The 57,671-nt window shown below is 33.8% G+C and carries 59 protein-coding genes (1 of these 59 running past the window's edge); 29 read left to right on the forward strand and 30 right to left on the reverse strand.

Translation table 11 applies throughout. The annotated features are described in order from the left end of the window. A partial coding sequence (locus tag BM024_RS05650; protein ID WP_394333268.1) for a hypothetical protein occupies positions 1–266 on the reverse strand: 266 nt, incomplete at its 3' end. A gap of 283 nt (positions 267–549) precedes the next feature. Between BM024_RS05650 and BM024_RS05655 the strand changes: the two genes are divergently transcribed. Beyond that, the gene (locus BM024_RS05655; RefSeq protein WP_090678495.1) at positions 550–1,260 is read left to right on the forward strand and encodes a carboxypeptidase-like regulatory domain-containing protein; all 711 of its coding nucleotides are present in this window, start codon (positions 550–552) and stop codon (positions 1,258–1,260) included. 1 nt (position 1,261) lies between these two features. Here the strand turns inward: BM024_RS05655 and BM024_RS05660 are convergent, their stop codons facing one another. Both BM024_RS05660 and BM024_RS05665 read right to left on the reverse strand, forming a co-directional pair. Next, a complete protein-coding gene (locus BM024_RS05660) occupies positions 1,262–1,654 on the reverse strand; it encodes a hypothetical protein (protein WP_090678496.1) in 393 nt (130 codons plus the stop codon). Between the two features lie 3 nt (positions 1,655–1,657). Then, positions 1,658–2,203, reverse strand: a complete 546-nt coding sequence (locus tag BM024_RS05665; RefSeq protein WP_090678497.1) for a hypothetical protein — start codon at positions 2,201–2,203, stop codon at positions 1,658–1,660. Between the two features lie 125 nt (positions 2,204–2,328). On the opposite strand from BM024_RS05665, the gene BM024_RS05670 reads away from it, so the two are divergent. From BM024_RS05670 to BM024_RS05715, 10 genes are all read left to right on the forward strand, one after another. Beyond that, complete coding sequence (locus BM024_RS05670; protein WP_090678498.1) at positions 2,329–3,546, forward strand: BaiN/RdsA family NAD(P)/FAD-dependent oxidoreductase; 1,218 nt, start codon at positions 2,329–2,331, stop codon at positions 3,544–3,546. Continuing rightward, positions 3,539–4,030 carry a hypothetical protein gene (locus BM024_RS05675; protein ID WP_090678499.1) on the forward strand — a complete coding sequence of 164 codons (492 nt, stop codon included), beginning with the start codon at positions 3,539–3,541 and terminating at the stop codon, positions 4,028–4,030. The genes BM024_RS05670 and BM024_RS05675 overlap by 8 nt, the downstream gene beginning before the upstream one ends. A gap of 109 nt (positions 4,031–4,139) precedes the next feature. Then, positions 4,140–5,225, forward strand: coding sequence for a diphosphomevalonate decarboxylase (locus BM024_RS05680; protein ID WP_090678500.1), 1,086 nt, complete (start codon positions 4,140–4,142; stop codon positions 5,223–5,225). Between the two features lie 226 nt (positions 5,226–5,451). Then, the gene (locus BM024_RS05685) at positions 5,452–5,820 is read left to right on the forward strand and encodes a hypothetical protein (protein WP_090678501.1); all 369 of its coding nucleotides are present in this window, start codon (positions 5,452–5,454) and stop codon (positions 5,818–5,820) included. Positions 5,821–5,848: 28 nt separating this feature from the next. After that, positions 5,849–6,442 (forward strand): penicillin-binding protein activator LpoB, encoded by a 594-nt coding sequence (locus BM024_RS05690; RefSeq protein ID WP_090678502.1) that lies wholly within the window; start codon positions 5,849–5,851, stop codon positions 6,440–6,442. Between the two features lie 3 nt (positions 6,443–6,445). Continuing rightward, positions 6,446–7,876: a COG3014 family protein gene (locus BM024_RS05695; RefSeq protein WP_090678503.1), complete on the forward strand. Its 1,431-nt coding sequence runs from the start codon at positions 6,446–6,448 to the stop codon at positions 7,874–7,876. Between the two features lie 42 nt (positions 7,877–7,918). After that, positions 7,919–8,269: a cysteine-rich CWC family protein gene (locus tag BM024_RS05700; protein ID WP_090678504.1), complete on the forward strand. Its 351-nt coding sequence runs from the start codon at positions 7,919–7,921 to the stop codon at positions 8,267–8,269. Positions 8,270–8,406: 137 nt separating this feature from the next. Further along, positions 8,407–9,345 carry a mevalonate kinase family protein gene (locus tag BM024_RS05705; RefSeq protein WP_090678505.1) on the forward strand — a complete coding sequence of 313 codons (939 nt, stop codon included), beginning with the start codon at positions 8,407–8,409 and terminating at the stop codon, positions 9,343–9,345. A gap of 28 nt (positions 9,346–9,373) precedes the next feature. Next, the gene (locus tag BM024_RS05710) at positions 9,374–10,294 is read left to right on the forward strand and encodes a geranylgeranylglycerol-phosphate geranylgeranyltransferase (RefSeq protein ID WP_090678506.1); all 921 of its coding nucleotides are present in this window, start codon (positions 9,374–9,376) and stop codon (positions 10,292–10,294) included. A gap of 112 nt (positions 10,295–10,406) precedes the next feature. Next, positions 10,407–11,474: a pseudouridine synthase gene (locus BM024_RS05715; RefSeq protein ID WP_090678507.1), complete on the forward strand. Its 1,068-nt coding sequence runs from the start codon at positions 10,407–10,409 to the stop codon at positions 11,472–11,474. 198 nt (positions 11,475–11,672) lie between these two features. Here the strand turns inward: BM024_RS05715 and BM024_RS05720 are convergent, their stop codons facing one another. From BM024_RS05720 to BM024_RS05735, 4 genes are all read right to left on the reverse strand, one after another. Further along, a complete protein-coding gene (locus BM024_RS05720) occupies positions 11,673–12,443 on the reverse strand; it encodes an ABC transporter ATP-binding protein (protein WP_090678508.1) in 771 nt (256 codons plus the stop codon). After that, entirely contained in the window at positions 12,440–13,186 is a 747-nt protein-coding gene (locus BM024_RS05725) for an MlaE family ABC transporter permease (RefSeq protein ID WP_090678509.1), read from the reverse strand. The genes BM024_RS05720 and BM024_RS05725 overlap by 4 nt, the downstream gene beginning before the upstream one ends. 67 nt (positions 13,187–13,253) lie before the next feature. After that, a complete protein-coding gene (locus BM024_RS05730) occupies positions 13,254–14,102 on the reverse strand; it encodes a glycosyltransferase family 2 protein (RefSeq protein WP_090678646.1) in 849 nt (282 codons plus the stop codon). A gap of 1 nt (position 14,103) precedes the next feature. Beyond that, positions 14,104–14,625, reverse strand: coding sequence for a methyltransferase domain-containing protein (locus tag BM024_RS05735; protein WP_090678510.1), 522 nt, complete (start codon positions 14,623–14,625; stop codon positions 14,104–14,106). 96 nt (positions 14,626–14,721) lie between these two features. Between BM024_RS05735 and BM024_RS05740 the strand changes: the two genes are divergently transcribed. Next, positions 14,722–16,188: an MATE family efflux transporter gene (locus tag BM024_RS05740; RefSeq protein ID WP_090678511.1), complete on the forward strand. Its 1,467-nt coding sequence runs from the start codon at positions 14,722–14,724 to the stop codon at positions 16,186–16,188. Between the two features lie 20 nt (positions 16,189–16,208). Here the strand turns inward: BM024_RS05740 and BM024_RS05745 are convergent, their stop codons facing one another. Then, on the reverse strand, positions 16,209–17,267 hold the full coding sequence (locus BM024_RS05745) for a 3-oxoacyl-ACP synthase III family protein (protein ID WP_090678647.1): 1,059 nt from the start codon (positions 17,265–17,267) through the stop codon (positions 16,209–16,211). 304 nt (positions 17,268–17,571) lie between these two features. Here BM024_RS05745 and BM024_RS05750 point away from each other — a divergent pair, with 304 nt between their 5' ends. Next, entirely contained in the window at positions 17,572–17,865 is a 294-nt protein-coding gene (locus BM024_RS05750) for a GNAT family N-acetyltransferase (protein ID WP_090678512.1), read from the forward strand. Between the two features lie 49 nt (positions 17,866–17,914). Then, positions 17,915–18,460: a lipocalin family protein gene (locus BM024_RS05755; RefSeq protein WP_177190164.1), complete on the forward strand. Its 546-nt coding sequence runs from the start codon at positions 17,915–17,917 to the stop codon at positions 18,458–18,460. Positions 18,461–18,480: 20 nt separating this feature from the next. Here the strand turns inward: BM024_RS05755 and BM024_RS05760 are convergent, their stop codons facing one another. After that, positions 18,481–18,813: a DMT family transporter gene (locus tag BM024_RS05760; RefSeq protein WP_090678514.1), complete on the reverse strand. Its 333-nt coding sequence runs from the start codon at positions 18,811–18,813 to the stop codon at positions 18,481–18,483. Between the two features lie 62 nt (positions 18,814–18,875). After that, positions 18,876–19,436 (reverse strand): Crp/Fnr family transcriptional regulator, encoded by a 561-nt coding sequence (locus BM024_RS05765; RefSeq protein WP_090678515.1) that lies wholly within the window; start codon positions 19,434–19,436, stop codon positions 18,876–18,878. Between the two features lie 374 nt (positions 19,437–19,810). Here BM024_RS05765 and BM024_RS05770 point away from each other — a divergent pair, with 374 nt between their 5' ends. From BM024_RS05770 to BM024_RS05790, 5 genes are all read left to right on the forward strand, one after another. Beyond that, a complete protein-coding gene (locus tag BM024_RS05770) occupies positions 19,811–20,254 on the forward strand; it encodes an adenylyltransferase/cytidyltransferase family protein (protein ID WP_090678516.1) in 444 nt (147 codons plus the stop codon). A 53-nt stretch (positions 20,255–20,307) separates the two neighbouring features. Beyond that, positions 20,308–20,928 carry a hypothetical protein gene (locus tag BM024_RS05775; protein WP_090678517.1) on the forward strand — a complete coding sequence of 207 codons (621 nt, stop codon included), beginning with the start codon at positions 20,308–20,310 and terminating at the stop codon, positions 20,926–20,928. 189 nt (positions 20,929–21,117) lie between these two features. Beyond that, positions 21,118–21,447 carry a DUF6660 family protein gene (locus BM024_RS05780; protein WP_143077728.1) on the forward strand — a complete coding sequence of 110 codons (330 nt, stop codon included), beginning with the start codon at positions 21,118–21,120 and terminating at the stop codon, positions 21,445–21,447. Positions 21,448–21,523: 76 nt separating this feature from the next. Beyond that, positions 21,524–25,861, forward strand: a complete 4,338-nt coding sequence (locus BM024_RS05785; RefSeq protein WP_090678519.1) for a CusA/CzcA family heavy metal efflux RND transporter — start codon at positions 21,524–21,526, stop codon at positions 25,859–25,861. 9 nt (positions 25,862–25,870) lie between these two features. Next, entirely contained in the window at positions 25,871–27,043 is a 1,173-nt protein-coding gene (locus tag BM024_RS05790) for an efflux RND transporter periplasmic adaptor subunit (protein WP_090678520.1), read from the forward strand. 249 nt (positions 27,044–27,292) lie between these two features. On the opposite strand, the gene BM024_RS05795 is transcribed toward BM024_RS05790, so the two are convergent. The 5 genes from BM024_RS05795 to BM024_RS05815 form a co-directional block, all read right to left on the reverse strand. Beyond that, complete coding sequence (locus BM024_RS05795) at positions 27,293–28,678, reverse strand: hemolysin family protein (RefSeq protein WP_090678521.1); 1,386 nt, start codon at positions 28,676–28,678, stop codon at positions 27,293–27,295. Between the two features lie 271 nt (positions 28,679–28,949). Further along, positions 28,950–29,474 (reverse strand): YceI family protein, encoded by a 525-nt coding sequence (locus tag BM024_RS05800; RefSeq protein WP_090678522.1) that lies wholly within the window; start codon positions 29,472–29,474, stop codon positions 28,950–28,952. A 15-nt stretch (positions 29,475–29,489) separates the two neighbouring features. Beyond that, on the reverse strand, positions 29,490–30,224 hold the full coding sequence (locus BM024_RS05805) for a pirin family protein (RefSeq protein WP_090678523.1): 735 nt from the start codon (positions 30,222–30,224) through the stop codon (positions 29,490–29,492). Positions 30,225–30,343: 119 nt separating this feature from the next. Beyond that, positions 30,344–30,925, reverse strand: coding sequence for a Crp/Fnr family transcriptional regulator (locus BM024_RS05810; RefSeq protein WP_090678524.1), 582 nt, complete (start codon positions 30,923–30,925; stop codon positions 30,344–30,346). A 135-nt stretch (positions 30,926–31,060) separates the two neighbouring features. Next, positions 31,061–32,251, reverse strand: a complete 1,191-nt coding sequence (locus tag BM024_RS05815) for a pyridoxal phosphate-dependent aminotransferase (protein ID WP_090678525.1) — start codon at positions 32,249–32,251, stop codon at positions 31,061–31,063. 116 nt (positions 32,252–32,367) lie between these two features. On the opposite strand from BM024_RS05815, the gene rsmG reads away from it, so the two are divergent. Then, positions 32,368–32,997: a 16S rRNA (guanine(527)-N(7))-methyltransferase RsmG gene (rsmG, locus tag BM024_RS05820; RefSeq protein ID WP_090678526.1), complete on the forward strand. Its 630-nt coding sequence runs from the start codon at positions 32,368–32,370 to the stop codon at positions 32,995–32,997. 261 nt (positions 32,998–33,258) lie between these two features. On the opposite strand, the gene pruA is transcribed toward rsmG, so the two are convergent. The 6 genes from pruA to BM024_RS05850 form a co-directional block, all read right to left on the reverse strand. Then, positions 33,259–34,887, reverse strand: a complete 1,629-nt coding sequence (gene pruA / locus BM024_RS05825; RefSeq protein ID WP_090678527.1) for an L-glutamate gamma-semialdehyde dehydrogenase — start codon at positions 34,885–34,887, stop codon at positions 33,259–33,261. 102 nt (positions 34,888–34,989) lie between these two features. Further along, positions 34,990–35,376 (reverse strand): Co2+/Mg2+ efflux protein ApaG, encoded by a 387-nt coding sequence (apaG, locus tag BM024_RS05830; RefSeq protein WP_090678528.1) that lies wholly within the window; start codon positions 35,374–35,376, stop codon positions 34,990–34,992. Between the two features lie 71 nt (positions 35,377–35,447). Next, positions 35,448–36,704 (reverse strand): type IX secretion system plug protein, encoded by a 1,257-nt coding sequence (locus BM024_RS05835; RefSeq protein ID WP_090678529.1) that lies wholly within the window; start codon positions 36,702–36,704, stop codon positions 35,448–35,450. Positions 36,705–36,807: 103 nt separating this feature from the next. After that, complete coding sequence (locus tag BM024_RS05840) at positions 36,808–37,572, reverse strand: class I SAM-dependent methyltransferase (protein WP_090678648.1); 765 nt, start codon at positions 37,570–37,572, stop codon at positions 36,808–36,810. Between the two features lie 5 nt (positions 37,573–37,577). Then, entirely contained in the window at positions 37,578–38,396 is an 819-nt protein-coding gene (gene map / locus BM024_RS05845) for a type I methionyl aminopeptidase (protein ID WP_090678530.1), read from the reverse strand. A gap of 133 nt (positions 38,397–38,529) precedes the next feature. Continuing rightward, positions 38,530–39,216 carry a LuxR C-terminal-related transcriptional regulator gene (locus tag BM024_RS05850; protein WP_090678531.1) on the reverse strand — a complete coding sequence of 229 codons (687 nt, stop codon included), beginning with the start codon at positions 39,214–39,216 and terminating at the stop codon, positions 38,530–38,532. Between the two features lie 518 nt (positions 39,217–39,734). Between BM024_RS05850 and BM024_RS05855 the strand changes: the two genes are divergently transcribed. The 6 genes from BM024_RS05855 (at position 39,735) to BM024_RS05880 (ending at position 45,436) form a co-directional block, all read left to right on the forward strand. Beyond that, complete coding sequence (locus tag BM024_RS05855) at positions 39,735–40,829, forward strand: hypothetical protein (RefSeq protein ID WP_090678532.1); 1,095 nt, start codon at positions 39,735–39,737, stop codon at positions 40,827–40,829. Positions 40,830–40,919: 90 nt separating this feature from the next. Further along, positions 40,920–41,327, forward strand: coding sequence for a hypothetical protein (locus BM024_RS05860; RefSeq protein WP_090678533.1), 408 nt, complete (start codon positions 40,920–40,922; stop codon positions 41,325–41,327). A gap of 19 nt (positions 41,328–41,346) precedes the next feature. Next, entirely contained in the window at positions 41,347–42,129 is a 783-nt protein-coding gene (locus tag BM024_RS05865) for a CsgE family curli-type amyloid fiber assembly protein (protein WP_143077729.1), read from the forward strand. A gap of 12 nt (positions 42,130–42,141) precedes the next feature. Next, complete coding sequence (locus tag BM024_RS05870) at positions 42,142–42,540, forward strand: curli assembly protein CsgF (RefSeq protein ID WP_090678535.1); 399 nt, start codon at positions 42,142–42,144, stop codon at positions 42,538–42,540. A 5-nt stretch (positions 42,541–42,545) separates the two neighbouring features. Then, a complete protein-coding gene (locus tag BM024_RS05875; RefSeq protein WP_090678536.1) occupies positions 42,546–43,919 on the forward strand; it encodes a CsgG/HfaB family protein in 1,374 nt (457 codons plus the stop codon). Between the two features lie 11 nt (positions 43,920–43,930). After that, entirely contained in the window at positions 43,931–45,436 is a 1,506-nt protein-coding gene (locus BM024_RS05880; protein ID WP_177190165.1) for a carboxypeptidase regulatory-like domain-containing protein, read from the forward strand. Between the two features lie 71 nt (positions 45,437–45,507). Here the strand turns inward: BM024_RS05880 and gpmI are convergent, their stop codons facing one another. Next, entirely contained in the window at positions 45,508–47,025 is a 1,518-nt protein-coding gene (gene gpmI, locus BM024_RS05885) for a 2,3-bisphosphoglycerate-independent phosphoglycerate mutase (RefSeq protein ID WP_090678538.1), read from the reverse strand. Between the two features lie 167 nt (positions 47,026–47,192). On the opposite strand from gpmI, the gene BM024_RS05890 reads away from it, so the two are divergent. After that, positions 47,193–47,936, forward strand: a complete 744-nt coding sequence (locus tag BM024_RS05890) for a murein L,D-transpeptidase catalytic domain family protein (RefSeq protein WP_090678539.1) — start codon at positions 47,193–47,195, stop codon at positions 47,934–47,936. On the opposite strand, the gene BM024_RS05895 is transcribed toward BM024_RS05890, so the two are convergent. Further along, positions 47,933–49,522 (reverse strand): L,D-transpeptidase family protein, encoded by a 1,590-nt coding sequence (locus tag BM024_RS05895; RefSeq protein WP_090678540.1) that lies wholly within the window; start codon positions 49,520–49,522, stop codon positions 47,933–47,935. The genes BM024_RS05890 and BM024_RS05895 overlap by 4 nt on opposite strands. A 298-nt stretch (positions 49,523–49,820) precedes the next feature. On the opposite strand from BM024_RS05895, the gene BM024_RS05900 reads away from it, so the two are divergent. Then, entirely contained in the window at positions 49,821–51,695 is a 1,875-nt protein-coding gene (locus BM024_RS05900) for a TonB-dependent receptor plug domain-containing protein (protein ID WP_090678541.1), read from the forward strand. A 117-nt stretch (positions 51,696–51,812) separates the two neighbouring features. On the opposite strand, the gene BM024_RS05905 is transcribed toward BM024_RS05900, so the two are convergent. The 7 genes from BM024_RS05905 to BM024_RS05935 form a co-directional block, all read right to left on the reverse strand. After that, positions 51,813–52,451 carry a WG repeat-containing protein gene (locus tag BM024_RS05905; protein WP_090678542.1) on the reverse strand — a complete coding sequence of 213 codons (639 nt, stop codon included), beginning with the start codon at positions 52,449–52,451 and terminating at the stop codon, positions 51,813–51,815. A 9-nt stretch (positions 52,452–52,460) separates the two neighbouring features. Next, a complete protein-coding gene (locus tag BM024_RS05910) occupies positions 52,461–53,207 on the reverse strand; it encodes an SDR family NAD(P)-dependent oxidoreductase (RefSeq protein ID WP_090678543.1) in 747 nt (248 codons plus the stop codon). An 11-nt stretch (positions 53,208–53,218) separates the two neighbouring features. After that, a complete protein-coding gene (locus tag BM024_RS05915; protein WP_090678544.1) occupies positions 53,219–54,793 on the reverse strand; it encodes an AsmA family protein in 1,575 nt (524 codons plus the stop codon). Positions 54,794–54,832: 39 nt separating this feature from the next. Then, entirely contained in the window at positions 54,833–55,405 is a 573-nt protein-coding gene (locus BM024_RS05920) for a pentapeptide repeat-containing protein (protein ID WP_090678545.1), read from the reverse strand. Between the two features lie 179 nt (positions 55,406–55,584). Beyond that, positions 55,585–56,724 carry a glutathionylspermidine synthase family protein gene (locus tag BM024_RS05925; protein ID WP_090678546.1) on the reverse strand — a complete coding sequence of 380 codons (1,140 nt, stop codon included), beginning with the start codon at positions 56,722–56,724 and terminating at the stop codon, positions 55,585–55,587. A gap of 3 nt (positions 56,725–56,727) precedes the next feature. Next, complete coding sequence (locus BM024_RS05930) at positions 56,728–57,099, reverse strand: hypothetical protein (RefSeq protein WP_090678547.1); 372 nt, start codon at positions 57,097–57,099, stop codon at positions 56,728–56,730. 1 nt (position 57,100) lies between these two features. Continuing rightward, the gene (locus BM024_RS05935; RefSeq protein WP_177190166.1) at positions 57,101–57,394 is read right to left on the reverse strand and encodes a hypothetical protein; all 294 of its coding nucleotides are present in this window, start codon (positions 57,392–57,394) and stop codon (positions 57,101–57,103) included. A 174-nt stretch (positions 57,395–57,568) separates the two neighbouring features. Between BM024_RS05935 and BM024_RS05940 the strand changes: the two genes are divergently transcribed. Beyond that, positions 57,569–57,671, forward strand: partial view of a porin gene (locus tag BM024_RS05940; RefSeq protein ID WP_090678649.1) — the 5' end (the start) only. 1,073 nt of this gene lie beyond the right edge of the window; 103 of the gene's 1,176 nt are visible here — the first part of the coding sequence; the start codon lies at positions 57,569–57,571; the stop codon falls past the right edge of the window.

Genomic DNA, 57,671 nt, shown 5'->3' on the forward strand with positions numbered 1-57,671 from the left:
ACCTTAGCTTCCTGAATACTCATCTTTCCTTCTTTAATACTCAAAAGTACTTTCCGCTTTAGATTAGTTGAATATCTACGAGCTTGTCGAGTATTAAAAAACTCTTGACTACCGTATTTTTGCATCCAACCATTGACCGTGGTTTTATTTAAATTATATTTATTTATAACTGAAATTTGTGTAGCTCCAAACTCAACTTCCTGGACCACTTTTTCTATGAACTTTAGATGGTAACGTTGACTGGTTTTTTGTCCTGATTTTTCCATTTTTTCTTGTTTTGAACTGTACAGCTATTTCAGGACGGGTCACTTTGAATGGACCTTGAGTGGACTTTGAGTACTATTTCAATTGACTTCTAATAGAGAGTAGAAACTGTGTCTAAAAAGAGGATAATCATCATCTTTAGCATAGTGTTGGACTATTGAGGAGAATTATAGAGTTTATCAAGTCTATAAAAGACAAACAGAAGTGCAGTATTTGAAGTTTTTATTTATATTAGAGCAATGTTAGTTTTATGAAAAAACCTCAATTATAGTTGTCTTAATAAGTATGAAATACAAAATAACCATTCCAAAACCTTGTTCTGAAAACTGGGATTCTATGACTAGTGCTGAAAAGGGAAGATATTGTGCGGTTTGTGATAAAACAGTACATGATTTTTCGAGTTTTACCAAATCTGAACTTCAAGTTTTCTTAGAAGAAAACAAAGGAGTGTGTGGAAAAATCCCAACAAAGCTGCTGGATTTTCCTATGGCTAAAGAGAGGAGTTCTTATGCGGCAACTATAGCTTTGGCTGCCGTTTTAAGTGTGAGTCCTGCTATGGCACAAAATAACGAGAGAGAGATAGAAATTGGGGTTTCGACTGAAATAACTATTATGGGTGATGTTGCTGTAAATCCATCTGTTGATGAGTTTTTGCAAGAAAAACAAGTAATAATTAAAGGCAAGGTGGTAGATGCTAATGATAAAGTAGGTTTACCAGGTGTTGCGGTTTTTTTATCGAGTCATCCTGAAATAAATAGTACTGTGTATGCGGATTTTGAAGGAGTGTTTGAGTTTGAAGTTCCTGAAGATATTGAACTTGAAGATGTAATACTGAAATTTAGTTTTTTGGGATATACCGATCAATACGTAACTCCGAAAAAAGTGATGGAGTTTATTACGGTTAAATTAGAAGAAGAAGCACTTGGTGAAGTTGCGGTGTTTACCGTAGGCAAGGCAAAAGTGAAAAAGGAAAAAAAATCTAGAAACAAAAAGTAAGTTATAAGGTTTTTAAAGCTGTTATTTTCTGAAAACGTGTCATATCAAATTCTTTGCTAGTGTTGTTGATATTCTCATAAGTGTGTAGCGCTAGTTTTCTATATTCAATAGCTTTTTGAGGGTTTTCTGTATTTGCTTTTTCTGCCATTTCTACAAAAAAATCGGCTAATAACTCTTGGTTTTTTGAGTTTAGATTAGGGATGTCGTTTAGTGTTTTCCACTGTACTTCTTTTTCTAGACCGAGTATGGTTTGAAAGTCGATATTAAAATAACTGCCAATTTTTTCTATTGCCTTGTCTTCTGATATTTCTTTTTTTGAAAGTTGTTGTAACAGCATTCTTAAGAACTGGGCCATTTTTTCAATCATATCTAAAAGATAATCGCGTCTTTCCATTGTCTATCTAACAGGGCGTAATGTATTGCTAAACGTTACTCTAAAAGGAGTTTCTTTATCTGCGTTGTTTTTCATTACATAGATAAACTTAAACATCTTTGCGTGATTGCTTTCTATGGTGAGTGAACCTTCAGTAAAACCATCAGTTAACGTAAAGTCTTTAGTATTGTCTACGCGAATTGACTTGGCTATTCCCGATTTAAGATCGCTCATGGTCATTCCTCTATAAAAGGATCTGTCTTCATTGCTTACAGTGATGTTTTCACCTTTAAATCCTTTGGTAAGTATGACTACAGAATAGTTGTCTTCGGTTGCCTTCATTCCTTTAAGGTAGTCTTCTCTTGATTTTTCAGATACAGAACGGAAATCATCGCGTACTTGTGCGTATTCTGGTAAGTCAACTACATCTTTTTCTTCTGGAAGTCTGTTTTCTTCTTTAATTTCAGCAATCTTTTCTTCTATAGCTACTTCTTTAGGAGCAAAGATAGTAACCGTGCTTTTACACATTGAAAACAATAGTACGAGTGATAAAAGGGCAAGTTTTTTCATATTCTTCTTTAAGTGATGATTCAGAACAAATCGCAAGTAAGTATCTTTGTGGTTGTAAAGATATATTTTTTTGAACTAAATAAAAAGGTAGAAAGGATTTACCTTGTTTAAATACTAATTTGTGAATGGTGTACGATGTTATAATTGTTGGTGGTGGTGCAGCGGGTTTTTTTACTGCAATTAATATTGTTGAAAAAAACAAAGGGTTAAAAGTCGCGATTTTAGAGAGAGGCAAAGAGGTTCTTTCAAAAGTACGCATTTCTGGTGGTGGACGTTGTAATGTTACCCATGCTTGTTTTGACCCAAAGGAGTTGACGCAGTTTTATCCTCGTGGTTCTAAGGAATTGTTAGGGCCTTTTCATCAGTTTTGTTCTGGAGATACTATTGCTTGGTTTGATGAGCATGGAGTTGAATTGAAAATTGAAGAGGACGGTAGGATGTTTCCTACTTCTGATTCTTCTCAGACTATTATAGACTGCTTGTTGGAAGCTGCTAAGAAAGCAAAAATAGCTATTTTAACAGGGCATAGTGTTCAAGAGGTTTTTCAAAAAGAGTCTAGTTGGAAAGTGGATACCAATCAAGGTGGAATGGAAGCGAAGTATTTGGTTTTTACTACGGGTAGTAATCCTAAGATGTGGAACTTAATTTCTGAGTTGGGACATACTGTTGTAGAGCCGGTACCATCACTTTTTACTTTTAATATTAAAGATCCACGTATCAAAGATTTGATGGGGGTTTCTTCTTTAGCAGAGGTTTCTGTAAGAAATTCTAATTTGGAGGCGTCAGGTCCTTTACTAATAACGCATTGGGGAATGAGTGGGCCGGGTATTCTTAGATTATCTGCATGGGGCGCGAGAGAATTATTTAATAAGAACTATCAATTTGAGATTCTGGTAAACTGGCTTCCTGGAGAAACTACTTCTTCTGCGATGGAGATTTTATTGGGTTTAAAAGATGAACATGCGAAAAAATGGGTGATTAAGAAATCTCCATTTGATTTCCCAAACCGTTTGTGGGAGCGTTTCGTTATTGCAGCTGGGATTGATGAAGAAGCAAAATGGGCAGACCTCAATAAAAAACAATTGCAAAGTTTGGCGGAACAGTTAACCGCTGCTTCATTTCACGTAAATGGAAAAAGTACTTTTAAGGAGGAGTTTGTTACAGCTGGTGGTGTAGACTTGAAGGAAGTTAATTTTAAAACTATGGAGAGTAAAGTATTGCCTAGCGTATTTTTTGCAGGTGAAGTATTGAATATAGATGCTATTACTGGAGGGTTTAATTTTCAGAATGCATGGACTACGGGTTTTATTGCCGCTCGTGAAATAGCTACTAGAAATGAATAGAGAGCGATTTTCTTTTTATAATAGGGGAACAAGAGCTGTGATGCTTTTTGTAATGATTCCTCTTTTTTTGTTTTTAACGGCATTGTTTGTCAGCACTCAAAACTCATTTCTTTCGATGATTGCGTTTTTCTTTTTTGTGTTGCTTTTGGTGTTTGTTTATAAATCATGTTTTATCCATGTGTTTATAGATGAAAAAGGCATTCGTTATAAGAGTCTTTTTAAAGAAAAGTATATTGCTAAAAAGGAGCTTTTAGATGTTTTGATTGTTCAAAAGCAACGCCGAAATGAACCGCTATATATTAGTTTTAAAGATTTTTATGAGAAGGGGTTGTATGGAGGTAGTGGTTTCTTAGTTTTCCGTGCAGCGAATGAACTTCCGAAAAGCAATGCATTTGTGTTTAGCAATCCTATAGATTCTTTTTATATCAGTGTGCAATATAGAAAAGAAATGGAACCTTGGGTGTTGAGATTGATAAAGGAGTAAATAGCAACTAGGAATGGCGGTTTTGTATTGTCATAAGTGTGTTTTTATAAATTAAAGTTATCTTTGTAAAAGCTGTTTTATGCAAACAGTAGAATAGAAGATTACAACTATGATAGATGATACGTTTTTTATAGCTAAAGCTATAAATCCTACCTTGGAAGAAGGTGTTTTTTCTTGGAGTGCACCTAGTAATATTGCTCTAATTAAATATTGGGGGAAAAAGGAACATCAGATTCCTGCTAACCCCTCTTTGAGTTTTACATTGAAAAACTGTAAGACGATTACTTCATTGCGCTATAAACGTAAAGAGGTTGTTGGTATTGGTTTCGAGTTGTTGTTTGAAGGACAACCTAAAGAATCATTTAGACCTAAAATTCAAAAGTTCTTTGAGCGTATTTTACCGTATTGCTCTTATATATCCAATTATAATTTTATAATAGATACCTCAAATACGTTTCCACATAGTTCGGGTATTGCTTCTTCGGCTTCTGGTATGGCTGCTTTGGCTGTCAATATTATGTCGTTAGAGCGCGCGCTTTTTCCCGATATGACACAGGAGTTTTTTTACCAAAAGGCTTCTTTCTTGGCTCGTTTAGGTTCTGGTAGTGCTTGTAGAAGTGTTTCTGGTTCAATAGTGGTTTGGGGAGAAAATGAAGAGTTTTCAGAAGCGTCGAATTTGTTTGGAGTTCCTTTCTCAGCAAAAGTGCATGATGTTTTTAAAGATTATCAAGATGTGATATTATTGGTTGATAAAGGCGAAAAACAAGTTTCAAGTACAGTAGGTCACGATTTAATGCATCATCATCCGTTTGCAGAACAACGCTTTGCGCAAGCGCATACAAATTTGAAAGATTTGAAGGTGGTGTTGCAGTCTGGAGATTTGGAGGCTTTTATGGCTTTAGTAGAAAGTGAAGCTTTGACGCTTCATGCTATGATGATGACTTCAATACCGTATTTTATTTTAATGAAACCTAATACGTTGCAAATTATTGAGCGTATTTGGAAGTTTAGAAAAGAGCACGGAGTGCCAGTTTGTTTTACTTTGGATGCGGGTGCGAATGTTCATTTATTGTTTCCAAAGGCATATAAGGTTGAGGTAATGGATTGGATTGCTAGTGATTTGGCGGATTATTGTCAACAGCAACATTATATTGCAGATGAAATTGGTGAAGGGGCTGAAAGACTTAGTTTGTAGTAGCTTGAATTAAAAAGAGTAAAAGGGAGAATGATTGTAACGATTGTTTTCCTTTTTTTTGATTATTTGGTAAGTAAGGGTGAGGGATATTTTACAGTGTTGTTTATCAAATGATTTGTTGATTTATATGGTGGTGTAGGATGTGATTATTTTGTATATTTACTATAGAGATTTTCCATTAGTGGCATGGGAATTGATTATTGAGTAATATTAAAAACATGTTATTATGAAAAATAGATTTACAAATTTTGGTATAGCTGTTTTGACTATGTTGTCTTGGGGAGCTTGGGCTCAAGTTGAGCAGCAGAATCCTAACTTTGAGGAAAGTTTAGATTATTACATGGGAGTTAATGATTCATTGATTCAAAATATGGGAACTACGGTGCAGAATACTTATAAAGCTTATGATTGGTATGAAGCACGTGAGGAGCGAAGAGCGCAACGAAGAGCATATCGTCATGAAGAGCGTATGAATCGAAGTTATTATATGGATTATGACTATCCTAATTATAATTATTATCCTAGCTATTACAACTATAGAAGATGGATACCTACAATTGGATTTAGAACAGGGAATTTTTGGTTTTCCTTTTAATTAATAAAAAAACATAAAACATATAATTATGCAAATGAAACGTATAGCATTGGCTGCTTTGTTAGTAGCGTCAGGAGTTTTTATTACCTCATGTGGAAGACAAGTAACTCGTATCAGTACAGAGGATGTAGTTGATATTAGCGGTGGTTGGAATAATTCTGACTCTAGAATGGTTGCAGAAGAAATGACACAAGCTGTTTTAACTGGTGCTTGGATTGGAAATCATCAGGAGGATAATCAAGGTAAGAAACCGGTTGTTATTGTTGGGATGGTTCAAAACAAAAGTCATGAACATATAGATGCAGAAACTTTTGTAAAAGACGTAGAGCGCTCTTTTATTCAATCGCAAAAAGTTCGTTTGGTACAAGGAGGGAAAAAACGTGAAGAACTTCGCGGTGAACGTGCTGACCAGCAAATCAATGCTTCTACAGCTACTATGAAAAAGTTTGGTTTAGAGAATGGAGCGGATTATATTTTGCAAGGTTCAATCAATTCTATCGTGGATGCGCATAAAAAACAAAAAGTAGTTTATTATCAAGTTGACTTAGAGTTGACAAATATTCAAACAGGTGAAGTGGTTTGGATTGGAGATAAAAAAATAGCGAAACAAGTTAAAAGATAAACTATGGTTTTAAAGCAAACCATTTTTAAAATATGTAAAACATCAGTTCTTTTTGGGCTGATGTTTTTCGTGTTTGGTTGTGCTTCTTATCACGATCGAATTAGTGATTATTATCAAAAAGTAGGGGCAGGTGATTGGGTAGAGGCTGAAAAAACTCTTGATAAAAACCCCTTGTTAACGAAACCGCGTAACAAATTACTTTACTTGATGGAGAAAGGGCGTTTAGCCCATTTGGCAGGAGAGTATGCAAAGAGTAATCAGTATCTAAACGAGGCTGATATGTTATATGAAGTAGGGTTAAATAGTACGGGCGATGCTATAGTTGGTGCAGTGCTTAATCCTATGTCACAGAATTACAAAGGGGAAGATTTTGAAATCTTTATGTTGCATTATTACAAGGCGCTTAATTATTTTTATTTAGGGGATAAAGAAGCAGCTATTGTTGAGGCACGACGTATTAATTTGCAAACACTTGCGCAAAAGGATAAGTTCAACGATAAGGATTCTAGATATTCTAAAGATGCTTTTTCTTTGATTTTGCAAGGTTTGATTTATGAGGCAGATGGAGATATAAACAATGCTTTCATTGCCTATAGAAACGCTGTGGAAGTATATCAACAATCTGAAGAAGGAATTTATTACGGTGTTTCTATTCCGGAAAACCTGAAGTATGATGTTATGCGCACTGCTTATAAAATGGGATTTACTTCGGAGTTGAGAAAATTTGAAAATCAATTTGGAATGACCTTTAAGGACTATACGGAAACAACGGGTGGTGAATTGGTTTTGTTTTGGGAAAACGGTGTTGCTCCTATAAAAAGACAAGAGGATTTGTTTTTTACTTTGGTGAAAGGCGATAATGGAAGTCTGTTCTTTACGGATGCTTTAGGAGGTCTTGTGATTCCGTTCGACTTTGGTTTTGCAGGAAGTGCGAATTTGAGTGATATTCACAGTTTACGAGTTGCTTTGCCGAAGTATGAGGCAAAACTTCCTTTATATCGTTCCGCAACAGCTAGTACTGGTAAAGATGGTTTCTCTTTAGAGTTGGTGGAAGATGTAAATACTTTAGCTATTCAAACGTTGAAAGAACGATGGGGAAAAGAGCTAGGGAGTGTTTTAACTAGACTTGCAGTAAAAAAGGCTACGGAATATGCATTGACTTCTTCTGCAAAGTCTTCTAATGGCAATAATGATGTGTTGTTGGAGGGGTTAGGATTAGGAGTGCAACTTTTTAGTATGTTGTCTGAAAAGGCAGATACTCGAAATTGGCAGAGTTTACCTGGATATATTAGTTATGCTCGTATTCCGCTAGAAAAGGGAGATAATAAAATTCAATTGCGTTTGACGAAGTCAAACGGTGAGGTTGTAGATGAGGTGATTCATGTAGCGGGAAGTGGAGGTTTGCAGTTTTATAATTATAGTACTTTGAAATAGTTGTTGATCAACTTATTCAAATGTTAGAAAAAAGAAAGAGTTTTGAAGAATAAATATTGTACACATTGTAGAGCTGAAATTATTTGTAATGCTGAGGCTATTGAGCAATGTGATTGTAAAAAAGTTAATTTGAGTCAAGAGACTGTTGCTTTTTTAGCAGGAACGTATCATAAGTGTTTATGTAATGCTTGTTTGATGAAGATAGATGGATTGGTTGCAGCTGCAAAAGGAATGCCTTTTCCAACTCGACGTAGTGAGATGATTGAAGGAGTTCATTATTACATTGAGAATGGCTATTTTGTTTTTACTGAGTTATATCATTTGATGAAAGGACAGTGTTGCCAAAATGGTTGTAGGCACTGTGTGTATGGCTTTAAGAATCAGCATTTGTAATTTTTGAAAATTGTCTGATGTTTTATGTCGTTGATTTTAAGCGTTTTTGTGAGCTGTGTGAAGATTTTTAAAGCTTGCTTAACGTTGTTATCTATTAAAAAAACCGTATTTTTGTATTTCAATATACTTTTGTTGCTATGAAAGGACCCTTATTTTATTCTAAGATTCTTCTTTTTGGAGAATATGGAATTATACGAGACTCTAAAGGTTTATCTATCCCTTATAACTTCTACAATGGGGCATTAAAGGTGGAGTCGAACTTGGAAGGTGAAGCTTTGAAATCCAATCAAAGCTTGTTGCAGTTTGCTTCTTATTTAGAGGATTTACAAGAACGAAAACCTGAATTGGTTCAGTTCGATATGGATTCTTTTAAGCAAGATATTGCTACTGGACTTTATTTTGATTCTAGTATTCCTCAAGGATATGGAGTTGGGAGTAGTGGTGCTTTAGTTGCTGCGATTTACGATAAATATGCAAAGGAGAAGATTACTGTTTTAGAGAATCTCACTCGTGAAAAGCTATTGATTTTAAAAACTGTTTTCGGAGAAATGGAATCTTTCTTTCACGGAACAAGTTCTGGTCTAGATCCATTGAATAGTTATTTGAGTCTTCCTATTTTAATTAATTCTAAAGATAATATAGAGCCAACCGGTATTCCTTCTCAACAAGTTGATGGGAAAGGTGCTGTGTTCTTGTTAGACTCTGGTATTGTAGGGGAAACAGCTCCTATGGTTACTATTTTTATGGAAAACTTGAAGGACCAAGGGTTTCGCAAGATGTTGAAAAATCAGTTTGTGAAATACACAGATGCATGTGTTGAAAGTTTTTTGAAAGGGGATATGAAGTCCTTGTTTTCAAACACAAAACAATTGTCAAAAGTTGTTTTTAATAATTTTAAACCTATGATTCCCGAGCAATTTCACAAAGTGTGGGAAAAGGGAATTGAAACAAACGACTACTATTTAAAGTTGTGTGGTTCTGGTGGCGGAGGCTATATATTAGGGTTTACACCTGATTATGAGAAAGCCAAAGAAGCTTTGAAGGACTATAAGCTTGAAGTGGTTTATAAGTTTTAGTTTCATAGGGTGTCAAATGCTATACTAAATGGTGTCAAGAAAAACCAAGTTGATATTGGCTAAGATTTTTAGTCTTTTCTCCGTGGTTCGCGGATACAATATTTTTGTTATTGTCGTAGCACAATATCTTGCTTCTATCTATATTTTAGCACCTCAAAAACGCGCGTTAGATGTTGTTTTAGATTGGCGCTTATTCTTGATTATTTTCTGCTCTTCTTTGGCTATTGCCGCAGGGTATATTATAAATAATTTTTATGATGCAGAAAAAGATTTAATCAATAGACCTAACAAGAGTAAGTTAGATAGATTGGTGAGTCAAACCACCAAACTTCGCGTTTATTTTTTTCTAAATTTTTTATCGGTTAGTATAGTGTCTATTGTTTCAATACACGCGGCACTATTTTTTTCTGTCTATATTTTCATTCTTTGGTTTTACTCTCATAAGCTAAAGAAATTTCCCATTATTGGTAATCTAACAGCTTCTTTTCTTGTTATACTTCCTTTTTTTGGTATTCTAATGTATTTCAAGTACTTCTATAGTGCGATTTTTGTACATGCTTTTTTCCTTTATTTATTAGTTCTAATTCGCGAAATGATTAAGGATTTGGAGAATATAAAAGGAGATTTAGCAAACAACTATCAAACAATACCAGTGCGTTTTGGTGAACTTGCTACGAAGGTAGTGGTTAGTATATTGGTGTTTCTTTCCTTATTTCCTACTCGTTTTTTAATAGTGGAACATCAAGTAGGGTATATGATTTACTATTTTTATTTAAGTATTGGAGTTCTTGTTTTCTTTCTGGTTAAGTTGTGGTTTTCTAAGACCACGTTGCAATATCATAGGTTACATATTGTACTGAAACTGCTTATTCTATTGGGAGTTTTTTCTATTATGCTCATTGATCCGGAAGTTGTCGTAAATGGTAAAGAACTGTTTGAGTCTCTTTAAGATGAGAGATGTTGCTGCATTTTATTGTTAAGTTCTTATCAAAGTAAGCTATTTGAAATTAGACCCCAAATAGTAAGCTATTTATGTATTATCTTTGCAAAAATAAGTAGCGATGAACAAGGGGAAACCAAATCATAAAAATACATCAAGAAAAGGTTCAGTCGGGCCAAAAAAGCAGGGGGCAAAACCTTTTAAAAGAGAAGAGTCTAAGTCGTTCAAGAGAGACGAGACAAAGCCTTTTAAAAGAGATGATTCTAAGTCATTTAAGAGAGACGAGACAAAACCTTTTAAAAGAGATGATTCTAAGTCATTTAAAAGAGACGAGACAAAGCCTTTCAAAAAAGAAGATTCAAAACCATTTAAGAGAGAAGAAGGTGCAAAAGAAGATGGAGCGAAAAGAAATTTTTCTAACAACCGACCTTTTGGGGCTACTAAACCAAAACCTAAAGCAAGAAAAATTGCTGCGGAATCTGATGATATTAGGTTGAACAAATACATTGCAAATTCTGGATTATGCTCTCGTAGAGAAGCGGATATTTACATCGTTTCAGGTAATGTTAAGGTAAATGGGGAACCTATTACTGAGATGGGATATCGCGTGAAGCCTGGTGATGTTGTGAATTTTGATGGAAGTTTGGTTACTCCTGAAAAACGCCTTTATGTTTTGTTGAATAAGCCAAAAGGATTCGCTACTAGTAATGATGAGATTATAACAGAAGAAAACGTTATAAGCTTGGTGAAAACAGCTTCTAAGCATCCTTTACAACCTGTTGGGCGTATGGATAAAACAACTTTAGGGTTATTGTTGTTTACTAATGATTCTGATTTGTTACAAAAGTTAAATTCGCCAGACCATCGTTCTTTTAAAATGTATCAAGTTTCTTTAGATAAAAATCTAAAGTACACGGATATGGAGAAAATTAAAGATGGTCTAACGATTGCTGATCACCGCGTTTTTGTTGATGAAATAGCTTATGTTGACGGACAAGCAAAAACTGAGATTGGTATAAAATTGAAAGCTTCTAATGTTAAATTGGTGCGTTCTCTTTTTGAACAACTTGGCTACGATGTTTTAAAAGTAGACCGCGTGATGTATGGTGGTTTAACTAAATGGAATTTACCTAGAGGTAAATGGCGTTACTTAACGGTAGAAGAAGTTAGAAACTTGAAAAACGGTTAATTTGAAAAATAGATTGTGTTAGGGCATAATTAATAAATGCCTAAACTATATAAAAAAGGTTCTTTGGAAGTTTTAAAACTTTTAAAGAACCTTTTTTAGTGCTTCTATGTTTTGAATGTTATTTAAAGATTGTCGATATGATACAAAAAGGGCTGTTACATAATCTGTAACAGCCCTTTTTGTATGAGAATATGATGCTTATTTATTTTCCATTAACAAGCTTACTCTTCGTATCTCTTTGAATAATTCAGAAGAGTAAACAAAATCTACTAAATCTTCGTTCTGTGTTCTTAGAATTTCTTTGTGATTTCCATTCCACACTAGTACACCGTCTTTAAGGAATACTATGTGTTCTCCAATTTCTAATACAGAGTTCATATCATGAGTATTGACAACAGTAGTCATCTGATATTCATGTGTGATTTCTTGTATAAGATTATCAATTACAATAGCTGTCTTAGGATCAAGTCCTGAATTTGGTTCGTCACAAAACAAGTACTTAGGGTTGTTGACAATTGCGCGTGCAATAGCAACCCTTTTTTGCATACCTCCTGATATTTCAGAAGGTTTTTTACTATTAGCTCCTTCTAAATTAACCCTTTCAATTACTTCATTAGTCCTCATGGCAATTTCTTTGGAGGATTTATTTGTAAACATTCGAAGTGGAAAGGAGATGTTTTGTTCAACAGACATAGAGTCAAATAACGCACTTCCTTGGAATACCATCCCTATTTCAGTACGTAAATCCCTTTTTTCTTTCTTGTCTAATTTTGCATAATCTCGTCCGTCAAAGGTAATGGTTCCAGAATCAGGGATGTGAACTCCTAATAATGTTTTTAATAGAACCGTCTTACCCGAACCACTCTGACCGATGATTAGATTGGTTTTTCCAGTTTCGAATACAGTACTGATACCTTTTAATACTTTAGTCCCATTAAAAGATTTTTCTATGTTCTTTACCTCTATCATTTGCTTAATAGTAATTGAGTTAATATATAGTTGGTTAGAATAATAGCAACACTCGTCCATACAAAAGCAGTAGTACTCGCTTTACCTACTTCTAGTGCTCCACCTTTCATGTAATAACCATAAAATGCAGGTATACTTGCTAGTAAGAAACCAAAAATAGCTGTTTTAATTAAAGCGTATACAATGTGAAATGGTATGAAAGTATCTTGTAATCCAAGTATAAATTGCTCTGATGTTACAAAACCTCCCATTACACCACCGAACCAACCACCTAATATACCTAAGAACATACTAATACATATTACAAAAGGATATAAGATAATTGCTACTAGTTTTGGAAATACCAAGTAGTTTAATGAATTGATACCCATTACTTCCAGTGCATCTATTTGTTCTGTAACCCTCATGGTTCCAATGCTAGAAGTAATAAAAGAGCCCATTTTTCCCGCCATAATGATGGAGATGAAAGTAGGAGCAAATTCTAAGATTACTGATTGCCTTGTTGCAAAACCGATTAGATATTTTGGTATTAAAGGATTTGTAAGATTTAAAGCTGTTTGAATAGCTACCACCCCTCCTACGAAGAATGAAAGAAAGGAAACAATACCTAATGACCCTATAATTAAGTCGTCAATTTCCTTGAAGATTAATTCTTTCATCACTCTCCATTTTGTCGGTCTACTAAAGACGTCTTTGAGCATGATGAAGTAGAGTCCAATTTGAGTTAAAGCTTTCTTTATCATAAAAAAATTATATGTGGCTAAATTACCAATTACAAATGAGTTTTCAGAGATTTAAAGAGAAAACGAATCAGATTAATTTGGATTTGATTCGTTCCCAACGATATTTTCGAATGAATTTTCCTTGTTCTTTAGTAACAAGAAATGGCCTTTTTTCTTTCTTTGCTTTGAAATAACCTCTTATGTAATCGACAAAAAGTAAGGGTTTTCTTTTTTTGCTCGCTAGTTTTAGTGCTGCTATGAGTGTAATAACAAAACCATAATGCAAAGTGTAAAAAGATTGTCCTTGATTGAATCTGGCTTCTCTGTCGTATTTTGAACCAGTAGGTTTTAGATGTTTTACTTTTAATTCAGGAATGCTCTTAATTTTCCAACCATAAAAATGACATAATAATTCATCTACAGTATCCCATCCCATTTCTGGTTTTAGACCTCCTATTTGTTTAAAGCATTCTTTTCTATATGCTTTAAAGACACCTCTAATATGATCTTTGTCTGTAAGGTTTTCTATAATCCATTCTCCTTTTTTTTCAATATAAGCATAGCCACCAGCCATACCTAATTGAGGGTCTTGTTGGAGTGCTTTTGAAATTTCTTCAAAGTAATTATGTGGAAGTATCAAATCGGCATCTAATTTTACGATGTAGTCGTAATCTTCATCTACATACTCTAAGCCATTGTTGAATGCTTGAATGACCTTTTTTCCTGGAAGGTGTAAAGCAGTAGATTCTCTATTTATGAGTTCAATCCATGGGTGCTTATTTACATATTCCTCAATAATAGATTGAGTAGTATCTGTTGAATTGTCATTTACCACAATTAACTTCTTGGGTAAATGAGTTTGAGACACCATACTATCTAAAGTGTGCTTTATAAAATTTGCTTCGTTGTGAGCGGGAACAATTACATAGTATTTCATATTAAATTCTTTCTGCATAAACCAAATAGTAGCGAGGAGTAAATCTTCTTAACAAAGGTCTAAAGCCGATTTTATTAACGCGGTGACTCCATTTTTTACTAGCTATGATTTTATAACCAGCTTTTTCTAATAGCCAATCTAGTTGCCAGTCTTCAAATTCGTGATAATGACGATCTCTCATGTCGGTTTTGCTTCTATATGCTGTGCTAAACCACAGGCGTAGCGGTACTGAAACAAAGATGCGCTTCGCTTTAGATTGTTTTAAAATAGTGTATGGATTCAGTAAATGCTCTACAATTTCAAAAGCAGTAAGCACATTATACTCTTGGTTAAGAAGTTCCTCTTGGTTGTCGTCTAAATCTACCCCACTTGTGCTCGTAACTGAATAGCCTTGTTGTTGCATTAATTCCGATAAAGGATTTGGAACCCCTAAGTCTAATATTTTATCAGTTTTTTTTATGTGTTTCGCTAAAAAATCTAGCGTTATTTGAAAACGTTCTTGGGGGTAATTTTGTTCATACATACCTTGATATACTTTTCTAAGAGAGACAAAGTTATGAAAAATAAAGACTTTACCATTTTAAGAAACTATATTTGTATCAAACAATAATAGGGATAAATGACAAGTAAAATATCAGCGAAGCAAGCTGTTCTTTTCACAGCAATCAATTACATTGGTGTAGCTATTGGTGTTATTTCTACTGTTTTAATATATCCTCTTGATAAAGAGTTGTTGGGAATTGTTCGCTATGTCGATGCTTTTGCCCAATTGCTATTCCCAATTATGGTTTTGGGGAGTACAAATGCACTTATTAATTTTTATCCCTCTCTATCTCAGAAACTGCAAGAGAAGTTGTTTAGCTTTAGTTTGCTTTCTATTGTAAAGATGGCTGTTCTAGTTGCTATTGTGATAGCACTTTCTAGTTTTTATTTAGATGGTGAGAAGTTCAAGTATCTATTAATTGCTTTCCCTCTTGGGTTATTCATGGCTTATGTAGAGCTATATAAAAGACAGGCAACTAATCTGCAAAAACTATCTGTGCCTACTTTCTACGAAAAAATAATACCTAAGTTGGCATTGCCTTTGGTTTTTATTTTGGTGTTGTATGGTGCTGTATCAACTGATTCCGCTTTGGGATTATATGTAGTTGCATATGGAGTTATAATGGTTTTGGTAGGAAGGTATGTTTTTAAGCATTATAGACACAAACTGTTTAATAGCTATGAAGATTTGTTCGAACAATTGCCGAAAAAAAATTACTATGCTTATAGTCTCTATTCGTTTGCGGGTAGTTTTGGTGCTTTTTTTGCGTTTAGAGTCGACTCGTTGATGATTCCGGAATTTATTTCTTTTGATGCTAATGGAACTTACAATATTGCGGTTACATTGGCTTCTACTTTGGCAATACCAGCAACGGGGGTTTTTGCGCTTTATGCTCCAGTTATAGCTCGATTGATAAAGGAAAATGCATGGGGTGAATTGAATATTAAATACAAGAATGTATGTAAGTATTTGTTCTTCATAGGTGCTTTTCTGTTTTCTTGTATTATGGTGGGAATAGAACCTTTGTTTTTGATTCTACCTACTTATGAGAATTTGGCTCCATCTTTACCTGTTATCTATATTTTGGGAATTAACGTGGTCATAAATATGTCAACAGGTTTTAATACTGAAATAATTTCGTACTCAAAGTATTATAGATTCAACCTTATTGCTATTTTATCTTTAATGGTGTTGAATATAGTTCTGAATTGGTATTTGCTATCACAAACAGATTTGGGGATACTTGGGGTTGCTTATGCTACTTTGATATCACTAACGCTATTTAATCTAGCAAAAACGCTCTATATCTATAAAAAGATGGGGTTGTGGCCTTTTGACAAATCATTTGTAAAAATGGTTGCCTTTTTTGTGGTTGTAGTTTTATTGGTGTTTGAAATTCCTCTAACGAACTATTCTTGGTTTGACTTGCTTTATAAGGTTTTCTTAGTTGTAGTTATTCATCTAATTGCACTTTATAAATTTCAATGGGTTCCGGAAATAACGGACTATTTGAATAAGTTAAAAACAAAAATAGTAGGTTAGATTGTTCAGGAATATAATGTTTACAGTTGATAAACTAGAGCGTTAATGTTCATCCCCGCACCAACAGAGGCAAACAATACAACGTCTCCTTGTTGTATATGATGGAATTCCATTTGGTCTTTTAATATCATGTCATAAAGGGTTGGGAGGGTTGCAACACTGCTGTTTCCTAATTTTTGAATATTCATGGGCATAATGTTTTTAGGCATTTCCATGTCAAATAATTCATAAAATCTCTTTACGATTGCCTCATCCATCTTCTCATTCGCTTGATGAATGATAATCTTTTTTACTTGGTCGATATGAATACCACTTTTTTCTAAACACGATTTCATGGCTAAGGGCACTTTTGTAAGTGCAAATTCATAGATTTTGCGACCGTGCATTTTGATGTATTTCGTGTTTATATCTAATTCTGGATGGTACGATTTTCCAAAGTGAATGTAATTCGCCTCTTCAACGGTGTAACTCGCATTTTCAAAAGAGAGAATACCTCCTGTTTCATCTGATTTTTCTAGAATAGTGGCTCCAGCTCCATCAGCATAAATCATAGAATCTCTATCGTGTAAGTCAATAACTCTAGAAAGCGTTTCTGCACCAATTACTAGACATTTTTTAGCCATTCCAGCCTGTATAAATGCATATGCCTGAATGATTCCTTGGAGCCATCCAGGACAACCAAAAAGAACGTCAAATCCTACACAATTAGGGTTTTTAATGCCTAAGTTATGTTTCACGCGTGCTGCTAAACTTGGTACTATATCTGACTGAATTGTTCCTTTTTTTATATCACCGAAGTTATGAGCAAAGATGATGTAGTCGATGGTTTCGGGATCTGTATTACTGTCGCTTAATGCTTTTTGTGAAGCAGTAGTAGCAATATCAGAACAAACCAATTGGTCGTCTATATATCTACGCTCTTCTATACCTGTTATTTGTTGAAGCTTTTTGGCAATTTGTTGATTATTATATGGTAAAGGAACTCCATGAACGTCTCGAAAGTCGAACATGTCAAAATCATCATTTTTGATAATTTGAGTGGGAATATAGCTCCCAGTCCCGGAAAATTTAATGTTCATCATACAATTTTTATAGGTGATAAATAGTAAAAACAAACACCGTATTTGCTTCTAGTTAAGATTAAAGGTAACTAAAAAAAGAAAAGTAATTAGGTCTCTTAACATGAGTTGGCAATAATTTACGTAATTTTAAAAGAAAACAAGCTTAGTGTTCTATCTAGTGTTTGTTTTTTGTCTTTGTATAAGTTGTTGATGTTTTGAGTAGTGTGATTTTATTTCTATTGCTAAAGAGAGAAATAGGATTGTAAATATTGACGTTTTAGGAGGTTAAAATAAATTTAAAAATAAATTAAATTAGACGATTATGAATGATGAATTAGTAAACATTGCTTTAAATAATAATAGAGCATTAGAGCGATTTGAGTTAGAAGTCGATGGTTATATCGCTTTTATAACTTATGAGGAGCAAGGTGGAGTTTTGAAACTTTTACACACAGAAAGTCCTCAAGAATTAGCTGGTAGAGGAGTTGGATCTGCATTGGTTGAGAAAACATTGAATTACATTAAAGAACATAACTTGAAACTACAACCGCTCTGCCCTTTTGTACATGCTTATATAAAGAGAAATCCGGAATGGCAGACTTATGTGGTTAGTTAGAACTTTGGAGTGGCATAGTTTCTTATTGTAATTATTAATAATTAGTTCTATGAAAAAAATAATTAGAAAAGGTCGTCTTAGAGCATTCTCCTTGTTGTTGGGCTTATGCATAATGCTATTCTCAAACTGTCAAACGATTCCTTCAACTGCTAAAGCGGTTCATGATTTCGACGTAGATAGGTATTTAGGTACATGGTATGAAATTGCTCGTATCGATTTTAAATATGAGAAGGATTTAAGTTATACAACTGCTACTTATTCAAAAAATGAAGACGGTTCCATAGCTGTTTTGAATAGGGGGTATAATAAGGTTAAAGATGAATGGAAGGAAGCGGAAGGAAAAGCAAAGTTTGTAGATAAGACCGATGAGGCTAAGCTAAAAGTTTCTTTTTTCGGACCATTTTATGCGGGATATAATGTTGTTGCTCTAGATGCTGAATATAAGTATGCTTTAGTTGCAGGAAAGAATTTGGATTATTTGTGGATTCTTTCTAGGGAAAAAGAAATACCCGAGTCAGTTAAGCAAAATTATTTAAATGTTGCTCGCGGCATCGGGTATGATGTTTCAAGATTGCTTTGGATTAAGCAACAGTAATATTATATGATGAAAAATATTTAACCTTTACCCATTTTCGAAAAAACATTTATAACAACAACACCAGCGATAATTAAAGCCATTCCTGCTATAGCAGCCCAATCGGGTTGTTGTTTATAGAGTATTGCGGCAACAAGCGTAACTAGCACAATTCCTACACCAGACCAGATAGCATAAGCAATTCCTACCGGTATGGTTTTTAGAGTTAAACTCAGAAAATAAAAGGCTGCGATATATCCTATAATTGTAAGAATGCTAGGTACCAATTTTGTAAATTGGTCTGATGCTTTTAAGGAACTTGTCGCTATTACTTCGCATATGATTGCTACAAATAGGAATAAGAAATTTTTCATGACTACTATTTTAATTCAAGCACAAAAGTAATTGAATAAGAAGTGTCTTATTTTGATATAAGTCAAATTCGCCTAATTCTACTTAAAGTTTCTGCCGATATCCCCAAATAGGAGGCAATGTTTCCTAGTGGGATTCTAAACAAAGTTTCTGGATGTCTTTTTATTAGGTCGTGATAACGTTCTACAGCTGAAAATGTCTGTAATTGGAAAGCTCGTTCTTCTAATAGTAGACAGTAGTCTTCTGTGAAGCGTCTGCCTATGACATTTAATTCCGGAAAATCTTTATAGAAACGAAGTAACTCTTGGTTAGAAAGTGCGTGTACAATACAATCTTCCATACATTCTATGTATTCTAGGGAAGGTCTGCTTTTGTAAAGTTGATAGGTTGATCCTAGAATAGTGTTTTCAAAACCAAACCACACATCGGTTTGTTTTTCCTTATATTCATAATAACCTCGAACCAAACCTTTTTCGAGTACGAATAGGTTTCCTGTAGTTTGACCTTTTTTTAATAGAATAGAACCCTTGGTTTTGTGAGAAGTTTGAATATGTTGTTCTAATGCTTCCTTACAAGAAGGAGAGACATATCCATATCGTTCGAATAGTCGTATTAAAGTATTCATAGTTCTAAAACTTTTTTATTATAAGCCCCTATGAAAATACAAAAAAATATTTTTAATCAGCAGCTATAGTAATAGTTATATTGTGGATATAAGGTGCAATCAAATACAGTTGTACTTTTGGAAACAATTATCCTTACAAATTTAAAATTTAATCGCCTATGAGTGTAGAATAGAGAGGGTGATGCTGAAATATTCTATAAATGGTAGGCTTTTTGCGATTATTGGAAATACGTATCGGTTGGAAAATAACTAAATACATTTGGAGCAATACATTTTCTGAAATTAATTCTATGATTTTTTGTATTGTAAATCAGTGGAAGTATGGTGGTAATTTTAATGAAAGAAGCCTTACTCTCTCGTAATACTTGAAAAATATGAAGATTGGAATTACATTTAGTACATTTGATTTGTTGCATGCAGGACATATAAAAATGTTGGAGGAAGCAAAATATCATTGTGATTACCTTATAGTTGGATTGCAAACGGACCCTACTTTAGATCGTGCAGAAAAAAACAAACCTACACAAACTGTGGTAGAACGCTACATTCAGTTGAAAGGCTGTAAGTTTGTTGATGAGATAATTCCGTATGCTACAGAACAAGATTTAGAAGATATTTTAAGGTCTTTTAAAATAGATGTACGTATTTTAGGAGAGGAGTATAAAGACAAGAATTTTACAGGTAGAATGTATTGTGAAACTAAAGGAATTGAATTGATTTATAATCGTCGTGATCATCGCTTCTCGAGTAGTTCTTTGCGAAAAGTTGTAGCCCAAAAAGAAATGGAGATTCAAAAAGTAGTTGATAAAGTAAGTTAATCAACTTAAGTTTTAAAAAGATTAAACCAATTAATAACAAACCATATATTTTAATGAAAAAGCAACTTATTCTAGGAATAACCTTACTAGCGACAGGTTTATTTTCTGTGCAGGCTCAAGACAACTCATCAGAGTTTTTAGCAAATACCACTTTTGAACTTGGATGGGGATACAATATTCCAATGAGCCCAACGGATGGAATTAAAGCAGGTGATTTCTCAGGTGTTAATAGTCTTTACGTGGGAGCTCATTATCAGTTAGATGATTTTTGGGGGTTAAGAGGGACTTATGCTTATAATGGCTTTAAGGACAAGGATAATTCTGATTTCGGATTGACTTTTCATAAGTTTATGCTTGAATCTACTTTTAATATCAGTAAAGCTATTTCAGGCGTATCTACTCAAACACCTTTCGAAGTTTTATCTCATACTGGTCTAGGTATTTCAGTAGGTAAAAGTGAGTTGAAATCGGGTTCAGATAATATAGGAAATGTTCAAATTGGACTTATGCCACGTTATAACATAACGGATAAAATTAGTGTTCACTTAGATGCTACTTATGTGATTAATTTTAGTCAGAATTATGGTTATAATGGAGGTCCTGCGGTAGAAAACGGGGATAGTGCTACAGGTGGCTATTTTACTGCTAATCTAGGTGTGGCTTTGAAATTGTAAGTTTTTTAAAATTATTTAAAAAAGACCTATGGCAATTATTGTTTTATAGGTCTTTTTTTTGTCATTATTTCCTTTTTGAGAGTTGTTTTTTATTTGATGTATTCAAAGCATCAATGCAACTGAGTTGCAAAGAGATGTAAATGTTAAAACATTTTTTTGCAATTGAACTAAAAAGTTTAAATTTGCTTCATGAAATCAGTAAGAGTATTAATAACCGTGTTGCTTTCCATGCTATTTTTGCTAATAGCTATGTATCCGTGCATGGATGTTTACGTACAGACTGATTCATCTAATAATACAACCTTGGTTCGAGAAGTTCAGCATGCTGACCATTCAACTATGGATGATTGTTCTCCTTTATGTGCTTGCGTATGTTGCGCTGCTTCAATTACTGTTGCTTTAGCTTTATATGTTTCCAATGTACAAACTTATGATACTGTTGGGGTAACTCCATTGCCTTTCGACAATCTAGTACAAGGTGAAGAAAAGCCAATATGGCAACCTCCCAAGATAGCTTAAATTTTATTTCTTATAAAATAGATACACTCGATTCTTAAATGAGTGTGTTTGATATTTACAATAAACTAAAGCTATTATGTTAGATAAAATCATACATTTTAGTATTCGTAATAAGTTTATAATAGGATTGTTTGTACTAGCTTTAATTGGCGTGGGTACCTATTCTGTTATTAATTTACCTATGGATACGCAACCTGATATTACCAATAATCAGGTTCAAATTATTACAAGTTCTCCAACTCTTGCTACTCAAGAAGTGGAGCAATTTATCACTTATCCTATTGAACAAGCAGTAAAACCAATTGCCAATATAACCGAATTGAGGTCTATTAGTAGATTTGGTTTAAGTGTTGTAACAGTTGTTTTTACTGAGAATACGGATATCTATTGGGCAAGGGCTCAAATTAGTGAAAAGTTAAAAGAGGCTGAAGAAAATATTCCGACTGGAGTTGGGAAACCTGAGTTAGCTCCTGTAAGTACTGGTTTAGGTGAAATCTATCAATATGTTGTTTATCCTTTAGAGGGTTTTGAAGATAAATACAATAGTATGGATTTAAGAACTATTCAGGATTGGTTGATTAAACCGCAATTGAATGGTGTTAAAGGGGTAGCGGAAGTAAATACTCTAGGGGGGCATTTAAAGCAATATGAAATTGCTGTACAACCCGATCGCTTAAAGAGTATGAATACTACTATTGTAGAAATTTTTGATGCATTAGAAAAGAATAATGAGAATACAGGGGGGGCTTATATAGACAAGAAACCTTATGCTTATTTTATTCGAAGTGTAGGGATGATTCAAAGCTTAGAAGATATTGAACGTATTGTTGTAAAGAACAATAACGGAACTCCTATTCTGATTCGTGATGTAGCGGATGTTCGTATTGGAAGCAGCATTCGATATGGAGCAGTTACAAAAGACGGTAAAGGAGAAGATGTTGGGGGAATGGTAATGATGTTGAAGGATGGTAATACACAAGAAGTTGTGAAAGCTGTTAAGGAACGTATATCACAAATAGAAAAAACACTACCAGAAGGAGTAGCAATCGAACCATTTATAGATAGAACAAAGCTGATTGATAAAACAGTAAGCACTATTAAGACAAACTTAATAGAAGGGGCTTTAATTGTTGTTTTTGTATTGGTGTTGTTGTTAGGAAACTGGAGAGCGGGAATGATTGTAGCTTCAGTGATTCCATTATCGCTTTTGTTTGCTATTTCAATGATGCGCTTATTTGGCGTAAGTGGAAACCTTATGAGTTTAGGGGCTATAGATTTCGGATTGATAGTCGATGGAGCTGTGATTATAGTGGAAGCTATTGTCCATCGATTGCATAGCAGTAAGAAAAAACTTCTCACTCAAGATGAAATGGATAACGAGGTGTTTGGAGCAGCTTCTAAAATTAGAACAAGTGCTTCTTTCGGAGAGATAATCATCTTAATTGTTTACCTGCCTATTTTGGCTCTTTCAGGAATTGAAGGTAAGATGTTTGGACCTATGGCTCAAACAGTGTCTTTTGCTATCCTGGGTGCTTTTATTTTATCATTAACCTATGTGCCAATGGCTTCTGCGTTATTTTTAAGTAAAAATGCAGGGAAAACAAAAAGAAACTTTAGTGATAAGTTAATTGACAAACTATATAGTTGGTATAAGCCTGTATTAGAGAAAGCGTTTAAAGCTAAGCGTTTAATATTGGGTGTTTCTTTTGCTCTTTTTGTTGGTTCTATACTCGTATTTGGAAGATTAGGAGGGGAGTTTATCCCAACTTTAGATGAGGGAGATTTAGCAACCCATGTAATTATTTCTTCTGGTAGTTCCTTGTCTCAAGAGATTGAAACAACCACATTGGCAGAGAAAATTCTTAAAGAGCGTTTTCCTGAAGTAACCATGGTGATTTCCAAAATTGGTAGTGCAGAAATTCCAACAGATCCAATGCCAATGGAGGCTGCGGATATGATTGTGATATTGAAAGACAAAAGCGAATGGACTTCAGCAAAAACTAAAGAGGAACTTATAGACTTAATGGAGGAAGCTTTGAATGATATACCAGGAGTGACTACAGAATTTTCTCAACCTATTCAAATGCGTTTTAACGAGTTAATGACAGGTGTGAGAAGTGATGTGGCTATAAAGGTTTTTGGAGAGGATTTGGATCGTTTAGCGAGTATTGGTGAAGAAATAAATGGGATGATTGCTGATATACCGGGTGTCTCTGCTCCTAAATTGGAACGCGTTGCAGGGTTGCCTCAGATCTCGATTAGATATGATAAAGAAAAATTAGCTCTTTATGGTCTTAATATTGGAGAAATCAGTCAAGTTGTTAGAGCGAGTTTTGCAGGAGAAAAAGCAGGTGTTGTCTATGAAGGTGAAAAGCGTTTTGATTTGGTTGTTCGAATGGATGAAGGACACAGAAAGGATATTGAAAACCTTAAAAGCATGTTTATAGCTTTGCCAAATGGAGGTCAAATCCCATTAGAGCAAATAGCAAATGTTAGTTACGAAGACGGTCCGATGCAAATTAGTAGAGAAGAGGGGAAAAGACGTATTGTATTAGGGTTTAATGTGAAGGATAGAGATGTTAAGAGTGTTGTGAACGATATTCAAAAGCGTTTGGATGATAAGTTACGCTTACCTGATGGATATTATTTGACATATGGCGGACAATTTGAAAACTTGATAGAAGCTACTAATAGACTTGCTATTGCTGTGCCTGTTGCATTGCTGTTGATTTTTGTATTGCTGTATTTTACATTCAAGTCTGTGAAACAATCCTTGTTGATTTTTACAGCAATTCCATTATCTGCCATTGGTGGTGTGGCTGCCTTGTGGTTGCGAGATATGCCATTTAGTATTTCAGCGGGTGTTGGGTTTATTGCTTTGTTTGGAGTGGCGGTGTTGAACGGGATTGTATTGATTGGACAGTTTAATAGTTTAAAATTAGAGGGTATGGGGCTTTACGAGAGAATTATAGAAGGTACAAAAGTACGTTTAAGACCTGTTTTGTTAACTGCAGCAGTTGCATCATTAGGTTTCTTACCTATGGCTTTAAGTACAAGTGCTGGTGCTGAGGTTCAAAAGCCATTGGCTACTGTTGTAATAGGTGGATTAATTACAGCTACTATTCTAACTTTAATCGTTTTACCAATTCTTTATTATTATGAGGAAAAAGGTCTTGGATTAAAAAAGAGTAAAAAGACAGTTGTTACTGTATTATTGTTGATGTTGAGCATTGGAGTAAATGCTCAGGATAAAACTGTTTTATCTTTGAAAGAAGCAATTGAAATTGCAAAGGCGGAGAATATGGGAATTAAGGCTGCAGAGCTAGGAGTTCTTAGTGAGAAGCGTTTTTCTAGAACGGCTTTCGATATTCCAAAAACGGAATTTTCTACAAGTTTTGGGAATTTAGAAGGAAGAGATACTAAAGATATTAGTCTAGACATCAGCCAAAGTTTTAGTCCTTTTACTTATGGAAAGAAGAAACAAGTATTAAAAAAGAATTTAGATGCTGCTATAATCAATAGAGAAGGTGTAGAACTTGATGTTGAATATACTTTGAGACAAGCATGGGAGAATATGCTTTACGGTATTTCAAAGGAGTTACTATTAAATGAGCAGGCTGTTTTGTTAAAAGGTTTTTCTAAATCTGCAGAACTTCGTTACAGTACTGGGGAAACTACTTTGATGGAGAGTAATGTTGCAAAGGCTAAAGAGCAGGAGCTTAATGTGTTGATGACTCAAAATAAATCTAATCTTGAAAATGAAAAGGAACGCATTAAAACGCTTTTAAATTTAGAAGGTGATTTCGTTCCTAGTGATGCTAGATTGTTATATGATAAACATGAAGCAATAGCAGATTACGATTTAGAAGAAAATATTGGATTAAAAATGGCAGCAAATGAAATCGATAAGATTGAGGCGACTAGAAAACTAGAGAAATCTGTGTTTTTACCAGATATTACTTTAGGATATTCAATAGGTTCAGAGTCTGGTTGGGATGCATCTAAGATGAAGTATTATGGCAAAGAATTGAATGTGCCAAGTTATTCAGTAGGTATAACTATTCCGGTTTTCTTTGGTAGTCAAAGTTCAAAAGTTAAGGGATTGAAATACCAAGTAGAGCAAGCTAAAACGGAGAGGAGTTATCTGCAAAGACAGGTGGCTGAACAAGTAAAACAACAATTAGAAGTTATAAAAGCCCAAGAAAAGCTTATTGACTATTATGTTGAGAATGCACTTCAAAATGCTTTGACGATAAAAGATCACGCTACTAAATCATATAATAATGGAGATATTTCTTATGTAGAATATATTCAATCTGTAGAAACAGCATTAACAATTCAAATGAACTATTTAGATGCTGTACTAGAATATAATTTAACACATAACAGTCTACATTATTTAGTAAATCAATAAAATTAGAAGATGAAAAAATCAATTATATATTTATCGCTTTTAGCGGGTGTGTTTTTAATAGGGTGTAATAAAGTATCTGATGCAGATAAACATCCAGAAGAGGCGATTACAGAGACAGTGAATAATGCTAATAAGGAAGTAGAGTTGAATAAGGCGCAATACGACGCGGCTGGTATTGAGTTAGGGGCCTTAGAGCAAAAGAACCTTACTGATGTGATTAAGGTTAATGGTTATACTAAGTTACCTCCACAAAATCAAGCAAATGTAACTACATTCTTAAACGGGACGATTACTCAGATTTTGGTTAACGTTGGAGATAAAGTATCAAAAGGACAGGTTCTTGCCTATGCAGATAGTCCTGGATATATTCAACTTCAAGAATCTTATGCAGTTGCTAAGAGTAATTTAGAATATTTGGAATTAGAGTTTAAAAGACAAGAGACATTACGAGCAGAAAATGTAAATTCTGAAAAGACATTTCAAAAGATAAAATCTGATTTGAATATTGAGAAGTCAAAGTTTCAATCTCTTTCTAATCAATTGAGGATGTTACAATCTAATGCTATACAAGGTGGTAAAGCTCTAAAGATTGTAGCTCCTATAAGTGGGTATGTTGCTACAATTGGGGTGCAGATAGGAAGTCCTATTCAGTCTGAGGCTGCTTTGATGACTTTGGTTGATAATTCCAAATTGCATCTAGACCTAATGGTGTATGAGAAAGATCTTCCTCAAATTTCAATCGGACAAGAGGTGACTTTTGCTTTAACGAACTTGAGTCAAACAGTTGTTTCAGGAAAAATTTTTAGTATCGGAAAAACTTTTGAAGAAGGTACGAGATCTGTTGCTGTACATGCTAGTATAGATAATGTTCCAGATAATTTAATTGGAGGTTTATATGTTAATGCTTTAATTCATATTGGTTCTAGAGAAGTTCCAGCTTTACCTGAGGAGGCTGTTGTAAAAGCTGAAGGAAGGGAATTTATATTTATTCTTGAAGAGGCTGATGCAAATCATTTTCACTTTAAAAGGATTGAAGTTAAAACGGGCATAGCAGAATTAGGGTTCGTACAAATAACTTTATTAGATGAAACAGTAGAGCCTAAAAATATAGTTCGAAAAGGTGCTTATTACCTACAAAGTCATTTGATAAAGAATGAAGGTGGTGGTGGACATGATCACTAATAGATTGGTGAGATGATAATGTTTAAAAAAACAGAGCTGTATTATGGCTCTGTTTTTTTTTAATGATGTTCTATATTAATGATAGAACATATAAAGGTATTGTTTTATGACTGATAAGTAAAAGGAGGGTAGGTAGCCTTAGAAGCTGTAATTAATTTTACGCGATAGCTGAAGAAAAGAAAAGGGTTGTTTCTATAGGAAAGAAACAACCCTTTTGTATGTTAACAATAAGTGTTATAGCTGTGTTTTTTAATCGTTATCCTCATCTACTTTTAAAGTAAGCTGAATTTTCTCAACAGAGTTTCTGTACATTTGAAGGATAGTTCCGTGGTATTGTTCTAATTCAATTGTATCGTTTTCTTTTAACTCTTGGTCAAAATAAAGTTCAGAAATGAGTCCTGCTAAAGTATCATAATGGTCGGTTTCTGCAAACTTACATGGTAACAGACGGTTAATGTCTGAAATAGTGTAATGTGCATTAACGACATAGATACCGTTAGCTATTGTTTCTACGATTGGTTCTTCATTGTCATATTCGTCTTGAATCTCTCCTACTAGTTCTTCAAGGATATCTTCCATACTGATGATTCCAGTAAATTCACCTACTTCGTTGGTTACGATTGCCATCTGAACGTGTTTACTTTGGAATTGTTTTAATACGTGTTTAATAAGCGCACTTTCTGAAATAAAGATAGGCTCACGCATTAATCTGTCAATATTAGTTTGTTCTGGTCTTTCAATATATGCCTTTATCAAATCTTTCGTATAAACGATTCCTTTGATGTTGTCTAATGTGTCTTCATAAACGGGATATCTTGAATAGCCTTCTTTGATGGCAAAGTGTATAGCTTCTTCTACTGTTGACTTAATCTCAATTACTGAAATATTTTTACGAAGTGTTTGAATATTAATAACACGTCTATTGTCAAAGTCAAATACGTTTTGAATAAGTAAATGTTCTGTTTCTTGAATAGCTCCACCTTCCTGACTTTCAGAAATAATCATTTTCAATTCTTCTTCAGAGTGAATAGCTTCTGAACCATGAACTGGAGTAATTCCAATCATTCTTAAGAATGCATTTGCAAATCCATTCATCAACCAAATAACTGGTTTGAAAACGAAATAGAATATGCGTAAAGGTAATGCTACGGCGAAGGTTGTTTTAGTTGGAAAGTGAATTGCAATAGTTTTAGGTGCTAATTCTCCAAAAACAATGTGCAATATTGTTATAATAGCAAATGCTATTGGGAAAGAAACGCTTCTAGCTATTTCTGGCCATTGGTCTCCTGTTAGACCAAGTAATTCGAAAACACTTAAGATAATTGGAGTAAGAGAGCTTTCTCCTACCCATCCCAATCCTAATGAGGCTAATGTAATTCCCAACTGGGTGGCTGCTAAATAGGAGTCTAGATGGGTAACTATGTCTTTAGCGATTGAAGTAACTTTGGAGCTAGAATTCGGGTTAACCTCAATTTGTGAGGAACGTACTTTAACGATAGCGAATTCCGCAGCTACAAAGAAGCCGTTTAGAAATACTAAAAACAAGGTTAATAATAATTTGCCAACAGAGATATTCTCTGCTACTAGGCTACTACTGCTTAGGAAAATTGTAGTAAGTTGGGGGTGTATGTCCATTTTTAGATTAGATAATTAACTCGTGTTTCATCTCTGAAACGTAAATTTATAAATTTTAAAATTTCGAGTCTCTCTTATTAGAGTCAAAAATAATAAATAATTAAATATAAACATATATATATTACTTGTCTCCTCAAAAAATAATGCAATGTTTGTGATAAAGGGGATGTTTTTCATAGACTTAATGTCTTATTAAATGAAAAAGGCTATCATTCATGAATGATAGCCTTTTTTATAGCTTTAAAAAAAAGCATTATTTAGTAAGTGTGAATTATACCAATTGTGTTTCTATGTCAAATTTCACATCTTCACTCACAAGTAATCCTCCTGCCTCTAAACCTGCATTCCAATTTAATCCCCAATCTTTACGATTTACTTTTCCGTTGATGTTTAATCCAATTTTAGTATTTCCGAAAGGGTCTTTCATTAAACCACTGAATTCTGCTTTTAAAAGGACAGGCTTTGTAACTCCATGGATAGTTAGGTCTCCAGTTAAATCATAATCGTGGTCTCCTTTTTTTACAATAGATGTAGATTTGAATTTCAATGTTGGAAATTGTTCCGCGTCAAAAAAGTCTGCACTTCTTAAATGTGCATCGCGATCTGTATTGTTGGTGCTAATTGAAGCGATTTCAGCACTAAATTCAATTTGTGCATTTTCAAAATCACTTTCATTCATTTTTAGACTTCCATCGTATTTTTCAAAACTTCCTTTAACGTTGGTGAACATCATGTGTTTAATACTAAATCCGATGTTTGAATGTGTAGTGTCTAATTTCCAAATTTTTGCTTCCATAATATTTTATATTTATTAATTGATTAAATATGATGGTAATTCCATTGGAATTTCCATAACTAATAGTTGTGAGTTTGTTGTTGCTTTTACTGAAAAAGCTGTTTCTTCCCAAAAACCTAAAGCATCTCTTCTATCTAAATTTTGATTGTCAATAGTGATACTTCCTTCAATTACAAAAAGAAAAATTCCATTTGTAGGGTCTTTGAGTGTATAGTTTAATTCTTTACCCGCTTCTAAGTCAGCCATATGAAACCATGCATTTTGATGAATCCATACTCCTTTGTCATCAGGATTTGGTGAAAGTACTTGTTCCCAAGTGTTTTTTCTATCTTCTGGATTCAAAGTGATTTGTTGGTATCTAGGTGTGACATTTACTTTATCAGGAAAAATCCAGATTTGAAGTAGTTCAGTGGCTTTGTCATTATTAGCGTTAAATTCACTGTGTTCAATTCCTGTTCCTGCACTCATTACTTGAATGTCACCATGTTTAATGGTTGTTCCATTTCCCATACTGTCTTTATGTGCTAGATCACCTGCCAAAGGGATTGAAATGATTTCCATATTGTTGTGTGGATGTGTTCCAAATCCCATCCCAGCTGCAATATCATCATCATTTAGAACTCTAAGTACACCAAAGTGTATACGGTCATTGTCTCTGTAATTAGCAAAGCTAAAGGTGTGGTGAGATTTTAGCCAACCATGATCAGCATAGCCTCTTGAGTCTGCTTTAAATAATATGTTATTTTTCATAGTTAAAGATTTTTTGATTTTCTATTACAAAGATACTGCCCTTCAATGCTTCCATCACTTAATGTAGATTAAGAAATGGATATGTTGTTCATTTTCAATAATCCTGAAGTTTTAAAGGGTTATTTTGTCAATAGCTTTTTTTTCATTTTACTAAAAAATTCAGGGGTGATACCTAAATAAGAGGCTATTTGCTTTTGTGGTAGACAATATTTTATTTCTGGATATCTATTGCAGAATTTTTCGTAGCGCTCTTCTGCTGTTAGACGCATATTGTCCATAAGGCGTTGTTGGTTGGCAATTAAGGAATTCTCTATAAGAATTCTAAAATAACGTTCCATCTTAGGTATTTCATTAAAGAGTTCAAGTTGTTTTTCTCTTGATAAAGTAATTACTACGGCGTCTTCTATTACTTCTATACAAACTTCCCCTGGTTTGCCGGAAAAATAGCTATACATATCCGATATCCACCATTCTGGAGATGCAAAACTTAAGGTATGTTCAACTAAATTATCGTCTATGGTATAACTTCTGATTATTCCGTTTAATACAAAAAAAGAGTCTTTACATATACCACCTGCTTCTAATAGTTTGGTTTTAGCTTTGTATTCTTTTGTTTCAAATAAGGTTAATAGTTTGTGTTTTTCTAATTCAGAAAGTGTAACGTGTTTGGCAATACTTTTTAATAAGAGCTCTAATTTCATGTTTATTTAGGTTCGATATTCTATAAATTTACTATTTTATTCTTGAAGTGAGAAACTTTTGATTCCAGCTATTAAAATAAAAAAAGGGATGTCGTTTTGAAACGCATCCCTATATATCTACTGTTTTGATTGAAGTTATTCCAATGCTTCTTTTATCCTTTTTAAGGCTTCAATTAATTGCTCTTCACTGGTTGCATATGAAAAGCGAATGCAATTCGGGTTTCCGAAGGCATCTCCTGTTACTGTAGCAACATGAGCTTTTTCTAAAAGCATCATTGAGAAGTCATCTGCATTATTGATCTTGATTCCTTGAATGGTTTTTCCGAAAAATGATGATACATCTGGAAACACATAAAATGCTCCTTCTGGTACATTTATTTTCATTCCTGGTATTTCTTGAACGAGTTTTACTACTAAATCACGTCTGTTTTTAAATGCAGCTACCATATCTTTTAAAACACTTGGATCGGCATCTACAGCTGCAATAGTTGCTCTCTGTGCAATACTGTTTGCTCCACTTGTTACTTGTCCTTGCATTTTAGTACATGCTTTAGCTATTTCTTCAGGTGCACCAATATAACCAATTCTCCATCCTGTCATGGCGAAAGCTTTTGACACTCCGTTAACAGTAATAGTTCTGTTTATCATGGTTCCTAAAGTAGCAATACTAGTATGCTTTTCTGTAAAGTTGATGTGTTCGTAAATCTCATCAGCTACAACATAAATAGAAGGGTGTTTTTCTAATACCTCAACTAATTTTTCGAACTCGTCTTTGCTGTATACAGAACCACTTGGGTTGCATGGAGAACTAAACCAAATCATTTTTGTTTTTGGAGTAATTGCTTTTTCTAGTTGAGATGCGGTTATTTTAAAATCACTTTCTATAGTGGTTGGTACTTCAACTGGAATACCTCCTGCTATTTTAATTATTTCTACATAGCTAACCCAAAATGGAGCAGGAACTATGATTTCATCTCCGGGGTTAATCATTGCTTGAGCAATATTGAAAAGAGATTGCTTAGCACCTGTTGATACAACTATCTGACTAGGTTTGTAATCTAAATGGTTGTCTCTTTTAAATTTTCTAGCAATGGCTTCTTTTAGATCTAAATAGCCATCTACAGGCGTATAGCTACTATAATTGTCATGAATGGCTTGTATAGCAGCTTCCTTAATAAAATCGGGGGTATTGAAATCAGGTTCACCTAGACTTAGGCTAATGATGTCGATTCCTTGTGCTTTTAATTCTCTTGCTTTGGCTGCCATAGCTAAAGTTTGTGAAGTTGATAAGCTATTGATTCTATCGGATAAAGGTGATGTACTCATTGAAAACAAAGTTTTATAAAATGTGTAACTCCAAAGATACTTATTAAATGAGATATATTCAGGAGGATTAAAATTATTTACGGACTAAAATGTGTATTTTTGAAAAAAAAATAAACATGGAAGAAATTCTGCGCTACTTTCCCGATTTGACTTTAGAACAGCAGGAACAATTCAAGCAATTGGAGTCGTTGTATGCTGAATGGAATGCTAAGATTAATGTAATCTCAAGAAAAGATATTCAAGAATTATATGTAAAACACGTGTTGCATTCTTTGGGTATAGCGAAGGTTATGCCTTTCGTTCCTGGAGCTTCTGTATTAGATGTTGGAACTGGAGGTGGATTTCCTGGGGTTCCTTTAGCAATTTTATTTCCTGAAACACAGTTTTATTTAATTGATGTGATTGGGAAGAAAATTAAAGTAGTTAATGAGGTCGTTACAGCTTTAGGATTGAAAAATGTGAGAGCTGAACAAAAGAGAGCTGAATCAGTTAATGAAAAATTTGATTTTATTGTAAGTCGTGCTGTTACTAATATGACAGATTTTGTTTCTTGGATACGTTATAAAACAAAGAAGGAGAATCAACACGAATTTGAGAATGGTGTTCTATATTTAAAAGGAGGGGATTTAACGGAAGAGTTAAGTGGATTTCCACGTGCTGTAGAATTTCCTTTATCACATATTTTCGATGACCCATTTTTTGAGACTAAAAAGGTAGTATATGTACCTTTGAAATATAAAGGTTAATATTTTATTACAACCTATTATGGTTGTAGTTTATCAGTTTTAAATTATAAAAAAATCCATAGTGAATCTGCCTAGAAGGTAGGGTAGCTGTGGATTTTTTTGTGGATTTAGTTGACAAGTCTATAATGATAGAATGCAGAGAGTTTAATTATCTATGCTTGTACTGGGTAGTGAAGAAATAGATGTGAAGGTGTGGTATAAAACAAAAAAAAACGGTCACTTGAACAAGTGACCGTTTTTATAGAATAGTCTATATGTTTCTTATTTGTTTAAGAACGGGTATTTATAATCCGTTGCAGGAACAAATGTTTCTTTGATTGTTCTAGGTGAAACCCAACGTAATAAATTCAAGATTGAACCTGCTTTATCGTTAGTTCCTGACGCTCTAGCTCCTCCAAATGGTTGTTGTCCTACAACAGCTCCAGTTGGCTTGTCATTGATGTAGAAGTTACCTGCTGCATTTACTAATGCTTTAGTAGCTTCGTCTATAGCATAGCGACATTGTGAAAAGATAGCTCCTGTTAATGCATATGCTGAAGTTTCGTCAACTAACTTCAATGTTTCTGACCATTTTGCATCTTCGTACACATAGATAGTTAACACAGGTCCGAACAATTCAGTTTGCATTGTTTCGTACTTAGGATTTGTAGTTACAATAACCGTTGGTTCAATAAAGTATCCAACAGATTTATCATAGTTTCCACCTGCAATGATTTCTGCATCTGAATCAAGTTTTGCTTGCTCGATGTATTTAGCTAATTTGTCAAAAGAGCTTTCTGAGATAACAGAAGAAACAAAGTTTGTTGGGTCTTCTGGACTTCCCATTTTAATAGTCTTAAGATCTGCAATCATATAGTTCTTAATGTCTCCCCAAAGTGAAGCAGGTACATATGCTCTAGATGCAGCTGAACATTTTTGACCTTGATATTCGAAAGAACCTCTAGTCAATGCTACTGCTACTTCTTTTGCATGTGAAGAAGGGTGTGCTATAACGAAGTCTTTTCCTCCTGTTTCTCCAACGATTCTAGGGTATGTTTTGTAGTTGTTGATATTCTTTCCGATTTTCTCCCACATACTGTTGAAAACAGAAGTTGAACCCGTAAAGTGAATACCTGCAAAATCTGGACTAGCTAATAAAGTGTCGGTAATCATGGCAGAATCACCATAAATCACGTTGATAACTCCATCAGGTAGACCAGCTTCTCTAAAGATTTCTACGATTACGTTCGCTGAATAGATTTGAGTCGCACTTGGTTTCCATACTACTACGTTACCCATCAATGCAACAGAAGCAGGTAAGTTTCCTGCAATTGCTGTAAAGTTGAATGGAGTAATTGCGTAGATGAATCCTTCAAGAGGTCTGTGTTCTAATCTATTCCAAACGCCGTCTGTAGAGATTGGTTGTTCAGCATATATTTGAGTCATAAACTCAACATTAAATCTTAAGAAGTCGATGAATTCACATGCTGCATCAATTTCTGCTTGGTGTAATGTTTTTGCTTGAGCAATCATTGTAGCAGCGTTTAATTTTGCACGGTATGGACCTGCGATTAATTCTGCTGCTTTTAAGAAGATAGAAGCTCTGTGTTCCCATGGCATTGCTGACCATTTTACTCTTGCTTCTAATGCTGTACTAATTGCTTTTTCAACTAAAGCTTTATCTGCTAAATGGTAAGTACCCAAATGGTGTTTATGGTCGAATGGAGGGAATAGGTTCTTAGTATTTCCTGTTCTTATTTCTTCACCACCAATATATAGAGGGACATCAACAGTTTGATTGTATTGTTCTTTGAAAGAATTAAGTGTCAATTCTCTTTCCGTAGTTCCAGGAGCGTATGATTTAACAGGTTCGTTAAACGCTTTTGGAACAGTGTAGATTCCTTTTGGCATATTGCTTTAATTTAATCAGTTTAATTTTAATCTCATACAAAGATAATTAAAATCTAACACATAGCTTGTTAGTAGTGTGTTGTAAATGATTGTTAAAGCTGTTTAGTTTAATGCAAATGGGGTGCTTAATCTAAAAGTAGGAATGATTACTTTGAAGTTTTTTGATGTGCTAAAATTAATCATTCTGTAAAAGCCTTTCATCGCTCCAAAAGGAGATGTTAATAGACAACCTGATGTATAGCGGTGATATTCTCCGGGTTTTATTACAGGTTTTTTACCTAAAACTCCTTCTCCGTCTACTTTTTCAAGATTATTTAATGCATCGTGGATTTCCCAATGTCTGGAATATAGTTGAACGGAATCTTTGCTTTGATTCTCGATAGTTACTTCATAACTAAAGGCAAAGTGTATTTTGTGGTTTTTAAAATAGGTTCCTTCAAAATCTGTCTTCACTGTAATTTTGATTCCTTTTGTGATTTGAGACACCATAATAAGAGCTTTTAAGATAGATTATTCAAATTTATTAAATATAATGACATCAATGCACGTATTGTAAAGATTTAATAAACAATGTTTTCAGAGTTAGTTAGTCCGTAACCTATTACTCGATCGTAGAGGTCTGTGGTGCCTTTGTAATAAATTAGAATTTGATATTGATTTTCAGTTTGTGCAAAGTTTCCATCAGGTGCTTCTTTTAGGTCAACTTTTCTTTTGTGAACAGCTGTATAGTTGTAGTTTGTAAAGCCTTGCTTTATTAATAATGCTTTTTCATATAGTTTGGTTTCTGGGTTGAAACTCATGAGACTTTCATCTGTCAACTCATAGTTGTTGAACATACCAGTAACATAATATTGGGTATCTGTGATATCTTGTGAAAGATTAAGTCGAAAATAGACCCATGAGTAATCAGCTTCTATAGATGGCTGTTCTCTAAAAATATTTCTGGGATAGAAACTACCATTGATGTCAGGGAAAAAAGTATAAAGACTGTTTTTTCGAGCTTGATTTATAAAAAGAAAAGTATTGTAAACTCCTGTGTCTGCATTTACTTTTACTATATTGTTATTTACAGCTTTAATGTCACTATTGTCAAAGTTTAAATATTCATTTCCTCCCCAAAACTGAGTTTCTTTGTTGTATTTGTAAATCAGTTCGGTCCCTATTGTATACTGAGGTGGAACGTTACTTATGTAAGAATCCCAACGAGCATTTTGAAATAGAGCTGCTTTAATATTTTGTGAGGGGTTTTGATATTGATTTTCACCTAATTGGACACTGAATTCTATATTTTGTTTCCAATCAATTTCCTCAATGTTACGAGTTCTTTTAACTTGTGCACCAACATTAACAAGGCTCTCGTAAAGTATAAATTTTCGTCTTATCACAACTTCATTTTGATCGTCATAAATTTCAAGAACGTAATTGCCACTTTTGGTAATTCTATAATTGTTGTTTGGAATATTTAGTTTGTAATGTGAGAATATCTGTAAGGTGTTGAACGAATTTTCGTAGTTTTGAATACGTTGATTTTCCATTCCAGTCAAATAGTCTTGTGTTCTTAATTTGGATGGTGTCCAATCGTAATTGAAAGGGAATACTCTATAGTAATAGTTAGTTTCGTTTGCCAACAAATCGTCGAATTCAAATGTCATCCTTTCTCCTAATCGAAAAAATGGTATCACACCTTGATTGTCTTTCATGAACGAGGCACTTTTAATGTAAGTCTCGGTTTTTTCTTGTGCGTTATTTTGTGCAAAAACAGTTGAAGTAATGTAGAGGAAAAGTAGTGTTGTTAGAGCTTTGCTTAGAACTGTCATGTTACTTGTTTTTGTTGGTGTTAACAATACAAATATAACTTTTTAACTCAGAACTCATGAAGATTCTTGGTAAAGTGGGGGTAATGCGCGTTGTGTTTGTGCTTTATTTGAAGCACACGGGGATTATTTCTCCCTTGGCTAATCCATAACGCTTAATCTCTTCTTGAGTGAAATTGACTGTGTAATCAACTGGATTTACTTCAAAACCAATTGTTTTTAGTTTGTCGAAGTAATCAAGACCGTATATACGTACATGGTCGTATTGACCAAAGATTCTAGTTCTTTCTTTTTTATCAGTAATGCTATCATCTTCAAATGTAGTCGTCCTTTTTGTGTCTTGCGGTATTTGAAATATTCCCATTCCTCCAGGTTTAAGGATTCGATATAGCTCTTGCATGGCTTTGGTATCATTGGGAATGTGTTCCAAAACATGATTGCATAGTATAACATCAAATGAATTATCTTCAAAGGGAAGGTTGCAAATGTCTGCTTTAACATCAGCTAGAGGTGACTCTAGGTCTGTGGTAGTATAGTCAAGGTTGTTTAACTTTCTAAAACGCTTATAAAACGCCTGTTCAGGAGCGAAATGCAATACCTTTTTAGGTGATGTAAAAAAGTCTGTTTCTCTTTGAAGATAAAGCCAAAGAAGGCGATGGCGTTCTAGTGATAAGGTGCTAGGAGATAGGGCATTGTTTCGTTGGGTGGCGTAGCCATAAGGTAAAAAGGTTTTAAAACTCTTTCCATCTATGGGATCTGTGAAAGATTCCCCCTTAAGATACCATGACAATATTGGACTTGCTAAATAGCTAAGTCTAATTAATAATGGTCGTGGTACAAGATTTAGTATGGTTTTAAAACCTTTTTTTATCATAATTACAATACCAAAGGTGTTGCTCTAAATTCATTTTCTTCGTCGCTTTGGATACCCAATGCTTGATAGATGTATTGAAAAGTAGAAAGCAATTCAGGTTTTCCGTCAACTAAAGCTACATCATGTTCAAAATGAGCAGATGGTTTTCCATCTCTTGTCACAATTGTCCAGCCGTCGCTTAATTGTTTGATATTTCTAGTTCCTAGATTAATCATAGGTTCGATTGCAACAGTCATTCCGTTAGCGAATTTTTTCCCTTTTCCACGTTTTCCGTAGTTAGGCATTTCAGGACCTTCGTGCATCTTTTTTCCTAATCCATGACCAACTAATTCACGGACTACTGTATAGCCAGCATTTTCACAATAGCGTTGAATGGCGCTCCCAACGTCTTCTACGCGATTACCTAATTTGAACTCACGAATACCAACGTAAAGTGATTCCTTGGTAACTTGTAAAAGTTTTTTTGTCTCAGGAGCAACTTCTCCAATTTCAAACGTATATGCGTGATCGCCATAGTATTCGTTCATTATTGTACCACAGTCAATAGAGACAATGTCTCCGTCTTCTAGAGGTCTGTCTGTTGGAAGACCGTGTACAATTTGGTCGTTTACACTCGTTAATATAGTGGAAGGGCAGCCGTATAGACCTAAGAAACCTGGTACAGCACCGTGGTCTCTAATGAATGCTTCTGCTTTTTTGTCTAATTCTAAAGTTGTGACTCCGGGTTTCAATTCGGTTGCTAACATTCCAAGTGTTTTGGATACTAGTAACGCGCTTTGACGCATTAATTCAATTTCTTCAGGAGTTTTTAATACAATCATATCGAAAATTTTTCTTCCGACAAAAATACACATTTTAAGCGAATTGAGAAATCAAAAAGAACCGTGTTCTTATTCTGTTTCTTCTTTGGTTGTTCCTATAAACAACTTCTGTTTGTGTTTTAATGACACAATATTAATAACTCAGTTTTTTTACCAACTCAATAAAACTATTGCAATTGGATTTACTTAAAATGTTCTTGCGATGTGTTCTTACAGTATTGTTGCTTATGTTTAGTGATTCAGATATTTGAAGACTGCTTAATCCTTTTTTGATAAGTGTCACGATTTCTATTTCTCTTTTTGTAAGGTTGTAGCAGTTGTTGTGGTCGATATAAGTGTGTTGTGATTTGTCATAAATCTTAAAATCGTCAAAGGGACGAGATACATAATCTTCTATTTCTTTATGTGTTATCAGTGTTTTAGAAAGTGCTCCGTTGTAATCTATTTCAAGTGCTTGAGATTCTTGTAGAATTCTAATAAAATTCCCTTTCAAAGTTTTTATTCTATAAGTGTATATTAATATATAGTTGAATATGTCTTCAAAGGAATGTTGATTCATGAAGTTAATAGATTTCTCTTCGCATTTGTAGAAATATGATAGGTCATCTTCATGAATTATATTATCTAAAAACAATCTTGTGACCTCTCGTTGTGGATGACCAGTCAGTCTAGTAAATGAAGAAGTTATATACTGTATAGTGTTTTTTTGGTTATCATAAATATACATGTAATTCTTATCTTTTTTTTGGTAAGGTGCCTTTAAAGTGCCTTTTGAATGAAGTCTTTCAATGTCAAAGGCGTTTTTGACAAGCGTATTCATATTTTATAGTGTTAGTTAGGTGATGGGATTTGTAAGTATTGCGATTAACTGGTATTCTCCATTTGAGAAGCGATTTAATTTGGTTTATTATTTGATTGATGTTCTTTTTGTTCGAAAATACCCCAAATGGGGTATTTTATCCTCAATTATTCGGTTGTACTTTTGAGATGTGCTCAATAAAATATAATTTTTGTTATTGTAAATGTAATTATAATAATTACAAATATATTTTGACATTCGTATTTTTTGATTTGTATATACGTGTAATAATTATAGTTATTATTAATTTTTAATAATAATCATTGTATAAATTATTAAATAATGACATATTAGTTTTGAAGTTGAAAATATGATTTATGTAATTATATGATTTTAATAAAAGTTAAACTTTAGTTAATCAATTGAGCATTGATTTAAGAATGAAGAGATGAATAAAAGTTGTCTATACTGAAAGAGAAATAGATTAAGTATAGATAAAAAATAATAACCAATTAATTAACAACTAAATTTTTTAAATTATGAAAAGAGTGATTTTAACAGGAGCAATGTTGTTGTCGGGAGTGATAGCAATGGCTCAAAGCAATGAAAGTACTGTCCTTCAAGAAGGAAGATTCAATGAATCTATTGTGCTTCAAGCAGGTGAAACAAACAATTCAGATGTTCATCAAGATGGTAGACGTAATGATTCATTCGTTTCGCAAACTGGAATCTCGAATGAATCTGATGTTCATCAACAAGGAAGACGTAATGAATCTGATGTTTTACAATTAGGTGATTTGAATATTTCTGATGTAGATCAACATGGAAGACGTAATGTATCTCTTGTAGATCAAGACGGGACAGGGAACAATTCAGAAGTAGATCAAAATGGAAGACGTAATGATTCTAAGGTTGAACAAGATGGACTTAACCATGATTCTAAAGTCGATCAAGACGGACGACGTAATAAATCTATTGTTTGGCAACATAAAGAAGGAAACGTGTCTGATGTTTATCAACTAGGAAATGATAACTCTAGTACAGTATATCAATACGAAGGAAAGTTCAATGATTCTGACGTGGACCAACTAGGTAACAGTAACTATTCTTATGTAGTTCAATACTTAGGAGATAACAACGAATCTGATGTAATGCAAGATGGAGATGGTAACTACAGTACAGTTCGTCAAGAGGTTGGTTCTGATAACTATTCATATGTTGGTCAATTTGGAGATTTTAATACTTCAACAGTTCAACAAATAAATGGAGATTCTAACATAAGTCTTGTTGGACAACTTGGAGATGGAAACACTTCTCATGTTTGGCAAGAAGGAGATTCAAATATTTCTGGAGTACTTCAATTAGGAGATAGTAACGTTTCTGACGTAACTCAAACTGGAGATGGTAACATCAGTGGTGTATTGCAATTTGGAACAGATAATACAAGTACTGTTACTCAAACTGGAGATGGAAACATTAGTGGAGTAGCTCAGTTTGGTTTCGACCATGTTAGTACTGTTACTCAAACAGGAAATTCAAATTTAAGTGGAGTGTTACAAACTGGTAATGGACATATAAGTACTGTTACTCAATTAGGAAATAGCAATATTTCAGGTGTGTTTCAATCAAACTAATTTTATTTAAAAAATCAGGCTGTTAGCATTTAGTTGACAGCCTTTTTTTACTAGAGTTTTATAAATAGTGGTAATTCAAAATGAAATGTTATGAAGTGGTTTAAAATGATTTTAGGGATGTTGCTTTTAGTTACTATTAGTTCTGTGGCTCAAGAAGGGAGGTTATCTGTCTATGTTAATCAAATTGGTGATTATAATAGTTTGTTTTCTAATACAAATACTACTCATGACCAATCTATATACAATCAGTTCGGAAATTACAATTCTGTAGATGTTTCTGTTAAGTCTAATGTAGTAAATCAAAATGTTGAGCAATTTGGAAATGGGAATTCTTTTGAGAATTATTCTTATAATTCCTTTAATAGACAGGAGGTTGAAGTAATGCAAAAGGGAAATAATATAGATATTCAAGTTTTCGGAAGTAATTCAATGTCAGAAGGAATGAAGATTCTCGTTACTGGAAATGATAAGGCTGTGATTGTCAGAAACTATAATTAATATATTGAATTTCAAAACTATGAGAGTTTCGAGTTGTTATACGTGTCTGTTTTTGTTCATGTTCTTTACAAGTGGGCTTCGTGCTCAGGTAAAAGAAAAATTAGTAGAATCATCTATTGAGCAAACAATATTAGGAAATCAGATTGTTTTTACTGCTATAGCTGAAAACAAGACAATGATTATTCAGAGTATACATTATAAACTTTCTGTAATAAAGAATGATGTAAATAGTGGTAATCGATCTAAAAATGAGCAAAGTGGTGCAAAGGTATTACAGGCTTATGAAAAACTTGAATTGTCTAAGACGGGTATAAATGTAGATACGAAAGATAGGATTATAGTGCTTCTATTGGTTTATGATGTGAATGAAAACCTTATTTCTACTAGTCGTGTTGTTTTAAATGATACTAAAAGTGAAGATAAAATTAAGGAAGAATTCAATTCAATATTAGAAAGTGCAAGTACAAAAGAAGAATCAGAAGTTGGTTTTGATGGAATTAAGTTATCTGGAATTGTAATCGATGAATGCAAAACAAAAGCAGGTAGAGATTTTTATCAATTGTTTTATTCGTCTTATTTATCCAGAGGGATAGAGGGGGATAAGGTTATAAAAATAGTAGAAACTCTGACTTTAGGTAGTAATACAAAAATAGCGGTAAAAGTAGAAAATGATATTGTCTTTGAATTTTTTGTTCGGTCTCAATACGATTATATAAAATCGATGGCTGATTTGGCAATTCAAAAGGTTGTATTCTATTTTAAAAGCTTGAAAAGAGAGACGCAATTAATTAAACGATATTAAAAAATAATTATTATGAGAGGTGCTATTCTAATTTTATTGTCATTGTTTACTTCGGTGTGTTTTTCACAACAACTGACTTATAAACCTATTAATCCATTTTTTGGAGGAGATACATTTAATTATCAAATGATGTTGAGTTCTGCAAATGCTCAAAATTCATTTAAAGACCCAGAAGCTGAGAAATTAAAACCATCAGATATGGAACAGTTTACGGAACGCTTGAATAATCAATTGCTGAGTCAGCTTTCAAGACAATTATTTAATGAACAATTTGGAGGAGACTTAAAAGAAGGAACATTTGTTTTTGGAACCTTATCCGTTGAAATATACGAATCAGGAGAAGGAATGGTTGTTAATCTTTTAAATACAGAGTCAGGAGAACAAACGCAGATAATAATGCCTTCATACTAAAGCTTATGAGAGTATTTACTTACATATTATGGTCGATATTATTGAGTTTGTTTGTGGTGAGTTGTGGTTCATATTGGAACCAACCTGTTACAAATAAAAGTGCTCGTATTGGTGAACTTACATCAGGGAGTATGAAGCTTAAGAATATGCCAAAACCCACTGAACAGGTCGTAGCGGGTGTTTATAACTTTAGAGATCAAACTGGACAATATAAAAATATTGAAACGGGAAGTTCATTTAGTACAGCAATCTCTCAAGGAGGGACCACTATATTGATAAAGAGCCTTGAGGATTCAGGATGGTTTACAGTTGTTGAAAGGGAGAATTTAGGGAATTTATTAAACGAACGTAATATTATAAATACTACACGAGAGCAATTTGCTAAAGCAGGAAATACAGACCAAAAACCATTACCTCCCTTGTTGTTTGCAGGTATATTACTAGAGGGTGGTGTAGTGTCTTATGATACGAATATAATCACTGGTGGTAGCGGAGCTAGATATTTTGGAGTAGGAGGGTCTGTTCAATATAGAGAAGATAGGATAACTGTTTATTTAAGAGCCGTTTCAACAACGAACGGAAGGGTTTTGAAAACAGTATATGTGTCTAAAACGATTTTGTCTCAGGCTGTGTCTGCTAACCTTTTTAAATATGTGAACTTTCAACGACTTCTCGAAGTTGAAATGGGATATACTGTGAATGAGCCTGTTCAATTAGCTATGAAAGATGCTATAGAGAAAGCTGTAGAAAGCATTATTATCGAAGGTATTGAAGATGGTTTGTGGAAGACAAAAGACGGTGATGTAATGGATAACTTTTTGGTTTCAGAATATAAAAAAGAGAAAGTAATCGATGAATCAACTTTACTTCACGATAGAAAGCAAAGATTTAGACATACTAAGAATGAGGTAGGGCTTTCAGGAGGTGTTGCTTTGTTAGATGGGGATTTAAAAGATAAAAAAGCAGGGTATTCTTTCAGGTTAGACTATACTAGGAATCTATCATCTTCATTTGCATGGAACTTAAATGTAAATCCAATGCAATTGAAAACAGGAAAATCTTTTAAAAATCAATTGTATAGTATAGATACCAACTTGAGATATATGTTGCTTCCCAATGATAATGTTTCTCCATATGTATATGGGGGGGTAGGTATGTTAGGAGACTATTTTATGTTGGCCAATAGAAAAGGTAAAGATGATTTTTTCTTTAAGGTGCAATATGGATTGGGTTTGAATTTTAATTTATCAGATGATTTTTCGTTGTTTGCATATGGGGAACACCATCTGCCATTTACAGATAAGTTAGAAGGAGTTAAGTCTGGTAAGAGAAATGATTTTTACTATACAGGAGGAATCGGAGTTAAGTTTTATTTTTAAAAATGATACAGATGAAAATAAATAGTATATTTTTCAAGTTGAGTTACCTATTGGTAGTCTTATTGCTTTTCTCTTGTAGTGAAGACCCCATAGACGAAACTGGTAAAGGGACCATTATTGGTAAAGTTGTTAGGGATGGTAGTTTTGCACCAATGGTTAATGTTAAAATTGAAACCACTCCAGTCTCTAATACTGTTTTTACAAATGAAAAAGGCGAGTTTATTATTGAAGATGTTGTTGGAGGGGAATATTCAGTAAAAGCGCAGTTAGATGGATTTGTTGCAGCATTTAAATCGGCTCTGGTTCAGCACGGAAAGAAGAGCAATGTAGTGTTTGAGCTTTCTCCTTCAAGTGCCAATAATAAGCCTCCAACTAAATTAGAGTTGCTTTATCCTGTGAATAATGAAATCTTAACAGTAACTTCTATTGAGTTTAAGTGGACAGCAGAGGATCCTAATGACGATAATATGACTTATATACTGCAATTGAGAAATGATTTTGATTCTAGAGTTGAGGTTTTTAAGAGTATTGTGGATACTACATTTTCTTATTCCAACCTGAAATTAGGTGCGAAGTATTTCTGGCAGATAACTGCTAATGATGGAGTAAATGAACCTGTGGTAAGTTCAATGAATTCCTTTAGGGTTTATAAGGCTCCATTAGACAATAGGATCTTGTTTACAAGATCTATAGGTGATAATTTAGTGATATATTCTACTACAGAGAACGGAGAGGAATTTCAATTAACGGATTCTAATGTTACTAGTTTTAGACCTAGAATTAATATGGCAGCAAACAAGATTGCGTATTTGCAATCTAAAGAAGGAATTGCCGATATATTTATTATGGAGAAGGATGGTACAAGCAAGCAAAAGGTGACTTCTTTTGTAAAACCAAACGGTTTTGACCTGAGAGAAATTAATTTTAGTTGGCCAGCCAATAGTGATAAAATTTACTATCCGAATTTTGATAAATTATATAGAATAAACACCAATGGACAAGGATTAGTTCAGATTTACGAAACTACTGATGGTTCCTTGATTTCTGAAGTAGACGTAGATGAAGTAAATCAAGTTATCGTTTTGAAAACGAATAATATAAATGGTTATGGAGTACGAATTTATACTATCGATTTCAGTGGAAATGAGATTGAAAATATATTGATGAATAGCAAAGGGGCAGCTGGGGGATTACAATTCTCTTATGACGGAAAAAGAATTTTATATGCTTATGATATGTCCAGTTTTGAAAATGCAGGCTATGTTCGTAAAAAATCACGAATGTTTGTATATGATTTGATTACTAAATCGCGTAGAGACGTTTCTGGGGTAACTCCTAACGGAACAAATGATTTAGACCCTCGATTTTCTCCAAATGAAGCTTTTATTATTTTTACTAATTCATCAAATGATGGGCTTTCTCAGAAAAATGTATATTTTATAGAATTACCTGAAAATGAAGATGACGGACAAAGAACTTTGTTGAAATCAAATGCCTTTATGCCTGAATGGAATTAGAACTTTAGTTTAAATGTTCATAGTTTTTTATAGTAAAAGTGCTGTTTCATTTTAAATGAAACAGCATTTTTTTATATTAATGATTCTCCTGTCATAACTAAGGGTTTTTCTATTCCCATCATTTTTAAAATTGTAGGAGCGATATCTCCTAATACACCGTGATTAACCTGTTTGATATCTTTGTCTACAATGATAATTGGAACAGGGTTTGTTGTGTGTGCTGTATTAGGACTTCCGTCTTCATTATACATGGTTTCACAATTTCCATGGTCTGCCAGTACAATGGTAGTATAGTTGTGTTCTAATGCGGTTTCAATAACTTCTTGAACACATTTATCCACTGCTTCGCAAGCTTTAATTGCTGCTTCCATGATTCCAGTATGACCTACCATGTCTCCATTGGCAAAGTTCAGACATACAAAATCAACAGTTTCTTTTTTAAGTTCTGGAACTAATGCTGTTTTAAGTTCGAAAGCGCTCATTTCTGGTTGTAAATCATAAGTTGCAACTTTTGGAGAAGGACAAAGTATGCGTTCTTCACCAATAAAAGGAAGCTCTCTACCGCCTGAGAAGAAGAATGTTACGTGAGGATATTTTTCGGTTTCAGCAATTCGGATTTGTGTCTTCCCATGTTTTTCTAATATTTCCCCTAAGGTTTCTGTTATATTCTCTTTGTCATATACAACGTGAATGTTTTTGAAAGTAGGGTCGTAATTAGTTAGTGTAACATAATAAAGAGGCAAAGCATCCATTCCGAATTCAGGAAAGTTTCTTTGACTTAAAACTTCTGTCAATTCACGTCCTCTATCCGTTCTGAAGTTAAAAAAGATTACTACGTCATTCTTTTGAATAGTTGCAATAGGATGACCTAAGTCATCAGCAATATATAAGGGTTCGATGAATTCATCTGTTACGAGATTTGTGTAACTATCTTCTAAACTCAAGACTGCATTTTGAGTTGGCATACCAATTCCTTTTGTTAAAAGGTCGTATGCTTTTTTTACTCGCTCCCATCTCTTATCTCTATCCATAGCAAAATAGCGTCCAATTACAGTCGCTAATCTTCCAGTAGATTTTTGCATATGTTGCTCAAGATTTGCGATGTGATTAGCTCCCGATTTAGGGTCAACATCTCTTCCATCTGTGAAAGCATGTACAAACACATCTTTCAAACCAGCTTCATGTGCAGCATCTAGTAAACCATATAGATGTTTTTCGTGAGAGTGTACACCTCCGTCTGAAAGTAGACCTAAAAAGTGGACTCTTGAATTGTTCTTTTTAGCATAATTGAAAGCATCAACAATAGCTTTTTCATCTTTAATTGTCTTGTTTTCAATAGCGAGATTAATCTTAGCTAAGTCTTGATAAACAATTCTTCCTGCACCAAGATTCATATGTCCAACCTCTGAATTACCCATTTGTCCAACAGGAAGTCCAACATTAAGACCGTCTGTTAAAACATAAGAGTTTGGATATTGTGTGTAAAGACTATCTATAAAAGGCGTATTTGCATTTTCTATAGCAGAGACTTTTGGGTTAGGTGACTTTCCCCAACCGTCCAGTATCATTAAGATTACTTTTTTGTTCATTACTGTGTTTTTCGTTGTGTTGTACAAAAATACGGATACTTGTTTAAATGTCTTAAAGAATTTTTTGAATGTTAAAAAATGAATTTTAGCACTTCATTTTGAAGCTCTTATTTATAATATGATTATTTTTATCACTTTTTAGAAGATGTTTAAGTAATAGATTTATAATGAATTACAAAATTTTACCAGTAGTTGTACTCTTTGCATTAGGCTTTATGGGCTTTCATGCATGGAATGAAAAAGAAGTTGAAGGAGAAGTAGCAATGACTGTAAAAGTTGAAGAAGCTAAGCCACTTGAGGCAGAAGAGACTTTTGAGATGAAGATGGAGGAGCGCTATGCTGATTTGGATGTTCAAGAATATACGGCACCCTCTAAAGAGAGTTTTCAAAAAGCATTGAAAGGTTTTTGGAAAATGAAAGAAGAAGGAATTCTAAAGAAGGATATACTAACAATTGTTGATTTTAGTCTATCATCTACTGCTAGAAGGCTTTGGGTTATTGATATGAGTAAAAATAAAATATTGCTACAAACGGTAGTTTCACATGGAAGAAATAGTGGTAATGAATTTGCTCAGAAATTCTCAAATACTATTAATTCTAATATGAGTAGCTTGGGTTTTTATAAAACTGGAGAGACATACAGTGGTAAGCACGGCTTCTCTCTTCGTTTAGATGGATTAGAAAAAGGATATAACGATTTGGCTAGAGAACGTGCTATTGTAATGCATGGTGCAGATTATGCTGCGGAGAGTTTGGCTCAAAAACAAGGGAGATTGGGACGTAGTTTAGGCTGTCCGGCAATCCCCCAAAATATTAAAAAAGAATTAATTGATTTGATAAAAGATGAGACCTGCTTGTTTATATATTATCCCAACTCGGAATATCTAAAAGGATCTCAATTTTTAAGTTAGTTTAGTTGAAGTTTTGTAAAAAGGTCTCCATCTAAATTGTAGATGTCATCTCTGAATTGTAGACCATCTTTATCTTTCCAGGCAGTCCAGTATAACTGATGAATATCTATAGTCTTTTGTAAAGGGATATGTTGTGTTTTTTCTGACTCTAACCATTGATTGATTTGCTTCATTGTGTATTTACTGTTTTCTGTAGTAAGAATATATTCAGCTAAATCGAAAGGGTCTTCAACTCTAATACATCCCGAACTTAAATCTCGATTGTCTTTGTTAAAGTTGTTTTTGTTGTTTGTGTCGTGTAAGTATACTAAATGGTTGTTTTTAAAGTCAAACTTAATCCTACCTAGCGAATTTGCTTTTCCTGGTTTTTGAACATATCTATAACTACTTGCACGTTCTGGTTTCCAATCTGAGGCACTTACTACATTTCCATTATTGTCATAAATTGTAAACCCTCTGTTTGCAAAATAACTTCTGTTCTTGCTTGCGGAAGGTACCAAATCATTTTTTAAAATAGTCGGTGGCACTGTCCATGTAGGGTTGATTATCAATCCGCTGAAACGCGAAGATAATATAGGTGTTTTTCGGTCAGGTTTTCCTACAATAATTTTATGCTTTTGAATGGTGTCTCCATGAGATACAGCTACAAGACTAAAGTCAGGAATGTTTACCAAAACATAATCATTTCCTAGATTTCTTGGATACCATCTCCAACGTTCTAAGTTAACTATGACTTTTTGGATTTGTTGTTCTTTTGTTTCATTCAATGCGATTAAGGTTTGCTTGTCTAATAAGCCCGTTTCATCTATCCCATTGCGGAGTTGAAAACGCTTTAATGCATTTGATGTGGTTTCATCAAATACTGAATTAATACTATCACTTTGTGCCAAATCTTTCCAGTATATCAATAGCTCCTTTAATACTTTTATTTCAGGAAGTGAATCATTTACTTTGAGTTTGTTGATTGTCTTTAGTTCTATAAAATCTTCATTTGGCATTTTTCTTAATTCGGCTAAAGCTTCTTTTAGTTGACCGTAAACGGGATGTTTTGGTCGAATACTATCAAAAGCAATAGGAACAGCATCGTGAATAAGGGTTAAATTCAAAGTAGCTGGTAGATTGATGTTTTTAGGATCAATGTCCCAATCATTATAAAGTTTTTTTGGACTTAATACCCCATTGTATAGTTGTGAAGCAATTTTGAAAAAGGTTTCTGAATACAGTATGTCAGCCTCTGTTTTTTGAACGTCTGTAAGAGTACTATAATCACTGTTATATTTTTTTAATTTCTCTAAAGGGAATTGTTTTAATGTAATTCCATCTTCATCCAAACTTTTTATTGAAGTAATAAGGTCTTCTCTATTTTTAGCTTGATTCCATCCAGTTTTAAAATCATTTGTTTTATAGAACTGTTGCAAATCTTTTGATTTTTCTTTGAGAATAAGGCTGTCAAAAGCAATACTCTCTTCTATATTCATCGGAGTCAAGATAAGTGTGTCATTGGTGACGACATGTAAAGCGTATTTTTGTTTTTGACAGCTAATTAGCCCAAAAGCTAATAAACCGATTAGAATAAAATGTTTCATAGCTAGTTTTTATTTTAAAAATAAGCAAAAAAACTGAATTTTTAATAATTATTGTCCTTAAAACTTGTATTAGATTTTTTGATTGTTTTTCTAATAATCGAGTAAAAACCTTTTGAAATGGTAGTTAAGAGATGAATTTTTAATAATAAATATGAATGAAATTAAAGAAATTTAAAATTAGAAAGCTTATTGACAGTTTTATAGAGAACTTGTGAAATTTAGTGTAGGAATAGTAAAAGTTAAGAAGAATGTGATTGGAGTTCGGGATTGAAGTACTTTTGTCGTTTAAATAAAAAGAATGAAAACATATTTATATATCGTTGTCTCGGTGTTTTGTAGCTTTTTCTCATTTGCACAACAAAACGATAGTTTACAAGTAAATAAAGACGCAGCTATTTCAGAAATTTTAATTTATGAAACAAGACTTCAATTATCAAGCTCTTTGAAAAACAGAAATTTACAGATTTTAGATAAAGAGCAGATAAAGCAGTTACCAGTTCGTTCAATCAATGAATTACTAACATACGTTTCTGGGGTAGATATACGTCAGCGTGGTCCCTTTGGCGCGCAAGCGGATGTAAGTATAGATGGAGGAAGTTTTGAGCAAAATTTAGTTTTGCTTAACGGACAAAAAATATCAGATCCTCAAACAGGTCATAATAGTTTGATGATTCCAGTTCCAATAGAGGCAATAGAGCGTATTGAAATAGTTCGAGGACCATCTGCTAGATTATATGGAGTAAACAGCTTAACTGGGGTTGTAAACATAGTTACAACCAATCCGAAGAGGGATGGTGCATTTGCAAAGCTGTATGCAGGAACTAATTTCGAGAATGACGAAGAGGGTAATCGAGAATTATACAACGGTAGAGGTATTGAGTTAGGTGGAACGTTGGTAAAAGAGAAGCACAACCATATGTTGTTTGGATCTCATGAATCGGGGAGTGGATATCGTTATAACACAGCTTTTCATAATAACAGGCTATTTTATCAAGGTAATCTAAATCCAAATGACCGTAATTCTATGATGTTATTAGGAGGGTGGTCACGAAATTCTTTTGGTGCGAATGGTTTTTATGCTTCACCTGGCGATAAGGAGTCTAAGGAGATAGTGAATACTTACTTGCTTTCTATGAGTGGTAATCACTTAGTGTCAGATAGGTTTTCATTAGCGCCAAGTGTTATCTATAGATATAATCACGATGATTATCGCTATTACCGAAATAGATTAGATGTGGCTAGGAGCCAGCATTATTCACATGCCTTAACCTCGAATTTAAAGGGGAGTTATAATATGGATTTTGGAACTATTTCCGCTGGAGCAGAAATGCGTTATGAGGACATTAATTCTAGTAATATAGGCAATCACAGTCGTACGAATTATGGGATGTATGCGGAGTTGAAAAGTACGTTGCTAAATTTGCTGGACTATAATATTGGAGCTTATGTCAATTATAATACAGCTTATGGATGGCAAGTTTTTCCTGGTTTGGATTTGAGTTATGATTTTGATAATCATTGGAAGATGGTTTTTAGTGCAGGAAGTAGCCAGCGAATTCCATCTTTTACAGATTTGTATTTAGAACAAAAGCCTGGTAATATGGGGAACCCTATAGTTGAGCCAGAACAATCTTATCAAGTAGAGTTAGGTTCTAAATATCAATCAGATAACTTTCAAGCGAATGCTTTTATTTTTTATAGAGATATAGCTGATTTTATAGATTGGGTAAGGGTGACTAGCAATGAACCATGGCAGCCACATAACTCTAAATTAAATGAAACAATAGGAGTGAATGCATCAGCTAAATATATGATTAAAGGAGTTAATAACACATGGACGTTAGGTTCTTCATATACTTATCTGTCTCCAAAAATTAAAGGAAATGATGGTTTTAATTTCTCTAAGTATGCAGTAGAAAGTTTAAGGCATCAGTGGGTTTCTACTGTTAATTACCGTCACCATGACTTCTCGGCTTTAGTAGCTGCTAGATATAACGAGCGCCTGACTTATAAGAGCTATTGGATTACCGATGTGCGCTTGTCTTATGATTTTAAAAAATATCAGGTTTTTATGGATGCTCAAAATATATTTGATGCTTCTTATGTTGAAGCAGGAGCTGTTCCAATGCCAGGTAGATGGTTGACTTTAGGGATTCAGTTTAATGGATTATAGTCTTTGCTAGTCTGAGCAGTGACTTCATTACAACTTGGGAGTCATTGCGGGCCTGCCCCGCAATCTTATGTGGCTCAGAGTAGTATTAGGAAAAATTGATTAAAAAACTTCAATAAATTATTCCCTAATTCTTTGACCGTGTTTGTTTATATAAAAAGTTTGTCCTTTATATTCAACTTCAGCGTCACCCATTTCATAGTCTTCTGCTCTGTCAAATTCCAAGGGGATTACAAGCTTGCCATTGAAATTTATATACCCGAATTTATAGTTTGAAGAAACGACAGCAAAACCCTCTGAAAAATCTTCAACAGTTTCATAGGTTGCGGGTACTACTTTATTTCCTTCTTGGTCAAAGAATCCCCATAATCCGAATTCTTTAAAAGCGATTCGCAGTTCATTACTGGCGTTTAAATCTTCATATATATATGGAATTATAAAAACACCTTCTTGATTAATAGCTCCATAGAAGCCATCTTTTCTAATGATAGAAATTCCTTCTACAAAGGATTCTACTTGCTGGAATAAAGGTTCTATAACTACTACGCCATCTGTGTTGATAATACCAAATAACTTGGCGTTTTCATCCTCAAACCAATACCAATTATTCTTAAAGGCAAATTCCTTTAGTTCAATGCGTTTATAAGCAATGTTATCTGGAGATTTATCTAAAGAAGTAGTTTTTGTTTGACTATAAGAAGACACGGAACAATTAACTCCTATAAAAAGTATTGATAAATAAAAGGTTCTTAGATTCATGGTTTTTCCTTAAACTCTTTTTATAGATGTGCCACTTGCTTGTGCTTTTGGAAATATGGTTACATCTGCAATTTGAACATGAGCTGGCTGGTTCAATGCATAAGCTATAGCTGAGGCAATATCGTCTGCTGATAGTGGTGTATATCCTTCATAAACACTTGCAGCTCGATCGTCATCTCCTTTAAAGCGTACTTTTGAAAATTCTGTTTCGACGGCTCCCGGTGCAATATTGGTTACTCTAATTCCATCTTGTTGTAAGTCGAAACGCAATCCTTTACTGATAGATTCCACGGCCGCTTTGGATGCGCAATAGACAGTACCATTTAAATATGTTTCCTTTCCTGCTATGGAAGATAAGTTAACAATATGTCCTTCTTCTGTATTGATGAGGTAAGGTAGTACGGCTTTAGTGACATAAATAAGTCCTTTCACATTAATGTCAATCATTGCTTCTAAATCTTCTAAATCAGCGTCTTGAAAACGGTCTAGGCCATGTGCGTTACCAGCATTATTTATTAATACATCTATTGATTTCCATGAATCAGGTAGATTGTTGATAGTCTTAAATACGGTCTCTTTATCACGAACATCAAAACATAAGGTGATTACCTCTGTTGTGGATTCTAATTCTGTTTGTAGTGCTTTTAAATTTTCTTGACGTCTTCCGCACAAGATTAAACGGTATTTTGGAGCGAGTATGCGAGCTGTAGCGGCACCAATTCCTGAAGTAGCTCCGGTAATGAATGCTGTTTTCATTTGGGGGATTTTTATAAAACGGTTTGTTTAAGTCCTTGTAATATACAAAGCCAAAGGTAATTGAAAAAAGACTTTTCTTGGATTCTTTCTACTTTTTTAATTTCTATCTCCTTGGTTTCTCCCTTAGAATCTTCACGTATGAACCAATTTCCTATTTTAGTTAGCAAAGCTCTTTTTTCTTTACCGTCTGCTCTATATAGTGTTACTTTTAAGTCTTTGTGTTTCATTGCAAATGAACCAAAAGCTTCTTGATTATTTCCGTAAAAATTAAAAGCTACGTATTCTAGCTTACCAGATGTTGAGGCTTTTATGTAGGGTTTTATAAAGGGATTCATTGCAGGAGCATCGAAATTTTTAATGGTTCCTCTAATTTGAAATTGATCGCTAGGGTTTAATACGTTAAAAGACCAATCAACATGTAAAGGAGCATCGTTCATAAAGAAAGCATCAACAGCTATTTGAGTATCGAGAGATTTTGTTTTTCCGTAACCGCTTACAATATTTTTAATGGTTGCATTAAAATTATTAAATATCAATTTCCCTGGTGCAATAGCTTTTTCATCAACTTCTTCATAAACTAGTTTTGAAGAAGTTATCTTCGTGGTGTCAATTTCTAGACCAAAAGGAAGATTGCGTAACTTTTTACTAAACATGGACTTCGTGCTGTGGTTGAATGGCGGTATTTTATTTCTATATATATTAGCATTTAAGCTGTCAATCAGTAATTTATTTGAAGTCACATTCAATTTGGATAGAGAGTCTATATGCCAGCTGAGATTGTTAAGCACAATCTTATTTGCATTTAAATTGAATATATCGTCTGCTAAAGCAAGCATAGCAACATGCTTTTTACGACTGTATTTAGGTTTTAATTTTAGGTAATGTAGAGATAGGGAGTTGTCCTTAAATTGAATGTTGTCAATAGTTAGATCATAGAATTTACGAGTGTCGTAATGAATTTCTTTCATACTAAATAGTAAGTTATCATAAGAGACTGGCATTTTTTGTAAGGTATCATCTGTATCAATTTGTAAATATTTTAGTTGTAAGTCGAACTGTTTGATACTTACAGAACCTTTGGAATCATTAAGATGTAGTGAGTCTTCTTGATTCTCATATAGTATACTTCCATCGGTTATCGTAAAAGATTCTACATTTAACTTGGGTAGCTTTTTGGTAGAGAAGTTTTTTTGATGAAGGGAGTCAATAGTTTTTTTAGTAATCCTAAAATCAGGATTGATAATAGAAATGCTATTTAACTCAATAGGTTTCCCTTGTATGATTTGTAATGGATGTATGCCTGAAATATGTAGCTTTTTTAAACTACCTGCTATGTTCGGGTAACTAGAGTTCTTGGCGGTTTCTATAGAACTAATTGTAATGTCTTCAATGCTAAGTGCAGTGTAGAAAAAAGAGAATTCTATGTTTTTATAATTTATATGATAGGGAAGATGGGTTTCTTCTTTTACATAATTCGAAATCTTTTTATTTAGATATAGGTTAAAAAGCCACTTGCCTGCAAATGCTATTAGAATAAGTGAAATAAAAATTAGTAATACAATTCCTTTTTTTGAACTCAGTTTCATAACTAGTTTTTTTGGAGTGTGTTACTAAAGATAGTGAAATCATTTTAAAATGAGTAAGTGTTTCTTTAGTAGCCCTTCTAAACCTGATTTAGAAAAAACAGCATGTTTAATGTTTGTCTTGTCTGGGTCAATGTTATAATTATAGCTAGTATAGAAATCTGCTTTCTCTGCGTTTGCTTTTAGGAAGACCGCTTGATGTAAATTACAGTTATCAAACATAACTTCTTTAAGGTTGGTTTCCATAAAGTCCGCTCCAATCATACTGCAATTAGAAAAAGTAGTTCTTTTTAAATCTAACGAGTAAAATTGGCAAAAGTCTAAACAACAGTCTGTGAATTGGAATTCGAAAATTGTTTGGTCAACCATTGCAAAATTAACTGAAGTGAAGTCAGAATGTTCAAAAGTACAGTTTCTTAAAGCTACATAATTTATAGGAGCATCTTTAAAATTACAATTTGTAAAATTGCTGTCCGTAAAAGTAGTTCCCAGAAAGTCACAAGATGTGAAATCACAATTGATAAAAGTGCAATTTTCAAACTCTCTAAATCGAATGGCAGTAAAGTCGAAATGTTGGTTTTTGTATGTTTTATCGAATATAAAATCCATTTTCATGAGTTCTTTGTTTTGTTGATAAGATGAAGTGTTTGTTGTTTGAAGGAAATCTTCAGGTGTTTAGATTAAACATTGAATCCCATGACAAAGCTACGCTTTTGAAACCTGATTAGAAATTACTTTTCAGCGATAATTTAAAAAACAAAGGGCTGTCTTTCAAAGTGACAACCCTTCTTGTGTTATTCTATTATATGAGGTATAAATCTGCTTTTATTTGTTGTGATTAAATTGTCGCTTTCTCTAAAAGTTATACCACACGCTTCTTGTCCAACAACCCAACTACCGATAATTGAATAGCCTGTTTCTTCTTTTATTATTGGGGCAAGAGCTTGGCATATATAACCTTCTTGTCCGTAGTCACCAGGGGTGGCTTCAACTATAGAGTTGTTTTTGTAAAGAGTTATATTAGCGCCTTCTCTCGATAAAAGAGGTTTTTTTACATAATCTTCCATGCCTTTGGGATCGTCAAAATAAGTTTCTAACAACAAAGGATGATTTGGGTATAGTTCCCACAAAACAGCAAGTATTGCCTTATTTGATAAAATCATTTTCCATGATGGTTCAATCCAATGAGCTTCCGCCACATCATTAGGAATATGAAGAGCAAAAGATTCGTAAACCATCCATTCCCAAGGATAAAGTTTAAATATATCCGTAATAACTTCTTCTTCTAAGTCAACAAAAGTTTCTCCATTCCAACCTATGTCATCGATGAAAATTAACTTTGTGTGTATGCCAGCTTGCATAGCACAATCTCTTAAATATTCTACGTTTGTAAGGTCTTCAAGGGTATCTCGCATGCATGTAAAGTGCAAAGTATTTCCTTTTAAATAAGGAATTATGGTCTTCCAGCTTGAAATTAGCTGTTCGTGAACAGCATTGAATTGGTCTTTTGTAGTTCCGAAATAGTGTTGCATCCAATGCCATTGAATAACACCTGTTTCGAATAGAGAAGTGGGTGTGTCGGCATTGAATTCCAATACTTTTAATTGATCGTTTGTTCGGTCGTAGGCAAAGTCAAAACGACCATAAATACTTGGAGAGTCTCCTTCCCAACTTTTTTCAATATGTTCTTGAATAAAAAGAGGGATTTGAAAAAGCTCATATTTTTTATTGGAAATTACGTGGTCTACTGCCTTAATACACATGTCCCAAAGTTCTGTAGTTGCATCAAAGACTTGGTCTGCAAAATCTTCAGAAATTGAGTAGTAATATGAATCAATCCAATAAGGTAAATCTCCATCTGTATGGTAGCCAAAGCCAAGTTCCTCTAATCGATTTTGCCAATTAGGGTCTTCTTTAAGATGTTTTAAAATCATAATTTAACTACTAGCTGAAGTTTGTTTTGCAGAAGAACCGAAACCACCTCTTGCTGCTTGTGTTTTAACGGCATTTGCCTTTGATGTATTATTCCCAACATTGGATTGGTGTGCAATTCCATTACTGGTATATCCCATTCCTCCACCCATCATAGGTCTGAATGCCATATACCAAAGTAGGGCACTCCCCATTCCCATTCCGCCACCACTTTGTTGTTGTTGGTATTGTTGAGTTACTTCTGTGTATGGTGCGCTACTATCAGCACGCATAAAAACTTTTTGTTTATCTGTGGTTTCTTCTTGTGGTTTTGAACAAGATGCTAATACAGAGGTAATAAGTACCAGGGAAACCATTTTACTACTTTTCCGCTTCATATTATTCTACAGTAACATAAATAGGAACTTTTGCCATTGTAGCTGGTTCCTGATTGGTTTTGGAGTCTATAATTTGTTGGGACGTTTTTAATGTATCAACTTTGGCTAAAATTAGCTCGCCGTTTGCCCAAATTCGCTGTTTTACTAAGTGAAGTACAGTGTCACCTACAACTTCTGTTGATAGAGTAACTTCTCTAGCTGATTTTTTATCTAGAGATTCTAATTTGTTTTCGGGTTTCTCTGTACAAGCTGTTAATGCAAGTGTGAGAACCATTAAAGAAAGTGTTTTTTTCATTTAAAAGTTTACTTTTAAGTCTTGTGAGTTCTATTCTTTATAGTTAATCTTTAGAATGGCATCACAAAGAAGCAAAGTTTATAATTATATTTTAGCTATGCAATTAAAAGATAGTGCAAACACATGGCTTTTTTGTAAATTTATAACATTGTTTCTGTAAAAAATATGTCGTATATGAAATACTATCTTCCATTTTTATTGTTTTTTTTATCAGTTTTTACGCATGCTCAAGAAGAAAATGTAAAGGTTGATACTATAATTAAAAAACCAATTCTTG

Origin of the sequence: Myroides guanonis (assembly GCF_900114085.1) — a bacterium.
GTDB lineage: Bacteria > Bacteroidota > Bacteroidia > Flavobacteriales > Flavobacteriaceae > Flavobacterium > Flavobacterium guanonis.

What these genes read in the sequence shown, in the direction of transcription:
- BM024_RS05750 (WP_090678512.1), top strand. Translation starts at nt 17,572, where the DNA reads ATGAATGATGAATTAGTAAACATTGCTTTAAATAATAATAGAGCATTA.
- BM024_RS05935 (WP_177190166.1), bottom strand. Translation starts at nt 57,394, where the DNA reads ATGAAAAAAACACTTTCTTTAATGGTTCTCACACTTGCATTAACAGCT.
- BM024_RS05735 (WP_090678510.1), bottom strand. Translation starts at nt 14,625, where the DNA reads ATGTATGAACAAAATTACCCCCAAGAACGTTTTCAAATAACGCTAGAT.
- BM024_RS05690 (WP_090678502.1), top strand. Translation starts at nt 5,849, where the DNA reads ATGCAAATGAAACGTATAGCATTGGCTGCTTTGTTAGTAGCGTCAGGA.
- BM024_RS05815 (WP_090678525.1), bottom strand. Translation starts at nt 32,251, where the DNA reads ATGAGTACATCACCTTTATCCGATAGAATCAATAGCTTATCAACTTCA.
- BM024_RS05775 (WP_090678517.1), top strand. Translation starts at nt 20,308, where the DNA reads ATGAAAAAGCAACTTATTCTAGGAATAACCTTACTAGCGACAGGTTTA.
- BM024_RS05865 (WP_143077729.1), top strand. Translation starts at nt 41,347, where the DNA reads ATGAGAGTTTCGAGTTGTTATACGTGTCTGTTTTTGTTCATGTTCTTT.
- BM024_RS05790 (WP_090678520.1), top strand. Translation starts at nt 25,871, where the DNA reads ATGAAAAAATCAATTATATATTTATCGCTTTTAGCGGGTGTGTTTTTA.
- BM024_RS05660 (WP_090678496.1), bottom strand. Translation starts at nt 1,654, where the DNA reads ATGGAAAGACGCGATTATCTTTTAGATATGATTGAAAAAATGGCCCAG.
- map (WP_090678530.1), bottom strand. Translation starts at nt 38,396, where the DNA reads ATGATTGTATTAAAAACTCCTGAAGAAATTGAATTAATGCGTCAAAGC.
- rsmG (WP_090678526.1), top strand. Translation starts at nt 32,368, where the DNA reads ATGGAAGAAATTCTGCGCTACTTTCCCGATTTGACTTTAGAACAGCAG.
- BM024_RS05670 (WP_090678498.1), top strand. Translation starts at nt 2,329, where the DNA reads ATGGTGTACGATGTTATAATTGTTGGTGGTGGTGCAGCGGGTTTTTTT.
- BM024_RS05870 (WP_090678535.1), top strand. Translation starts at nt 42,142, where the DNA reads ATGAGAGGTGCTATTCTAATTTTATTGTCATTGTTTACTTCGGTGTGT.
- BM024_RS05680 (WP_090678500.1), top strand. Translation starts at nt 4,140, where the DNA reads ATGATAGATGATACGTTTTTTATAGCTAAAGCTATAAATCCTACCTTG.
- BM024_RS05850 (WP_090678531.1), bottom strand. Translation starts at nt 39,216, where the DNA reads ATGAATACGCTTGTCAAAAACGCCTTTGACATTGAAAGACTTCATTCA.
- BM024_RS05665 (WP_090678497.1), bottom strand. Translation starts at nt 2,203, where the DNA reads ATGAAAAAACTTGCCCTTTTATCACTCGTACTATTGTTTTCAATGTGT.
- BM024_RS05695 (WP_090678503.1), top strand. Translation starts at nt 6,446, where the DNA reads ATGGTTTTAAAGCAAACCATTTTTAAAATATGTAAAACATCAGTTCTT.
- BM024_RS05760 (WP_090678514.1), bottom strand. Translation starts at nt 18,813, where the DNA reads ATGAAAAATTTCTTATTCCTATTTGTAGCAATCATATGCGAAGTAATA.
- BM024_RS05805 (WP_090678523.1), bottom strand. Translation starts at nt 30,224, where the DNA reads ATGAAAAATAACATATTATTTAAAGCAGACTCAAGAGGCTATGCTGAT.
- BM024_RS05890 (WP_090678539.1), top strand. Translation starts at nt 47,193, where the DNA reads ATGAATTACAAAATTTTACCAGTAGTTGTACTCTTTGCATTAGGCTTT.
- BM024_RS05925 (WP_090678546.1), bottom strand. Translation starts at nt 56,724, where the DNA reads ATGATTTTAAAACATCTTAAAGAAGACCCTAATTGGCAAAATCGATTA.
- BM024_RS05745 (WP_090678647.1), bottom strand. Translation starts at nt 17,267, where the DNA reads ATGAACATTAAATTTTCCGGGACTGGGAGCTATATTCCCACTCAAATT.
- BM024_RS05895 (WP_090678540.1), bottom strand. Translation starts at nt 49,522, where the DNA reads ATGAAACATTTTATTCTAATCGGTTTATTAGCTTTTGGGCTAATTAGC.
- BM024_RS05655 (WP_090678495.1), top strand. Translation starts at nt 550, where the DNA reads ATGAAATACAAAATAACCATTCCAAAACCTTGTTCTGAAAACTGGGAT.
- gpmI (WP_090678538.1), bottom strand. Translation starts at nt 47,025, where the DNA reads ATGAACAAAAAAGTAATCTTAATGATACTGGACGGTTGGGGAAAGTCA.
- BM024_RS05720 (WP_090678508.1), bottom strand. Translation starts at nt 12,443, where the DNA reads ATGATAGAGGTAAAGAACATAGAAAAATCTTTTAATGGGACTAAAGTA.
- BM024_RS05765 (WP_090678515.1), bottom strand. Translation starts at nt 19,436, where the DNA reads ATGAATACTTTAATACGACTATTCGAACGATATGGATATGTCTCTCCT.
- BM024_RS05800 (WP_090678522.1), bottom strand. Translation starts at nt 29,474, where the DNA reads ATGGAAGCAAAAATTTGGAAATTAGACACTACACATTCAAACATCGGA.
- BM024_RS05730 (WP_090678646.1), bottom strand. Translation starts at nt 14,102, where the DNA reads ATGAAATACTATGTAATTGTTCCCGCTCACAACGAAGCAAATTTTATA.
- BM024_RS05795 (WP_090678521.1), bottom strand. Translation starts at nt 28,678, where the DNA reads ATGGACATACACCCCCAACTTACTACAATTTTCCTAAGCAGTAGTAGC.
- BM024_RS05915 (WP_090678544.1), bottom strand. Translation starts at nt 54,793, where the DNA reads ATGAAACTGAGTTCAAAAAAAGGAATTGTATTACTAATTTTTATTTCA.
- BM024_RS05705 (WP_090678505.1), top strand. Translation starts at nt 8,407, where the DNA reads ATGAAAGGACCCTTATTTTATTCTAAGATTCTTCTTTTTGGAGAATAT.
- BM024_RS05920 (WP_090678545.1), bottom strand. Translation starts at nt 55,405, where the DNA reads ATGAAAATGGATTTTATATTCGATAAAACATACAAAAACCAACATTTC.
- BM024_RS05910 (WP_090678543.1), bottom strand. Translation starts at nt 53,207, where the DNA reads ATGAAAACAGCATTCATTACCGGAGCTACTTCAGGAATTGGTGCCGCT.
- BM024_RS05860 (WP_090678533.1), top strand. Translation starts at nt 40,920, where the DNA reads ATGAAGTGGTTTAAAATGATTTTAGGGATGTTGCTTTTAGTTACTATT.
- BM024_RS05675 (WP_090678499.1), top strand. Translation starts at nt 3,539, where the DNA reads ATGAATAGAGAGCGATTTTCTTTTTATAATAGGGGAACAAGAGCTGTG.
- BM024_RS05905 (WP_090678542.1), bottom strand. Translation starts at nt 52,451, where the DNA reads ATGAATCTAAGAACCTTTTATTTATCAATACTTTTTATAGGAGTTAAT.
- BM024_RS05785 (WP_090678519.1), top strand. Translation starts at nt 21,524, where the DNA reads ATGTTAGATAAAATCATACATTTTAGTATTCGTAATAAGTTTATAATA.
- BM024_RS05715 (WP_090678507.1), top strand. Translation starts at nt 10,407, where the DNA reads ATGAACAAGGGGAAACCAAATCATAAAAATACATCAAGAAAAGGTTCA.
- apaG (WP_090678528.1), bottom strand. Translation starts at nt 35,376, where the DNA reads ATGGTGTCTCAAATCACAAAAGGAATCAAAATTACAGTGAAGACAGAT.
- BM024_RS05685 (WP_090678501.1), top strand. Translation starts at nt 5,452, where the DNA reads ATGAAAAATAGATTTACAAATTTTGGTATAGCTGTTTTGACTATGTTG.
- BM024_RS05740 (WP_090678511.1), top strand. Translation starts at nt 14,722, where the DNA reads ATGACAAGTAAAATATCAGCGAAGCAAGCTGTTCTTTTCACAGCAATC.
- BM024_RS05900 (WP_090678541.1), top strand. Translation starts at nt 49,821, where the DNA reads ATGAAAACATATTTATATATCGTTGTCTCGGTGTTTTGTAGCTTTTTC.
- BM024_RS05725 (WP_090678509.1), bottom strand. Translation starts at nt 13,186, where the DNA reads ATGATAAAGAAAGCTTTAACTCAAATTGGACTCTACTTCATCATGCTC.
- BM024_RS05880 (WP_177190165.1), top strand. Translation starts at nt 43,931, where the DNA reads ATGAAAATAAATAGTATATTTTTCAAGTTGAGTTACCTATTGGTAGTC.
- BM024_RS05755 (WP_177190164.1), top strand. Translation starts at nt 17,915, where the DNA reads ATGAAAAAAATAATTAGAAAAGGTCGTCTTAGAGCATTCTCCTTGTTG.
- BM024_RS05930 (WP_090678547.1), bottom strand. Translation starts at nt 57,099, where the DNA reads ATGAAGCGGAAAAGTAGTAAAATGGTTTCCCTGGTACTTATTACCTCT.
- pruA (WP_090678527.1), bottom strand. Translation starts at nt 34,887, where the DNA reads ATGCCAAAAGGAATCTACACTGTTCCAAAAGCGTTTAACGAACCTGTT.
- BM024_RS05875 (WP_090678536.1), top strand. Translation starts at nt 42,546, where the DNA reads ATGAGAGTATTTACTTACATATTATGGTCGATATTATTGAGTTTGTTT.
- BM024_RS05810 (WP_090678524.1), bottom strand. Translation starts at nt 30,925, where the DNA reads ATGAAATTAGAGCTCTTATTAAAAAGTATTGCCAAACACGTTACACTT.
- BM024_RS05710 (WP_090678506.1), top strand. Translation starts at nt 9,374, where the DNA reads ATGGTGTCAAGAAAAACCAAGTTGATATTGGCTAAGATTTTTAGTCTT.
- BM024_RS05780 (WP_143077728.1), top strand. Translation starts at nt 21,118, where the DNA reads ATGAAATCAGTAAGAGTATTAATAACCGTGTTGCTTTCCATGCTATTT.
- BM024_RS05835 (WP_090678529.1), bottom strand. Translation starts at nt 36,704, where the DNA reads ATGACAGTTCTAAGCAAAGCTCTAACAACACTACTTTTCCTCTACATT.
- BM024_RS05770 (WP_090678516.1), top strand. Translation starts at nt 19,811, where the DNA reads ATGAAGATTGGAATTACATTTAGTACATTTGATTTGTTGCATGCAGGA.
- BM024_RS05855 (WP_090678532.1), top strand. Translation starts at nt 39,735, where the DNA reads ATGAAAAGAGTGATTTTAACAGGAGCAATGTTGTTGTCGGGAGTGATA.